Annotated in this window: 44 protein-coding genes; 21 read left to right on the top strand and 23 right to left on the bottom strand. The window is 69.8% G+C overall.

Features of this window, described 5'->3' with window-relative positions:
- A partial coding sequence (locus FJV41_RS14745; RefSeq protein ID WP_181790642.1) for a COX15/CtaA family protein occupies positions 1–480 on the top strand: 480 nt, incomplete at its 5' end.
- 4 nt (positions 481–484) lie between these two features.
- On the opposite strand, the gene FJV41_RS14740 is transcribed toward FJV41_RS14745, so the two are convergent.
- From FJV41_RS14740 to FJV41_RS14715, 6 genes are all read right to left on the bottom strand, one after another.
- Positions 485–1978 carry an ABC transporter permease/substrate-binding protein gene (locus FJV41_RS14740; RefSeq protein WP_438616742.1) on the bottom strand — a complete coding sequence of 498 codons (1494 nt, stop codon included), beginning with the start codon at positions 1976–1978 and terminating at the stop codon, positions 485–487.
- A 59-nt stretch (positions 1979–2037) separates the two neighbouring features.
- Positions 2038–2790: an ATP-binding cassette domain-containing protein gene (locus FJV41_RS14735; RefSeq protein ID WP_141643106.1), complete on the bottom strand. Its 753-nt coding sequence runs from the start codon at positions 2788–2790 to the stop codon at positions 2038–2040.
- Between the two features lie 30 nt (positions 2791–2820).
- Positions 2821–3801, bottom strand: a complete 981-nt coding sequence (locus FJV41_RS14730) for a hypothetical protein (protein ID WP_181790640.1) — start codon at positions 3799–3801, stop codon at positions 2821–2823.
- 168 nt (positions 3802–3969) lie between these two features.
- Complete coding sequence (locus FJV41_RS14725; RefSeq protein ID WP_246137214.1) at positions 3970–4644, bottom strand: DUF4142 domain-containing protein; 675 nt, start codon at positions 4642–4644, stop codon at positions 3970–3972.
- Between the two features lie 221 nt (positions 4645–4865).
- Positions 4866–5294, bottom strand: coding sequence for a DcrB-related protein (locus FJV41_RS14720; protein WP_141643105.1), 429 nt, complete (start codon positions 5292–5294; stop codon positions 4866–4868).
- Between the two features lie 10 nt (positions 5295–5304).
- Positions 5305–8919 (bottom strand): DUF456 domain-containing protein, encoded by a 3615-nt coding sequence (locus FJV41_RS14715; protein ID WP_141643104.1) that lies wholly within the window; start codon positions 8917–8919, stop codon positions 5305–5307.
- A gap of 420 nt (positions 8920–9339) precedes the next feature.
- Here FJV41_RS14715 and FJV41_RS14710 point away from each other — a divergent pair, with 420 nt between their 5' ends.
- Complete coding sequence (locus FJV41_RS14710) at positions 9340–10230, top strand: zinc metalloprotease (RefSeq protein WP_141643103.1); 891 nt, start codon at positions 9340–9342, stop codon at positions 10228–10230.
- 147 nt (positions 10231–10377) lie between these two features.
- Here FJV41_RS14710 and FJV41_RS14705 read toward each other — a convergent pair whose 3' ends face one another.
- The gene (locus FJV41_RS14705; RefSeq protein ID WP_141643102.1) at positions 10378–11703 is read right to left on the bottom strand and encodes a beta-helix domain-containing protein; all 1326 of its coding nucleotides are present in this window, start codon (positions 11701–11703) and stop codon (positions 10378–10380) included.
- Between the two features lie 193 nt (positions 11704–11896).
- Between FJV41_RS14705 and FJV41_RS14700 the strand changes: the two genes are divergently transcribed.
- Genes FJV41_RS14700 through FJV41_RS14690 form a run of 3 tightly spaced genes read left to right on the top strand, consistent with a single transcriptional unit; the run spans position 11897 to position 14319 of the window.
- A complete protein-coding gene (locus tag FJV41_RS14700; protein ID WP_141643101.1) occupies positions 11897–12235 on the top strand; it encodes a hypothetical protein in 339 nt (112 codons plus the stop codon).
- Positions 12236–12247: 12 nt separating this feature from the next.
- A complete protein-coding gene (locus FJV41_RS14695; protein WP_141643111.1) occupies positions 12248–12967 on the top strand; it encodes a response regulator transcription factor in 720 nt (239 codons plus the stop codon).
- Positions 12964–14319, top strand: a complete 1356-nt coding sequence (locus tag FJV41_RS14690; protein WP_141643100.1) for a HAMP domain-containing sensor histidine kinase — start codon at positions 12964–12966, stop codon at positions 14317–14319. Before FJV41_RS14695 ends, FJV41_RS14690 begins: the two co-directional genes overlap by 4 nt.
- Here the strand turns inward: FJV41_RS14690 and FJV41_RS14685 are convergent.
- The 5 genes from FJV41_RS14685 to FJV41_RS14665 are packed head-to-tail and all read right to left on the bottom strand — an operon-like array spanning position 14316 to position 24396.
- Positions 14316–16547 carry a hypothetical protein gene (locus FJV41_RS14685; protein ID WP_141643099.1) on the bottom strand — a complete coding sequence of 744 codons (2232 nt, stop codon included), beginning with the start codon at positions 16545–16547 and terminating at the stop codon, positions 14316–14318. The two genes, FJV41_RS14690 and FJV41_RS14685, sit on opposite strands and share 4 nt — an antisense overlap.
- Positions 16548–16550: 3 nt before the next feature.
- Positions 16551–21269 (bottom strand): alpha-2-macroglobulin family protein, encoded by a 4719-nt coding sequence (locus FJV41_RS14680; protein WP_141643098.1) that lies wholly within the window; start codon positions 21267–21269, stop codon positions 16551–16553.
- Positions 21266–22888, bottom strand: a complete 1623-nt coding sequence (locus FJV41_RS14675) for a hypothetical protein (protein WP_246137213.1) — start codon at positions 22886–22888, stop codon at positions 21266–21268. Before FJV41_RS14675 ends, FJV41_RS14680 begins: the two co-directional genes overlap by 4 nt.
- Positions 22885–23463 (bottom strand): DUF1175 family protein, encoded by a 579-nt coding sequence (locus FJV41_RS14670; RefSeq protein WP_141643096.1) that lies wholly within the window; start codon positions 23461–23463, stop codon positions 22885–22887. Before FJV41_RS14670 ends, FJV41_RS14675 begins: the two co-directional genes overlap by 4 nt.
- Before the next feature lie 33 nt (positions 23464–23496).
- Positions 23497–24396, bottom strand: coding sequence for a DUF2135 domain-containing protein (locus FJV41_RS14665; protein ID WP_141643095.1), 900 nt, complete (start codon positions 24394–24396; stop codon positions 23497–23499).
- Positions 24397–24638: 242 nt separating this feature from the next.
- Here FJV41_RS14665 and FJV41_RS53120 point away from each other — a divergent pair, with 242 nt between their 5' ends.
- From FJV41_RS53120 to FJV41_RS14620, 9 genes are all read left to right on the top strand, one after another.
- Entirely contained in the window at positions 24639–25328 is a 690-nt protein-coding gene (locus FJV41_RS53120; protein ID WP_220137855.1) for a DUF7693 family protein, read from the top strand.
- Positions 25329–25453: 125 nt separating this feature from the next.
- Positions 25454–26071: a hypothetical protein gene (locus FJV41_RS14655; RefSeq protein ID WP_246137212.1), complete on the top strand. Its 618-nt coding sequence runs from the start codon at positions 25454–25456 to the stop codon at positions 26069–26071.
- The gene (locus FJV41_RS14650; RefSeq protein ID WP_141643094.1) at positions 26068–26637 is read left to right on the top strand and encodes a hypothetical protein; all 570 of its coding nucleotides are present in this window, start codon (positions 26068–26070) and stop codon (positions 26635–26637) included. Before FJV41_RS14655 ends, FJV41_RS14650 begins: the two co-directional genes overlap by 4 nt.
- A gap of 207 nt (positions 26638–26844) precedes the next feature.
- A complete protein-coding gene (locus FJV41_RS14645) occupies positions 26845–28692 on the top strand; it encodes a glycoside hydrolase family 15 protein (RefSeq protein WP_141643093.1) in 1848 nt (615 codons plus the stop codon).
- 16 nt (positions 28693–28708) lie between these two features.
- On the top strand, positions 28709–30067 hold the full coding sequence (locus FJV41_RS14640; protein ID WP_141643092.1) for a glucose-6-phosphate dehydrogenase: 1359 nt from the start codon (positions 28709–28711) through the stop codon (positions 30065–30067).
- Between the two features lie 96 nt (positions 30068–30163).
- Positions 30164–30616, top strand: a complete 453-nt coding sequence (locus FJV41_RS14635) for a DUF3302 domain-containing protein (RefSeq protein ID WP_141643091.1) — start codon at positions 30164–30166, stop codon at positions 30614–30616.
- Complete coding sequence (locus FJV41_RS14630) at positions 30616–31797, top strand: HlyD family secretion protein (protein ID WP_141643090.1); 1182 nt, start codon at positions 30616–30618, stop codon at positions 31795–31797. Before FJV41_RS14635 ends, FJV41_RS14630 begins: the two co-directional genes overlap by 1 nt.
- A 13-nt stretch (positions 31798–31810) precedes the next feature.
- Positions 31811–33241, top strand: a complete 1431-nt coding sequence (locus FJV41_RS14625) for an efflux transporter outer membrane subunit (RefSeq protein WP_141643089.1) — start codon at positions 31811–31813, stop codon at positions 33239–33241.
- A 150-nt stretch (positions 33242–33391) separates the two neighbouring features.
- On the top strand, positions 33392–33754 hold the full coding sequence (locus FJV41_RS14620; protein ID WP_141643088.1) for a cupin domain-containing protein: 363 nt from the start codon (positions 33392–33394) through the stop codon (positions 33752–33754).
- Positions 33755–33761: 7 nt separating this feature from the next.
- On the opposite strand, the gene FJV41_RS14615 is transcribed toward FJV41_RS14620, so the two are convergent.
- Positions 33762–35372 carry a hypothetical protein gene (locus tag FJV41_RS14615; RefSeq protein ID WP_141643087.1) on the bottom strand — a complete coding sequence of 537 codons (1611 nt, stop codon included), beginning with the start codon at positions 35370–35372 and terminating at the stop codon, positions 33762–33764.
- A 260-nt stretch (positions 35373–35632) separates the two neighbouring features.
- Here FJV41_RS14615 and FJV41_RS14610 point away from each other — a divergent pair, with 260 nt between their 5' ends.
- Positions 35633–35851 (top strand): hypothetical protein, encoded by a 219-nt coding sequence (locus FJV41_RS14610; RefSeq protein WP_141643086.1) that lies wholly within the window; start codon positions 35633–35635, stop codon positions 35849–35851.
- Between the two features lie 10 nt (positions 35852–35861).
- Here FJV41_RS14610 and FJV41_RS14605 read toward each other — a convergent pair whose 3' ends face one another.
- Complete coding sequence (locus tag FJV41_RS14605) at positions 35862–36470, bottom strand: DUF1579 domain-containing protein (RefSeq protein WP_141643085.1); 609 nt, start codon at positions 36468–36470, stop codon at positions 35862–35864.
- Between FJV41_RS14605 and FJV41_RS14600 the strand changes: the two genes are divergently transcribed.
- The 3 genes from FJV41_RS14600 to FJV41_RS14590 all read left to right on the top strand — a co-directional run bounded on the left by FJV41_RS14600 (position 36461) and on the right by FJV41_RS14590 (position 39392).
- Positions 36461–37570 carry an ATPase, T2SS/T4P/T4SS family gene (locus FJV41_RS14600; protein WP_141643084.1) on the top strand — a complete coding sequence of 370 codons (1110 nt, stop codon included), beginning with the start codon at positions 36461–36463 and terminating at the stop codon, positions 37568–37570. The two genes, FJV41_RS14605 and FJV41_RS14600, sit on opposite strands and share 10 nt — an antisense overlap.
- 160 nt (positions 37571–37730) lie before the next feature.
- On the top strand, positions 37731–38267 hold the full coding sequence (locus FJV41_RS14595; protein ID WP_181790638.1) for a hypothetical protein: 537 nt from the start codon (positions 37731–37733) through the stop codon (positions 38265–38267).
- A 264-nt stretch (positions 38268–38531) separates the two neighbouring features.
- Positions 38532–39392: a TonB family protein gene (locus FJV41_RS14590; RefSeq protein ID WP_141643082.1), complete on the top strand. Its 861-nt coding sequence runs from the start codon at positions 38532–38534 to the stop codon at positions 39390–39392.
- On the opposite strand, the gene FJV41_RS14585 is transcribed toward FJV41_RS14590, so the two are convergent.
- Both FJV41_RS14585 and FJV41_RS14580 read right to left on the bottom strand, forming a co-directional pair.
- Positions 39373–40920: a DUF4153 domain-containing protein gene (locus tag FJV41_RS14585; RefSeq protein ID WP_141643081.1), complete on the bottom strand. Its 1548-nt coding sequence runs from the start codon at positions 40918–40920 to the stop codon at positions 39373–39375. The two genes, FJV41_RS14590 and FJV41_RS14585, sit on opposite strands and share 20 nt — an antisense overlap.
- Before the next feature lie 136 nt (positions 40921–41056).
- Entirely contained in the window at positions 41057–41464 is a 408-nt protein-coding gene (locus tag FJV41_RS14580) for an arsenate-mycothiol transferase ArsC (RefSeq protein ID WP_141643080.1), read from the bottom strand.
- Between the two features lie 270 nt (positions 41465–41734).
- Here FJV41_RS14580 and FJV41_RS14575 point away from each other — a divergent pair, with 270 nt between their 5' ends.
- Entirely contained in the window at positions 41735–42715 is a 981-nt protein-coding gene (locus tag FJV41_RS14575) for a TerC/Alx family metal homeostasis membrane protein (RefSeq protein ID WP_141643079.1), read from the top strand.
- On the opposite strand, the gene FJV41_RS14570 is transcribed toward FJV41_RS14575, so the two are convergent.
- The 6 genes from FJV41_RS14570 to FJV41_RS14545 all read right to left on the bottom strand — a co-directional run bounded on the left by FJV41_RS14570 (position 42712) and on the right by FJV41_RS14545 (position 51055).
- Positions 42712–43569: a hypothetical protein gene (locus FJV41_RS14570; RefSeq protein WP_141643078.1), complete on the bottom strand. Its 858-nt coding sequence runs from the start codon at positions 43567–43569 to the stop codon at positions 42712–42714. The two genes, FJV41_RS14575 and FJV41_RS14570, sit on opposite strands and share 4 nt — an antisense overlap.
- A 125-nt stretch (positions 43570–43694) precedes the next feature.
- Complete coding sequence (locus FJV41_RS14565) at positions 43695–45962, bottom strand: sensor histidine kinase (RefSeq protein ID WP_141643077.1); 2268 nt, start codon at positions 45960–45962, stop codon at positions 43695–43697.
- 284 nt (positions 45963–46246) lie between these two features.
- Entirely contained in the window at positions 46247–46732 is a 486-nt protein-coding gene (locus FJV41_RS14560) for a thermonuclease family protein (protein WP_141643076.1), read from the bottom strand.
- Positions 46720–48576, bottom strand: coding sequence for a hypothetical protein (locus FJV41_RS14555; RefSeq protein WP_246137211.1), 1857 nt, complete (start codon positions 48574–48576; stop codon positions 46720–46722). The genes FJV41_RS14560 and FJV41_RS14555 overlap by 13 nt, the downstream gene beginning before the upstream one ends.
- Positions 48577–48651: 75 nt before the next feature.
- Positions 48652–50757 carry a hypothetical protein gene (locus FJV41_RS14550; protein ID WP_246137210.1) on the bottom strand — a complete coding sequence of 702 codons (2106 nt, stop codon included), beginning with the start codon at positions 50755–50757 and terminating at the stop codon, positions 48652–48654.
- Positions 50758–50863: 106 nt separating this feature from the next.
- Positions 50864–51055, bottom strand: coding sequence for a hypothetical protein (locus FJV41_RS14545; protein WP_141643074.1), 192 nt, complete (start codon positions 51053–51055; stop codon positions 50864–50866).
- 218 nt (positions 51056–51273) lie between these two features.
- On the opposite strand from FJV41_RS14545, the gene FJV41_RS14540 reads away from it, so the two are divergent.
- The gene (locus tag FJV41_RS14540) at positions 51274–52047 is read left to right on the top strand and encodes an alpha/beta hydrolase (protein ID WP_141643108.1); all 774 of its coding nucleotides are present in this window, start codon (positions 51274–51276) and stop codon (positions 52045–52047) included.
- Between the two features lie 10 nt (positions 52048–52057).
- Positions 52058–52630 carry a TIGR02265 family protein gene (locus FJV41_RS14535; protein WP_141643073.1) on the top strand — a complete coding sequence of 191 codons (573 nt, stop codon included), beginning with the start codon at positions 52058–52060 and terminating at the stop codon, positions 52628–52630.
- A gap of 10 nt (positions 52631–52640) precedes the next feature.
- On the opposite strand, the gene FJV41_RS14530 is transcribed toward FJV41_RS14535, so the two are convergent.
- Positions 52641–53804 carry an ATP-grasp domain-containing protein gene (locus FJV41_RS14530; RefSeq protein ID WP_141643072.1) on the bottom strand — a complete coding sequence of 388 codons (1164 nt, stop codon included), beginning with the start codon at positions 53802–53804 and terminating at the stop codon, positions 52641–52643.
- Positions 53805–54061 lie beyond the last annotated feature (257 nt).

The following is a 54061-nucleotide window of genomic DNA, read 5'->3' as shown; positions in this document are numbered from 1 at the left end:
TACGAGACAGGCGTGCTGGTGGGCACGAGCGTGGCGGGCATGCTGCTGCTCGGCGTCAGCGGCGCGGTGGCGGCGCTGGGCGACACGCTGTTCCCCTCGGAGACGCTGATGGAGGGGCTGCGCCAGGACGTGTCCGACACGGCGCATGTCTTCATCCGCCGGCGAATCCTGCACCCGGTGCTCGCGGTGTCCATGGGCGCGCTGCTGGTGCTCATCGGACGGTGGATGGCGCGGCTGCGGCCGTCGGCCGAGGTGAAGCGGGCCGCGCTGGCCATCAGCATCCTCTACTCGGTGCAGCTCATGGCGGGCCTGGTCAACGTGGTGTTGCTGGCGCCGGTGTGGCTGCAGCTGGTGCACCTGCTGCTGGCGGACTTCGTATGGATGGCCGTGGTGAGCCTGTGCGCGGCGGGGCTCGCGGCCGATGCGCCGAGGGCGGAGCCGGTGGTGGAGACGGTGTCGACGCACGCGTCGCCCGTGTAGCGGCTCAGCGCGACTCCGACTCCGCGCGCAGCCGCAGGCCCTTGGGAACGAGGACGCGGCCCACGGCCTCGAACGCGCCGCTGACGAGCAGGGCGAGCACGGCGGCGGGGATGGCGCCTTCGAGGATGAGGCGCGTGTCGTCCAGGCGGATGCCGGTGAGGATGGGCTGGCCATAGCCGCCCGCGCCCACGAGCGCGCCGAGCGTGGCGGTGCCCACGTTGATGACGGCGGCCGTCTGGATGCCCGCGAGGATGGAGGGCGAGGCCATGGGCAGGTCGATGCGCCACAGCCGCGCGAGCGGAGGCAGACCCAGCGCCTCCGCGGACTCGCGCACCTCCAGGGGAATGCCCGTGAGCCCCGAGGCCGTGTTCCGGACGATGGGCAGCAGGCTGTAGAGGAACAGCGCGGCGATGGCCGGCCGTGAGCCGATGCCCAGGAGCGGAATCATCACCACGAGCAGCGCCAGCGAGGGGATGGTCTGGATGACGCCGGCGAGCCCGAGCACGCCCTGCCCGAGCCGGGGACTGCGCGCGGCCAGCACGCCCAGCGGCACCGCGAGAGCCAGGGCCGCGAGCAGCGAGACGCCGACGAGGAACAGGTGCTCCCGGGTTCGAAGCCAGACGCGGGAGGCGAGGCCCTCGCCGCGAACCACGGTGGAGACGCCCAGTGATTGTGCGAGGAAGTCGGAGGCCACCTGCGCCTCGGGCACGCGCTCCAGTCGCGCGCGGGCATTGAGCTTCACCATCTTCTCTTCCGACAGCGTGCCGGAGAGTCGCAGGATGGCCGCCAGGGCCTCTGGAGCGCGCGACTCGAAGTCCGCGCGGTAGAGGAGCACGGCGTCGTACGCGGGGAAGTGGTGCACGTCGTCCACGAGGACGCGCAGGCCATAGGCGGCGATTTCAGCGTCCGTGGAGTACAGGTCCGTCACCTGGACGGAGCCCGCGTCGAGGCCGCGATAGGCGAGGTCATGGTCCAGGCCGCGCACGTCGCGCTGCGGGAGGCGGTAGCTGTCTCGCAGCGCGGGCCAGCCGTCACCGCGCTCCATGAACTCGTTGCTGAAACCGAAGCGCAGCTCAGGGTGGGCGCGCAGGTCGGAGATGGTGCGGATGCCCAGGCGTTCGGCCTCGGCCTCCTTCATGCCCAGCGCATAGGTGTTGTTGAAGCCGAGCGGCGCGCTCATGCGCAGGCCCTCCTCGGCCAGCGCGACACGGAGGGCCGCGTCGTCGGGCAGCTTGCGCCCGGAGAGCAGCTCCTGTCGCAGCGTGCCGGTGTACTCGGGATACACGTCCAGCTCGCCTCGGCGCAGCGCCTCCCAGAGGACGGCGGTGCCTCCGAGTTCGCGCCGGTGCCGCACGCTCGCGCCGGTGCTCCGCGCGAGCTGCGTCACCATCTCTCCGAGGATGACGGACTCGGTGAACTTCTTGGAGCCCACGCGCACGTTGGGCTCGCCGTGGGTCGTGCTCGCGCGCTCGCAGGAGGCCAGCACCAGCGAAAACATGAGCAGCAGCACGAGCCCCATCGGTGCGCTCCACACCGTGGAGCATGTTATCCGCGTGCTCATGCCGAGGCCCCGTTCCCCGGAGCCAGCCGCTGGGCCTGGATGAACCGCGTGACGAACGGGTCCGCGGGACGGGTCTCCAGGTCCACGAGGCTCCCCTGTTGCACCACGCGCCCTTCACGCATGAGCACGATGTCGTCGCCCAGGAACCCCGCCTCCGCGAGGTCATGCGTCACCAGGACCACCGTCTTGCGCAGCCGCGCGAAGATGGCGCGCAGGTCCGCTTGCAGCTCGTGCCGCACCAGCGGGTCCAGCGCCCCCAGCGGCTCGTCGAGCAGCAACACCTCCGGGTCCAGCATGAGCGCGCGCATCAACGCCACCCGCTGACGCTGTCCCCCCGAAAGCTGCGCCGGATAACGCGCGAGCGCCTCGGCGGGAAACCGCGTCAACTCCACCAGCACGTCCCTCCGCTCGCGCGTCCGCGCGGCGGACCAGCGCAGGTGCTGGGCCATGAGCGTGACGTTCTCCTCCCCCGTCAGGTGCGGAAAGAGCCCGCCCCCTTGAAGCGCGTAGCCCACCCGATGACGCAGCGACAGCAACGCCTTCGCATCCGTGGGCAGGGGCTTGCCCGCGTAGAGCACCTGGCCCGTGTCCGCGTGCAACAGCCCGTTGAGCAGGCGGACCAGCGTGGACTTCCCGCAGCCGCTCGGCCCCAGCAGCACCGTGGTCCGCCCCGTGGGCAGCGTGAGGTTCAGCGAGTGCAGCGCCTGCGTGGTGCCAAAGCGCTTGGAGACATCCTGCAAGGCGTACACGAGGCGGCCCCTTCGCGCGAGACGGTGGAGTCAGGGTACGGAGAAGGCACCGTTGCAGACCGCGGGAAACGCGGGCTCGGCGGATGCCAGGAAGCTGCACGCGGCGAACAGCGCCCGGTCATCCCACTGCATGGCGCCCGTCCAGACGACGACCGGCCCACGGGGAGAAGGCGCCGTGAAGCGCATGCACCGCGAGGGCCGCTCCTCCAGGAGACACGCCACCTCCTCCACGGGGCTCGAGCCAGGCAGCGCCGCCCTCAGCTCCGCCACGCTCTGGTCCCTCCAGCGCGCCGTCACCTCGTCTCGCGCGGGCCGGTACACACTCCACACGAGCGATGCGTCGTCACAGCGGATGCGGCCCGCGCGACTGGTGGACAGGGAGGGCTGGCAGCCTTCGGGCACCGCGAGCGTGCGCCACGGCAGGCGGGGCGGAAGCAGCAGCGCCGCCTCATCCAGCGACTCACCCTCCGGATTGCCGTGCGCCGCGAGATACTCCAAGAGTTCCAGACACCGCGTCAGCGCCGGCTGGGCGTTGTTCTTCGCGACACACCCCAGCTCGCGCTGACGGCCCAGCGACCCCGCCACCGAGACGAGGTAGCCCCCCGCGCGACACGAGGCCGGCCCCTCCAGGCCCGCGTCCCCCACGTCACACAGGGCGAAGCGGGCCGCCGGCCACGAGCGCTCCGCGAGCGGCAGCGCCCCTTCCGCCACCACCACGCCCTCCCCCAGTCGCTCCACCAGACGCGCCCTGGCGAGCGTGAGCACTCGCGCGGCGGGCACGTCCTTGCGCTCGACGAGCCACACCGTCGCGTCACCACACTGATAGATGCGCGAGCTGGCGCTGTCGGGGACGGGCGTGCACCCCGCGAAGAGCGCGCGGGCATCCAGCAGGAAGGGGCCCGCGGGAGTGGCTCCTTCGGGCGACACGGGCGGCACATGCGGCGCGGGGGTCGTGCACGCGCCCAGCACCATGAACCCCGAGACCATCATCCACTTCCAGGCATTCGCCATGCGTCGGGATAGGCACCCGCCGCCCGCTGCGTCAACCCAGGAGAGTTCCCGGCGCCCGGCGTCGCACACACGTCCGAGCACATCCGCCGCCCGGGCTGAAACACCGGCGCGGTGACACCGGTTCCCCCGAGTCACCGCGCCCATGGTTTTCGAGAGCCCGTGCGGCTGTCAGCGGCGCAGGGTCTTCTCGAGCTCCTTGGCCATCGTCTCGTTGCTCGCGATGCCCTGGCGCGTCTTGCTCAAGAGGGCGCTGAAGGCGGCGTCGGTCTTGTACTTGTCCATCCCGTCCTTGGCCAGGTCCTGCCCCTTCTTGCCGTCATCGGCGACGCGCGTGAGGAAGCCCTTGTCGAACTCCTTGCCATTCTTCTCGCGGAGCTTGTCCAGCTCCTTCTCCGCCTCGGTGATGGCCTTGTTCAGGCGCTCGTCGACGCCCTCCATCTTCTTGTCGTAGCCCTCCTGCATGCCGGGGGTGACACCGGAGCCGCCGGTGCCGGGAGACCCGGCCAGGTCGACCGTCGCCACCTCGATGGACTTGCTGTCGGCCCACGCCTTGAGGTCGGACAGGTGCTGCTTGTGGTCCGTCACCAGCTTCTGGGCGAACTGACGCACCTGCGGGTCCTGCGTCTTCTCCAGGGCCATGTTGCCCAGCGCGATTTGCTTGGCGTCGAAGAGGGCCAGCTTGCCGACGTACAGCTCCTTCTCGGCCGCCGCCTCACCAACGCGCTTGTCTTCCTTGTGGGCCTTCTTGGCCTCGTCTTCCGCGAGCGCGGTGCCCGTCATCGAGCCGAACACCAGCGCCGCCGCCAGGGCCGCCACACCACCACCACGAATCCTTCGAGCCATGCCGTCCTCCTGGACAGGGAATGCCGGAAGCTGGGTCAGCCCCCCTGCCTCGGCAATCGCCGCTCGCAAGCACGCCCCTCCCCGGAGCAGCACGCCTCCGTGCGCTGCCCGAAGTCGGGGCCTGGCTTCGTACCGGAGTGGACACGACGGCCTCGCCCGGGACGCGGACGCCCGACACACCTTCGTGCCGGACGCCGCGCTCCGTTGAGACGCCCTTCGACTCAGGCGCCGATGCGCACCGAGCCGAAGAACAGCTCCGCCACCGCCCGGGTGTAGGCGATGCGGTCCGCGCGCTGAGTGTACGTGAAGGTGTAGGCCTGCTTGTCCTTCACGCAATAGAACTGGAGCTGCGCGATTTTCAGCGCGCCCGCCTGGCAGGTGTACTCGCGCGTGAGGCCCTGCCGCCCGCCGAACGTCGCGGGCTTCTCACTCACGAGCGCGAAGCCCTGGGCGGACCGCTGCAGCTGCGGCAGCGCGCGTGCCGCCAGGTCCTTCGCCGTCTCCTGTCCCTGCCTGGGCTCGGCGGAGACCACGACGCTGGCCCGGAAACCTTCCTCCACCGGGCCCATGGCGACGACCTGACTGGCATCCGCCCAACCGTCGGGCAGGGGCATCGTGAGGTCGCCGTGTCGAATGGTGTTCGTGCTCATATCGTAGGGCCTAGATCTCCACGCCGGCGATCTGGTGCTCCTTGTCTCCCTCACTCATCTTGTCGAACAGCTTCCCCACGCCGTAGACGCCCACGCCAATGAGCAGACCGACGCCAGCGCCCACCGGGCCGCCGATGGCGCCCACCGCCACGCCGGCGCCAATCGCTCCCGCGATGCTGACGCCGCCCTTGGCGATCTGCCACCCATCCCCTGCCTGGATGCCGCCGACGATATCCAGTCCGCCGGAGACGACGCCGAGCCCCGTGCCGATGGCTCCGAGCTTGCCGCCCACCGCGAGCGCTTCACGGAACCCCGAGGCCGTGGTGGACGCCGCGCGCAGACCCGCCAGCCCCCCCACTTCGTTGCCTGCGCCCGCGATACCTGTCGCCAGCTCGGAGCCGCCGCGGAGGCCGCCGACGCCCTGGACGATGCCGCCAACGCCCCCGCCGATATCCGCCACGTTCTGCGCCGCGGCCACGTAGTTGCCCTGGCTGATGTTGTTCACCAGGTCCGCGCCCGAGGACAGCGCGCCCAGCGTGTTGCCGACGATGCCCAGGCTCTCCGCGCCCACCTGGACGCCGCGCGCGAACTTCGCCAGGCGCGCCGTCTCCGAGTCATTCGTGCCCGTGTCACCATCGGGAGTGCCAGAGGAGTCCGCGTCGCCCGTGGCGGGCGGAGTCGTCGTGTCGTCCGTGGCGGGCGGGGCCGCGGGGTCCGTCTGCCCCGAAGCGGGCGGGGCCGCCGGGTCCCCCGGGGGCGGAGTCGCCGGGTCCGTCTGCCCCGAAGCGGGCGGGTTCGCCGGGTCCGCCGGAGGGGTGGACTCCTGCATCAGGGTGTTGAGCGCGTCCTGCTCAATCAACCCGAGCACGTCCTTGTTGATGGAGAGCGCCGTCGTCACGTCGCCCGTGGACTCGGGCTTGCTGATGGGGCCTTCGCTTTCTTCCTTGGCGGTTCCGGGCTCCGGCGTCATGGCGAGGTTGTAGAGCTCCTTCGCCATCTCGCCCCGCGTGACGTCCAGCAGGGCCCGCTCCTTCGTGTCCAGCTTGCCGAGGTCCCCTTCCGGAACGGGCTTGCCGTTGACGGACAGCTCCGTCTTCTCCGGGGTGACACGCACCTGCGAGGAGCCATCCGGCCCCGTGACGTTCTTGGACGCATTGACGAGCTGGAGCACGCCCGCGTCCGACTCGCGGCGCTGGCGCTCCGACGTCACCGTCGTGGGCTGTCCCCCGGGCGGCGTGCGCGTGCTGCTGCTGCGCTCGTCCACCTGGAGCCGACCGTCCGGGCCGACCGTGTCGGTCCGTTGGTAGTCCTGCTTCGTGGTGACGCCGTCCGCGCCCTTCGTCTCGCTCTTGGCATTGGTGAGGATGCCCTTGTCGTCATAGGCGTGGCTGGACGTGGAGCTGATGTCGACGGGCTCGCCCTTCTTGTCACCCTCGGTGCCGTAGACCTTGCCCTTCACCGTCTCCTCGACGGTGTTGCCCTTGGCGGTGCGCTCGGTGACGACCGAGATGTCCGGGTGGCCCTCGATGAAGGTCTGGCTGCTGTACTTGCTGCCGTCGGTCTTCTCGAGCACCCACTGCTTGGGGTTGTCCTTGTCGCCGTCGAAGGCCTCGCCCTTCTCGCCGTCCTCCGACTTGAGCTTGCCGGACAGGCTCGACAGGTCGCCCGCGTTGCGCGGCCCCTTGTCCACGTTGAAGCCATCCTCCGCCGTGAGCGCCTTGCTCATGGTGGCCGTGGCCTGCACCTCGTTCACGCCCTCGCCCTGCGAGAACGTCTGCGTGCGCGTGTAGGAGGGCTCCAGGTCCTTGCCATCAGGCCCCTTCGTACCCGGAGGAGGAATCGAGTAGCTCTTCGTCTCCGTCCGGTCGATGGGCTGGTCTTCGTTGAACTTGTCCTTGAAGTTGTCGTCGAGCCCGCCCTCACCCTCCTGCTGGCTGAAGCGCGTCTCCGAACCCTCGACGCCACCACCCCCCTGCTTGTAGGTCGTGGTGAGCAGGTCGCCGTTGTCGCGGGAGACCTTGCTCTCCTCCACGGCCACGGCCGGGTCGCGGCTCTTCTTCAGGTCCTCGATGGACGGAGGGTTGCGGATGTCCTGGCCCTTGGCGGGCGTCCACGTCGCCGTCTGGCTGGTGGTGGTGCCCTCCGGCCCGTTGCTCGTCACGACCTCGCGAGTGACCTGCTTGCTCTGGGGGTCGACGGTGCTGGTGTCCAGGGTGACGTTGTTCTTGTCGTCGCGCGTCGCGGAGATGCGCGCGGTGACCTCTCCCGCCGGGTCCTTCTGGACGAACTCGACGCGGCGGGGGTCCTTCGTGTCCACCGCCTCGAAGCCCTCGGGCGGCTTCTGGTCCTTGGAGGCCGTGAAGAGCTCGTCGACCTGGCCCCGCGTGGCCTCATCCAGTTGCTTCTGCTGCGTGGCGACGGTGTCCTTGCCCTCCTTCGCGCTCTGGACGTCCAGTTCGGCGCGGGCCTTCGTCTGGCCAGCGTTCTGCGGGGAGACCTTCTCCAGCTCCGGGGACTGGCGGGTGATGACATCCGCCAGGTCGTACTTGCCGTCCGCGCGGAGGCCGTCCACCAGGCCCTTGGCGACGTTCGTCACCGCCGGGTCCTTCGCGCCCGCCTTCAGCGCGGGGGTGAGCTTCTCCTCCACCTTGTGGCCGTAGCCCGCTTCGGTCTCGGCGCGGCGGAAGCTGTCCGCCACGTCGCGGGACGCCTGAGGGCTGGTCTGCTCCGCGGCGTGGCTCAGGTCGCTCACGATCTGATTCGCCTGGTCCTGGGTCACCTCGGGACGCCCCAGGCTGGAGGTCATGAGGTTGATGGCGCCCCTGGACTCCTTCATCAGGGCCTCGCGGTAGGCGGGGTCCGGGTTCGCCTCTACCTGGCGGCGCAGCTCCTTGGCGCCATCGGCCGGGCTGCGAATGGAGGCGTCACCCACCGCCTTCGCATCCGCGCGAACCGCCTCCTCCGGAGAGACCACCGACTTCGTTCCGAACAGCCGCTCCTGGGCCTTGGGGTCCAGGCTGCCGGCGTCGAAGACGTCGCGCACCTGGTTGGCGTCCGCGTACGGGGGCGGCTCGCCCGCCGCCTTCGCCGAGGTGTTGGCGGACTTCTGCGTCTGGATGGCCTTGTTGCCCTCTTCAATCGCCTTGTTGTGCGATGTGTCGGAAAGCTGCCGGGCGGCGGTGGCGTCCTTCTGCGCCTGCAGGAACGTGTCGTTGGCCTTGGTGGCCGCGGCCTTCGTGTCCTTGGCGACCTTCGTCGCCGCGTCCAGGTCCTTGCGCGCCTGGTCGCTCAGGTTCGGGCCCTTGCCCAACGTGTCGACCTTGGCCTGGGCCTCATTGGCCTTCGTCTGGGCCGTCTCCTTCGCGGCCTTCGCGGCCTTCTCCTTGTCCGCCGCGACCTTGGCCTGGCTGGCGTCCGTCCGCGCCTTCTGCTGGGCCTCGGAGGCCTTCTTCTTTTGCGTCTCCGCGGCCTTCTTCTGGGCCTCGGCGGCGGCTTTCTTCTGGTTTTCCGCGGCCTTGCGCGCTTCCTCCGCGTGACGACGGGCCTCTTCGGCCTGACGACGTTGGGCCTCAGCGGCGGCGATCTGAGCGGCGTTGTTGCCGTTGTTACTGACGGGGGGAGACATGCGGAGACCTCTCAGAAGCGGGGCGGACCGAGGAGAGCGGCAGAGGAAATCCGGGCTGTTCCGGAATCCAGTCATGGATTCTCGCCATCTGAGAGGAAGAGTTGCTCAGGAAAGGTGGGATTTTTCCGGACCCGTCTGGTGACGCGGCACGTCACGGAGGTGGGCCCGGGAACCCACCCATCCCGACAAGGCGGCGTCTGGAGCAAGCCCAGACATACCCAAGCGCCTCCGGGGGTGAGCCGAGACAATGAAAGACATTTTACAATCGCGCCTCCCGAGTGGAGCATTTCTGTCTCATCCGCCCCGGAGTGCGGCGTCGGGCGCACCCCGGGGATTGTCCACGGATTGTCTCAAGGTGACGTTGACTCTCGCTGTTTCATTCAGCTATTCATTGAATCTCCATCTTCCCTGGAGATGACAATGATTGGCAGCGTCGCGAAGAGGAATGGTCGTCTGGCCGTGCTTGCGGGTGCCCTGATGAGCCTTGCCGCCTGTAAGGGCGAGGAGGCCGCGGAGGCCCCGTCGCCGGCGGACCCGGCGGTGGAGCAGTCATCGTTGCACCGCGGCTGCGCGACGGTGGAGCCCTCGGTGGAGGAGCGCGCGGCCATCGACGCCTTCCTGGCCGAGCAGAAGACGGCGATGCGCGCGGTGGGCTCGGTGACGGTGCCCACGTACTTCCACGTCATCAACAAGGGCTCGGGCATCGCCAACGGCGACATCCCGGACTCGCAGATCACCGCGCAGATGAACGTGCTGAACGCGGCCTATGCCAACACGCCGTTCCGCTTCGTGCTCCAGGGCACGGACCGCACGACGAACTCGAAGTGGTTCGCGCTCAAGGACAGCAGCGCGAACGAGCGGGCGATGAAGAAGGCCCTGCGCAAGGGTGGCAAGGAGAGCCTCAACATCTACTCAGCCAACCTGAGCGGCGGCCTGCTGGGCTGGGCGACGTTCCCCTCCAGCTACACCTCGCAGCCGCTGCAGGACGGCGTGGTCATCCTCTACAGCAGCGTGCCGGGTGGCTCCGCGGCGCCCTACAACGAGGGCGACACGGGCACGCACGAGGTCGGCCACTGGCTGGGCCTGTACCACACGTTCCAGGGCGGCTGCACCGGCGCGGGTGACTCGGTCAGCGACACGCCGGCGGAGGCTTCTCCCGCCTACGGTTGCCCCACGGGCCGCAACACCTGCTCGACGGCCGGCAACGACCCCATCACCAACTTCATGGACTACACCGACGACAACTGCATGAACACGTTCAGCGCGGGCCAGTCGGAGCGCGCGGACCAGCTGACGGCGACCTACCGCTAGGAAGTCTCTCGACAGCACGAACTGTCGGCTCGGCGCCGGGGTCTCCCACGAGGAGGCTCCGGCGTCGTTGTTTTCAGCGATGCCCGTGCGCCCCAGGCCGTCATGGACGCCGACCAGGTGCTCGGCGTCCCACGGCGTCACGGTGACTCAGGGACTGCGCGGACAGACGGGCGTCTCGGAGGGGCAGCGTCCGTCGCGGTCCTTCGGCATCGTCTCCGTACACTCGGCGATGCGCGCGAAGGTGGTGCTCGTCGCGAGGCTGAGGTCCGAGCCATTCCACCCGCGCAGGATGCCGTGCCCCGCGCTGTCCTCGATGCGCGAGTTCGCGATGAACGGCGACGTCGGCTCGTCGAACACGAGGATGGCCGAGCTGACATCGAACCCGGGCGGCAGGTAGTTGCACCCAAAGCTGGAGCACTGGCACGGCCCACCCGCGTACCTCACCACCGCCGACTCCAGCCGGTTGGCCGCGTTCATCCCGTCGAAGCGGATGCCCGTCCAGTCACCCGGCCGGTGATTCCTCACGTTCGACGTGAAGATGACGGGACTGGAAGGCGTCCCCGCCACGATGAGCGCGCTCGCCCCGTCGTAGACGCGCAGCGTCGTCTCCGGCTCGAAGCGCAGCTCCGTGCCCGCTTCGATGGTGAGCGTCGCCGAAGCCCCCGGTCCCCCCACCTGGAGGCCCTGTACTTGATAGGGCACGCCCAGGTTCTTCAGGGTGGCGCTGGAGCCCAGGTAGAACACCGAGGCCGCCGCGATGGACGGCCCTATGTGAATGGCGTCCTCGAGATTCCCCGTGTACGTGCCCGACGGCAGCGTCCCCAGCGCATTGGGATTGATGACCAGGGGCTGCCGACCAAACTCGCCGCCCGTCCCTCGAATGGTCAAATCGGAGGAGCCCTCGGCGAAGCCCGCCGTTCCATTGAGAATGATGCCAGGCCCCAGTGAGTCCTCGATGGTGACGTGATTGACGAACAGCGGCCTCGGGCCAGGGAGCTCCGCGCCGGCATTCACACGCACGATGGAGTCCATCGTCGTCGAGAGTCCACCTCCCGACAGCACCGTCCACTCCAGTCGCGCCGAACCTCCCGTCCCGATGAGCAACTGCCCCCACGGCCAGTCAGCGTGAGGCTCGAAACGCACCACCTGGTCCTGCTTCCCCTCCGCGCGAAGCACGCCCCCGCTGTCGACCTGGATGGAGGTGGCCTTCGCGAGACGCACCGTCGCGCAGGCCTCCACCGTGACCTGCCCCCGGATGGTGAGGTTGCTGGTGATGACATGGGGGCTGCCCGCGGCCCAGGTCTCCGAGGTGGAGACGATGCCCTGATGCTCGATGACCGCGCCGGTGACGGCGGGGCACTTGGACTCCGTGGCGGGCCCCTCATGCGGCGTTTGTGAGTCCTCGGAGCAACCGGAGAACAGTGAGGCACTCAAGAGCAACGAAAGCGCGAACCGGCGCGATGCGACGTGCATGTCATCTTCCCCAAAGCAAATGGACCAACCCCTCTGGCCAGGACCATCGCTGATTCTCGGAGAGGTGCCAATGAACTCGCCCGAATCAGCGGCCCGTTACAATCGTTTACATTCCGCACATCCTCCCGCGACATGGAGGCGTTGAACTGCGCAGCATCCAATGGACCCCGAGGTCCTGGCCCTGGGAGGTTCGATGTCTCCGCACCCCACTCGCCGTTTCCGCGCAGTCGCCCCACTCCTCATCCAAGCCCTGGTGCTGCTCGCCTTCGCGTCGAGGGCCGCGATGACGCCGAGCCTCGATGCCATGTCCGCCAGCCGACCGCGAGACCTGATGGAGTTGGGACAACTCCTGGTGGACGGCGGCGTGTGGCAGGCGCGCCGGCTGATGCCACAGGAGTGGGTGAAGCAGCTCATGGCACCGGATGACGGCATCACTTCCGTGATGGGTGTGCCCCTGCGCGACTGGCAGAGCCTGCTCGCGGTGCCCAAGCTCGTGGGGAGCTGCGAGTCCTACACGGCCACGCCGCACTAGACTGGGGACATGATGGGACCCGCCACACCGTCACCCGGCATCGAGGTGCTCCTCATCGAGGACGACGCGCACCTGGCCCGCCTCACGGCCGAGTACCTGGAACGACAAGGCGTGCGCACCTGTCTCGCTCGGGACGGGGAGCAGGGCCTGGTCGAGGCCTCGCGTCGCGCTTTCGATGCCATCCTCATCGACATCATGCTGCCCCGGAAGGATGGGCTCACCGTCTGCCGCGAGCTGCGGGAGCGCTCGGCGGTGCCCATCCTCATGCTCACCGCGCGCGGCGAGGAGGCGGACCGGGTGATGGGATTGGAGCTGGGCGCGGACGACTACCTGCCCAAGCCCTACTCCTCTCGGGAGCTGCTGGCGCGAATCCAGGCGCTGGTGCGGCGCAGCCGGGGCCTGCTGGGTCCCTCGCGCGAGGTGGTGCGCGTGGGCGCGCTCACGCTGAACCGGAGTGACTTCCGGGCATCGCTGAATGGACAGGTGCTGCCGCTGACACGGCACGAGTTCGCCTTGCTCCTCGGTCTCGCGGAGCGGGCCGGACGGGTGCTGTCGCGCGAGCAGTTGCTGGAGCTGGCGAAGGGCAGCGACCCGGACGGCCCGGTGGACCGCGCCATCGACGTGCATGTATCCCGGCTGCGCCAGAAGCTGGGGGACGACGCGCGCAACCCCCGGATGCTCAAGACGGTGCGGGGCGTGGGGTATGTGCTGGAGCGAGGTGAGGAGTCATGAAGCTCAGCGAGCGGCTCCGCCCCCGAAGGATGTTCTGGCGCATCTACCTGTATGGTCTGTTGATGCTGGGAGGCGCGGTCCTGTCCTTCTCCCTCATCATCAAGCTCGTGCAAATCCAAGCGGACCAACCGAACCTCGACCACTTCACGGAGCTGGTGGAGATGGCCAATTCGGACTCCCCCGAACTCGCGCGAATGATGGAGGCCCTCGCCGAGAAGAAGAACGTCCAGACCACCCTGTATGACCTTCAGGGCAACGTGAAGCTCTCCTCGGCGGACCCTCCGCTGAAGCCACTTGACGACGACGAGTGGCGACAAGTTCGCAAGGCCAACAACTGGCTCGCGAGGGAACAGAACTATTGGGCCGCCCCCACGTGGCGCGGAGATGTCGTGGTGGGCGTGCTCATCTACCGGACCGTCACCCATCGCTGGGTCTACACGGCGCTGGGCGGCAGCCTGGCCGCGGTGCTCGTCTTCCTGGCGGGCATCTCCGTGCCCCTGGCGCGTGCGATTGTCTCTCCTCTGGAGCAACTGACGACCGTGGTGGGGGAGTTTGGCCGGGGGAACCTGTCCGCGCGCGCTCGACTGAAGGGACGCAACGAGGTCGCCGTCCTCGGGCGCACCTTCGACGAAATGGCCGCGCGAACGGAGTCCCTCATCCGGGGCCAGAAGGAACTGCTGGCCAACGTGTCCCACGAGCTGCGCACGCCCCTGGCGCGCCTGGGCGTGACGCTGGACCTCGTCGAGGACGGACAACCGGAGGAGCTGGCGGCGCGACTGCCGGAGCTGCGGCGGGACATCGGCGAGCTTCAGCAACTGGTGGATGGCGTGTTGCAGATGGCGCGGCTCGACCTGGAGGCGAACCAGGCGGGACAGCCGGGGCCTCGCCTCCAGCGGGCGACGTTGCGGCTGACGGAGTTCCTGAAGGACGCCGCCGAGCGCTTCCAGAAGAGCGCCCCCGAGTGTCGCCTCCAACTGGACGTGGCCGAGAACCTGCCCACGCTGGAGGCCGACCCGGTGCTGGTGCGGCGCGCGCTGCACAACCTGCTCGACAACGCGCGCAAGTACTCGGAGCCCGGCAGTCCGGTGACGCTGCGCGCACAGGTGGACGCGCAGGCGGTGCACCTGGACGTGGAGGACCGGGGCATCGGCATCAGCGACGAGGACCTGCCCAAGCTCACCACGCCCTTCTTCCGCACCGACCGCAGCCGCGCGCGGGAAACGGGAGGCACGGGCCTGGGGCTGACGCTGGTGCGCCGCATCGTCGAGGCCCACGGAGGAACCCTGTCCCTCCAGGGCGTCACCGAGGGAGGAACCCGCGCCCGGCTCGTGCTTCCCCTCACGACGACCTAGTCCACGTCCCGGGGCTCGGGGCGAGAGCGTCCGTAGGCCCCTTCGAGAATCGCGTCGCTGCGGAGTCTGCTCGCCTTCGCCGCCTCGACGTCCAGGCCTTCACCGTGTCCTCGCCCGCGTCCCTCGAACACGAGCGTGTCCCCATTGAACGACGCCGTGCGCGGACAGGACGGCAGCTTCAAGCCCGAGCGCAACAGCTCACACGCCAGTGAGCGCCCGCTCTCGAACGTCGACGCGCCCTCCTTCTCCGTGAGCAGGTATTGAACGCGGCCCGCCTCGAAACGCAGCGACACCAGGCCCTTGCCCAGGAGCCGCTCCACGTCCACACGCGGACGCTCCTGCGTCCAGGGCTCCTGTCCTCCCTGCGAGAACAACAACCACTCGCTCCACTTGAGCGCCGGAAGTCTCAGCGCCTTCGCGTCGTCTCGCTGCACCCGCACCGTGCCTCGAAAGGCCTGACAGTGCGTCGTGTCGCAGACCGCCCGGCCCGGATGACGACTGTGCCGCTCGTTGTGCGCCACCACGCGCGCCAACGCCAGCCGCGCCTCGCCCTTCAGCGTCACATCCTCCGCCGCCACCACGCCCGACGTGTACTGCAACCGCGTCGTGCGGAACACGAAGTCCGAGCCCCGCCGCGCCTTCAACGCGCTCGGTGACGTGGGCACTCCCACGGGCGGCCGATACGCCGGCGGTGGCGACCATGTGAAAACTCCCGCGTAATCCCTCCCCTCCTCCGGCCCCTTCGGAAAGCGCACCCGCCACGGCGCGCCCAGGCACACCGCCGCCCCGCGCGTCGTCAGTCCCTCCAGCCGCGCCCACTCCACCGGAGCGGCCTTCGGCATCCCCGCATCCACCGTGAAGCCCACGCCCGCGCACCGCGCCTCCACCTCGCGCACCGGCACCAGCCCCAACACCTGCACCCGCGCCGCCTCCACGCCCGCCTGCTTGCGCGCCTTCGCCAGGGCCGCGGGAATCTCCTCCGCGAACTGGCGAGGCATCTTCCCTGGCCGCACCGCCACCACCACCAGGTCCCCGTCCACCGCCGCAATCCAGCCGTACTGCGGACGGCTCGCCGCGTCCCGCACCGTGCCCGTCTTCGTCGCCACGCCCACCAGCGCCTTCGACGCGGGCAGCTCCGCCAGCGTCCCTCGCGCCGCGTTGTCCGCCAGCAGCGCCACCACGTCCGGCCGCGCCTCCGCCAACAGCCGATACGCCTGCGCCATCCCCCACGCAGACAGCGCCAGCGTGGAGCGCAGGCCCACCGCATCCGCCATGTCCACCGGTGTCCCCGTGAGCCCCAGCGCCGACAGCACCGGCTCCCACGCGCCAAACCCCTTGGGCGCCGAGCCCGCTGTCTCCCAGTCCAGGAAGTACCCGTTGCATGAGCGCAGGAGCGCCGTGCGCGCGTCCACCTTCGCCGGCAACCCCGGGCCACATGCCCACTCCTGCACGTCCACGCGCGGCGCCAGCACCGGATGCTCCGCGCCCGCCGCGTACACGAAGGGCTTCAGCACCGAGCCATACGGCAGCGCGCGCCGCACCTCGCCCTCCGACAACAACACCTCTCCCGAGTGCCGACTCACCACCACCGTGGCCGGCCCCGCCGCGCGCACCTGCACATCCGCCAGCTCGTCGATGGACAGCGGCACCACCCACCGCGCCCCGTCATGACACTGGCGCAGCCGACGCGACAGCGCCTTGGGAAACCCCACCGTCTCACTCAGGAGCCGCGCCAGCGCCCGCCGCGCCTTCGACGAGTCCACCGCGGGCGCCGCCGCCAGCTCCGACGCCGCGCGTGACAGGGATTGATAGGCCCCCTCGCGCCACGCCGGCAGCTCGCCGCTCAGCGCCACCGCGAAGGCTTCGTGGAAGAGCCGGTCCTCGCTCGACTGGGGACACGCCCACCACAGGAGCTGGTGCGCCAGCTCGTGCCGCAGCGCCACGCGCAGCCGCTCATCCAGCACGCCCGGCGTGTTCTGCCGCAGCTCCACGAGGCCCGGCCGGCCCTGCGCGTTGCGCTCGGGCGACAGGGCCACGCCGCGCTGGAGGACGATGGAGACCGGGGCCCTCACCGGCGCCCCGCCCGCCTCCGCCGTATACACCGACTCCAGCGCCGCCCAGCCGGCCTCCGCCTCGCGACGAAGGTCCGACTCGGGCGTCACGTCACCTCGCGTGACGAAGGTGGGGGTGGCCGTCAGCAACACGGCCACCACGGAGGCCCACCCCATCGACTACAGGTCTCCCGTGCCCTTCTTCGACGGCACCACCTTCAGCGAGTCCGCGGCCGTGCGGCCGTGGATGCTCGCGGCGTACATGTCCTCGATGCTCGCGGGGGGCGCGGAGAACGTGCCGGGGAACTGCGCGCGCAGCACGTAGCCCACCGTGCGCGGGCTGTCGCTCCACCACGCCGGCTCCTCGAAGAAGAACGTCGCCCGCTCCGGGCTCAGCACCCGGCGCTTGAGCGCCTCCGGCACCAGCGGCAACGAGTGCGGAGGACCGCGGAACGCCTTGTCCTCCTGGAGCGCCACGAAGCCCGCGGGCACCGCGTCCTCCACCACGTAGTACGCCGAACGCACCTTGTTGCTCCCGCGCGCGTCCATCGTCAGCTCCACGTAGACCTCTTCGCCCTGGGACACCGTGTCCCCCGCGCCGAGCTTCACCTTCCCGCCCTCGCGCAGCGCGTAGTACGCACGTGAAATCGACATGCCCTCCGCCTGGGCACGCACCGCGGACAGCGGCGTGAGCGCGGTGGCCTGCAACGTCGCCACGCCGTCGAAGCCGCCCACGTCCACCGTGCGCGTCCCCGGAGCCAGCGTCGCGACGAGCCCCATGCCGCGCGGCGAGAACTTCACCCCGCCCTGGATGCCCTTCACCTCCGGCGGCGTCATGCCCTTGAACGCCTTCGCGTCGCGCTCCAGCAGCCACAGCGAGTGCAGGAGCGCGGTGCTCCGGTCGAACGTCGACAGGTCCGGCTCCGACAGCATCTCCAGGATGCGCTTGCGAGCGCGGGTGACGTCCAGCGTGCCGAACGACGCCGCGTGCGCGGCAATCGCCGTCATGCCCACGCGCCGCAGTGGGAAGCGGAAGAACGCCTCCGACATCTCCAGCTCCTGGCCCGGCTTGTACGCGGCCAGCGTGGTGAAGCCCTCCGAGCTGCGCTTCACCAGCGCGTTGATGCGAGCCTGGAGCGCCGGCTCCTTGATGACGCCCGCCTTCTCCGCCGCGAGCACCGCCAGCGCCAGCGGGTACAGCTCACCGGACTCGGAAGCCTCCACCAGCGCACGCACACGCGCCGCCTGCTTCGGCCCCTCCAGCCGCGCCAGCACGTAGGCCCGCGTGGCCTCGTACTCGGGCGGCAGGCCCTCCTGCGCCTCCAGCCAACGCGCGCTCTCCACCAGGCGCGGGTCCGCGCGGTCCACCAGGCCCGCCTCCGCCGCGTACGCCAGACCGTCCAGCGCGATGAGCGTCAGCGGCAGGCTCGGCGTGTTGTAGCCACCGAACCACGTGAAGCCACCGCCCTTCACCGACAGGTTGAGGATGCGCGCGGTGCCCTGCACCGAACGGCTGCGCGCCTCCGCGAGCAGCGCCTGCGTGTCCGTGTCCAGCTTCGCCAGCGCGCCCGCCTGCTGGAGCACCTGGTACACCGCCACGTTGGGCACCGTCGTCGACACGAGCTGCTCCAGGCACCCGTACGGGTACGTCAGGAGCTCGCGCACGTTGGACAGCGCCGCGTCGACGATGGACGGCTGGAGCACCAGCTCCACGCGCGTCAGCGTCGCCTCCTTCGCCGCCGGCACCTCCAGCGCGCCACCACCCCAGGCGCTCACCTTGACGGCGTCTTCCACCGCCGCCGGCTCCACCTGGAACAGCTTGCGGTCCTTCAGCGGGTCCTTGCCTCCCGACACGTCCACCGCGAGCTGCGCGTCACCCGTCGAGGAAGCACGCAGCGTCAGCGGCACCACCTGCTCGCCACCCTTCGCCAGCTCCACCTTGTGCTGCGACTGGTCCGCCTTCAGCGCACCCAGCGACGCGAGCTTCACCTCCAGCAACTGGCTGGCCGGCGACTTCTCACCCGCCGACAGGCGGATGGAGGCCAGCGCCTCGTCACCCTCGCGCAGGAACTGCGGCAGCGACGCGTAGAGGTTGAGACCGCCGCGCGTGGCGAACTCGGACGTCCCCTCGCCGAAGCGACCGGACGTGTCCGCCGCCACCGCCGTCACCACCCACAACGTCTGGTTGGACGGCAGCGTGAAGCGCACCGTGGCGCGGCCATCGCGGTCCGTCACCACCGTCGGATCCCAGTGGGCGGTGTCCTTCTCCATGTCCTTCGCCTGACGGCTGGGCGGCTTGATGGACGCGAAGGCATGGTCCGGCAGCCCCGCCATCTTCCGCGCCAGCGCCTCGCCGTACCCGTACCCCTGGAACTCCGAGGAGTAGAAGTTGGACACGTTGTTGCGCGTCGGCGGGTAGAAGAAGTCGAGCACCTTGGGACGGAACTCGGACTGGATGGCGTAGACGGCCTTGTCCACCACGCCCAGCGACAGCTGCGCGACGACACCCTTGCCCTGGTGGTCCACCACACGCACGTCGATGGTCTGCTCGGTCAGCGGCGTGGCCTCGGCGCGACGCGGCTGCAGCTCCACGGTGAGCGTGCGCTCGCGCGGAATCACGCGGAACGCCACCGTGCGCTCCTCCCAGCGGCCCGTCGCCGTGGGGTACGCCACGGACGCATACACCGCGCCGCCGAACCGCTTCTCCACGCTGAAGCTGTGCACCAGCGTGCGGCCCGTCAGCTCCACCACCTGCGTGTCATGAATGCTGGCGCCCGCCAGCGTCACCCACACCGGGCCCGCGTCACGGCCACCCGCGCCCCAGCCATCCGGCATCAGCGCCACCATCCGCGCCGAGTCCCCCGGCTCCAGCGTGCCCGACAGCGACGCCAGCGTGAGGTTGGGCACCTGGGCCACCGCCTCGTCCGCCGAGCCGATGACGAGCAGCGACTCCTCGCCCTGCCACGTCTCGCCGCGCTTGTCCTTCACCACCACGCGCGCCAGCACCGCGCCCACATCCGACGTGGGCGCCTTCTCGCGGTGCGTCCCGTCCGCCGCCGTGGTGAACGAGCGCTTGCCCAGGCTCTTCTCCGCGCCGTCCGCCTTGCGCAGCACGAACTCCACCTCGCCCTGCGTGACGCCGTAGGCCTTGCCCGACAGCGTCGTCGCGCGCACCGACAGCAGCGCCTCGCCGCCCTTGGCCACCACCGCGTCCGAGTAGCGCGCCGTGCCCAGCACCTCCACCTTCGACAGGAAGAACGACGTCGTCGAGTTGGCGAACGTCTCCTGGTCATCCCGCGCGCGCACGGTGAGCGAGTAGCGATACGGCAGCCGCTCCTCCCCCGCCTTCAGCTCCGGCACCGCGACCTCAATCGCCGCCTCGCCGCTCGCATCGAAGCCGGTGGCGCTGGCCCACGGGTCCTCGGTCACTCCGCGCTCCGCCACGGAGGAGTACAGCCGCTCCGGCACGCTCAGCTTGCCCTCGTTGCTGGACTGCGAGCCGTACGTCACGTCGCTGCCCTGGCCACCCTTGCCGGCGTCATCCACCCACGCGGGCGCGTCCAGCAGGCTGCGGTACAGGAACACCTCATACTTCGCGCCAGCGGGCACGCCGCCCGCGTAGCGACGCGCGCGAACCTTCACGCGCAGCGACTGGCCGGGCACCACCGTCTCCGACTCGGGCTCCGCCTCCAGGTAGAAGGTCGGCTTCACGTAGTCCTGCACGCGCGCCTCGCCCTGGTGCGGCTGACCGTCCAGCTCCGCCTCCACGCGCAGCACGCCCGTGCCCAAATCATCAGGCACCTTGAGCGTGCCGTGGAAGGCGCCGAACTCGTCCACCGACACGCGCGTGGTGAGCGCGCGGCCCTCCTGCGAGACGAGCTTCACCACCACGTCCTTCTTCTTCGGCGTGAACAGCCGCGCGAGGAAGGTGTCCGGCTGGCGCAGCACGCCGCGGAACTTCACCTCGTGGCCCGGCTTGTAGATGGGCCGGTCGCTGTAGATGAACACGTCCGGCGCCACCGCCAGCGTGGAGTAGAAGTCCGTGTCGACAATCGCAGTGTCGGCGCCCACCGACGCGGTGGCGATGATGCGCGGCTCCGTCACGTCCAGCCGCACCTCGCCCTTGGCGTCCGTCTTCCCCGCGGGGCCCTTGCCCTTGGGCAGGTACACCTGCACCTGCGCGCCCACGGCCGGCTTCTGGTCCTTGCCGGCCACGCGCACCAGCACCTCGCCATCCGTCTGCTTCAGCTGCACCGTCAAGTCGCTGACGACGAGCACCACCTGACCTTCGACGAGCCCCTGCACCAACTGGAGGACGTAGGTGCCGGCCGGCAGCGGCGCCAGCAGCACGCGGCGCTCCTGGAAGCCGTAGCCACCGCTCGAGTTGAAGCCGGGCACGTTGAAGTCGCGCTCGGCGCCCCCCAGGTCCAGGTTGAGCCACTGGCTGCGAGTCACGGTGAAGCCCGGCGGCACGCCCACCAGCTTCTTGGCGCCCTCGGCCACCTTGGCCAACGGCTCGTTGGAGCCGGGCACGTTGGGCGCGGGCGGCAGGACGGTCAGCATGTCCTCGCGGAAGTTCTGGTTGAGCCCGTCGAGCAACCACCGGCCCGGCAGGCCCACCGCGTTGACGCCGCGGCTGAGCGCGCGGCCCGGGTTGTTCATCGTCGGCGGCGTCTGGTACGCGCGCCGCAGGTCGCCCTGGGCGCGGATGAACGCATCCACGTTGTCGGGCTTGAGGACGCGCAACTCCACCGGCCCCTTGTCCTCGAAGGCCACGTCCACCGCCACCGGCTCGCCGCTGCCATACGAGCGCGGCACGGTGATGTAGAGCGGCTTGGCCATCGCCACGCCGGACAGCGCCACCGCCGTCAGTACCGCGAGTCGAGCTACCATCCTCATGACCCGAAACCTCCAGGAACCAGCGAATCGCCCTGCACGGTGCCGCGCAGGCCCAGGTACGGCAGCGACTCCAGGTCGCGCCGCGCCGCTTCGATTTCAGGGGGCGCCGCCTTCGGAATCGGCGCGTTGCGCCCCACTCGGGACTCGGACAGGAAACCGTCCATGGTGAGGCCGCTGAGCAGCCGTCCCAGATTCACCCCGAAGGCCAACGAGCCCGGCTCACGCAGCCCCGCCAGCACCGGCCCCGGCGCGGCGAGCATGCTCGGCTTGCTGCCCGCGCACGACATGCGCAGCGCGTTCAGCTCCGCCTCGCTCGACGCCAGCACCACGTGGTTGCACAGCGTGGCCTGCTGCAGCCTGCTCGACCCTCCGGAGAAGAAGCCCTCCAGCGCGGTCCCATCCTCGGGCCGACCCCACAGCACCGCCACCTCCTGAGGCAGCGCCGAGTCCCCGCGCGGCGTCCACACCACCGCCACCTGCCGCGTGCGCGTCGCCCCCTCGCCGCCCGACTTCCAGAACGCCTTCAGCGTCTCCGCCGACAGCGTCTCCGGCAGCTTCAGCTGCATGGCCAGCAGCACCGGCGTCTCCTCCGGCACCAGCTTCAGCAGCTCGTCGGACAGCGCCGCCTTGTCCAGGCGCACGGTGCCCTCCATCAGCTCGCCGGCGATGCCCCGGCCCACCAGGCGGTCACCCTCCACGCCGAACTGGAGGCGCGTGTCCGGCGACAGCCCCAGCACGTGCGCGAACAGCTGCGCGTCGCGGCCGAACGACTCGGGCTGGAAACCCAGCTCCACGTCGACGTTGTCCTCGGCGCTCAGCTCCGGCACCTCGGCGCACAGGCCCTGGAGCACCGCGACGGGGTGGCGCGCCATGACCAGACGGTCCGGCGTCTTGCCCGCCCACAGCGTCTGCTCCGCCACCAGCCAGCGCTTCAGCTCCAGCCCCTCGGCGACGGCGGTGGGCGTGCCACCCGGGCACGTCTTCGCCGTGAGGGTGCCTCGGCTCGCCACCGCGTCCAGCGCGTTGAAGGCCGCCGTCGCGGACTTCGTCGCCTTGGGAACGATGAACGCGGGCGTGCTCGCGCGCGCATCACCGGCGAACCACGCCACGCGGAACGGCGTGTTGCCCACGCGGCCCACCAGCAGGTCCAACACCGCGCCCTTGAAGTCGCCCTTCAGGTCCTCGCCCGTGGAGCCGAAGAACGCGGCCCAGCCGCCCACGAAGCCCTGCCCCAGCGGCTGCGACAACTGCGAGCGCAGCCACGTGTTGCGCGCCAGCGCGTCACGCACCTTGGGCGGATGGTGCACGTCCAACCAGACGGCCTGGGGAGCAACAGTACCGGGCACCTCCAGCTCCGCGGTGGTCGGCTCCGGCAATCCCTCCACCTGCGCGGCCGCGACAGGGTTCGTGCTCGCGCCGCTCATGAGCGGAGTGCTGGGACCCTCGTCACCGCCGGAGGACGAGCTGGAGCGACGGCCGAGGACAAAGGCCCCCGCCACCGCCGCGCCGACGACGACAACGCCCACACCAATCAACAGGCCCTTGGGAGGACCGCCGCGACCAGGCGGTGGGCTCGCCGGAGGCGGCGTGCCCGGGGAAGGGCTCGACGGAGATGTCATGGCATCCACTCCTTGAAACGAAAGAAGCCGAGGAAGGCGCCGTTGGTGGGCACCGGACGCCACTCTCGTGGCGCCTCGTCGGCGAGGTTGTGGAGGAGCCCGGTGCGCACGGCGGCGCCCTTCTCCCCCGGATGGTAGACGACTCGCGCGGGTGCATGGGCCCGGTCCTCCGGGCGCACCACCAGCATGAGATGGAAGTTGGGACCTGAGTCCTGCTCCTGGCGGAACGCGAGCACATCACCGGTGCGCACCGCGTCGCGCGTGGCCTCGTCACGGCCCAGGAACACCAGGCTGTGGTGCAGCAACGTCTCCGCGTCCGCGAAGTCGGAGGGCTTGCCCCGCGCGTCCGTCCACAGCGGCGTGGCGAGGCGCTCCGGAGCGATGCGCTTGTAGGCGGTGCGGAAGGCGAAGCGGATGAGGCCCGCGCAGTCGCGCTGGTCCGGGTGCCACAAGGCGTCCTGCTGCTTCAGCTGCGCGAGCGCGACCTGGGCCACCTGCCGGCGCAGCAGCACGTCGCGCGACTCGGGCGCGGGCGCGGCGGCCTCCAACAGCAGGAGCAGGGACAGGGCGAGCATGGTGGTGGACGTGGGCGCGTCAGACAGCGCGCGTCAGTAGTCGCCCTCGCCGCCGCCGTCGCCATTCGTCTGGAGCTCCTTGAGGGCCGCGTCCAGGTTCGTGGGCCAGCCCTTGCGCGTGGGCTTCGGGTCCTGCGAGGGGACGTAGACCTCCGCCTGCCCGTCGCCGAGGACATTCACCCAGGCGAGCACGCGCGTGGTGCCGGGCGTGGCCAGGGGGATGCGCACCATGCGGCGGACCTCGTTCGGCGTGCCCTCGAAGAGCGCGAGGTTGAGCGTGGCCAGGGTGTGGGCCTTGTCGCCGCTGGGCCAGTAGTTGGTCGCCACCAGGTACACGCCCTTGGGCGGCGCGCGGTGGATGTAGAGGTATGGGCCATACGCGGGCTGGTCGAAGTCACCGCCCTGCGAGTTGAGGAAGAAGGTGCCGCCGGACGGGCTGGAGGTGTCCGCCCAGTACACGTGGGCCATGGAGGAGACCGCGAGCTGGCCGTCCTTCTCGCTGGTGTCGGTGGGCTCGTAGACGTGCAGGTCCGTGTACACGCCGTCGGTGTCGCTGGTGAGGATGACCTTGAACGGGACGGGCGGCACCTGCGCGTAGCTGGTGGCCTGGGTGCGCGCGGTGCCGGCCTGATTCGTGGCCATCACCGTGACGACGTTCTTCCCGCTGGCCGCGGGGAACTTGCGGCTGAAGCGCCCGTTGAAGGTGCGCATGAGGTAGCGGTCGCCGTTGAGGGACACGACGATGGGGTCGATGGAGGGGTCGCTGACGGTGCCCTCGATGAGCAGCATCCGGTCCACCGTCCAACCGCCGGAAGGCGCGCTGAGGCGCACGGTGGGCAGCACCTTGCCCTTGCCGATGGGCACGCCTTGCTGGCGCGGGTTGGCTGCGGGCGGAGTCTGCGACAGGAGCAGGGCGAGGATGACGGGAAGCATCGCGCGTCCTTGAAAGGGAAAGGGGTCCGACAAAGGCGTCGGTGATGGGCACACTGCGCCCGCTGCACCTTCCATTTCAAGTCGCCTGCCAATCGTCAATAGGGGCGGAACCTCGTGGAATCACGGCCATGCGCGTCACCAGGCGCGGGCCTGGGGACACGTGGCTGGGGCCAGCACGAGGCCCTTCTGCCGCACCAGGAGTCCCGGCAGACTCACGCGCCACGACAGGGGGAGCGGCGAACATGATTCAAGGGCTCGATCACATCCAGCTCGCGATGCCCCGAGGCGAGGAGGCAAGAGGCCGTGTTTTCTACGGCGACCTGCTCGGGCTGCGAGAGATTCCCAAACCCCCAGAACTCGCGAAGCGGGGCGGGCTCTGGTTCGAGCTGCCGGACGGGCGGGGGCTTCATCTCGGCATGGAGGAGCCGTTCATCCCGGCGAAGAAGGCGCACCCGGCCTTCCGCGTGGCGACGCTGGATGCGCTGGCCTCGCGCATGTACGAGGCGAAGCGTCCGGTGACGTGGGACTTCGCGGTGCCGGGGGTGCGGCGGTTCCACGGCGAGGACCCGTTCGGGAACCGGCTGGAGTTCCAGGAGCAGCCGAGCGAGCACAAGCTGACGGAGGACGAGGTGCTCGCGGTGCTGTACGCGTTGGAGCGGGGTGAGGTCACGATATCGACGCGGCAGCTCCAGCTCGTGGAGGATTCCGGAGGTGGCGACACGCCGATTCTCTGCTCCAACGGGTGGTGCTTCGTCATCTTCAACGACTCGTGCGAGTGGGACTACATCTCGCGCGTCACCGCGCCGGATGGACGCTGGCTGACGTACGAAGACATCGCCGGTGGACCGGGCGAACCCGTGCCCATGCCTCGGCTCGAGGACTACCGGCCTCCGCCGGACATCGCGATGGATGTGTGGGGATTGCCTTCGTGAGGGCGCGCGTCGTCCTCCAGTCCGGGGCTGTGCTCGCGCTCGCGTGCGCACCCGCGCGTCCGAGTGACCCCGACCTCGTCCGCCCCTCTCCAGGACAACCCATCCTCGAGAAGCTCCCTGGCCCCATGCTGGGACCGTTCGAGTCCTACTCAGATGCGCTGCTCGCGGCATGCGGAAGGATTCTCACGAAACCGCATGCGAGCGCGGGACGCGCGGACAACCAGGAGGCCAGCACGTTCTGGCGCGTGTCGAGCGAGTACTGCGCCTGGGTGTATTACACGCCGGATGACCAGTACATGGTGAGCAAGCTCACGGACCAGTCCGCGGTGGACCCACTCCATCGACTCAAGACGTGCCTGCTTCCCTCTACCGTCGAGGATTCGCGCTACCCTCCAAACAGCATCAAGTACATCTATGCGCTCCACAACCATCCGTTCGGAAGCTCGCTGTCCAGGGGTGACATCCGCTTCATCGTGGAGCAAGGCTCCGCCCATGGCTTCGAGGCGCGGACCAAGGACGGCGTCGTTCGACTCTCCATCGTCGCGTTCTTCGCGAACGACCTCTCGAAGCCCGCCTGTGACGGGTTCCACCAATACGTCCCCGTGACGGGTCACATCATGAAGTGGACTCGAGAAAGAAATCGCTGGAGCTGCGAACAGACCGCGCACGTCTCCTGGAACGAAGACGCCACTGACTTCACGCTCCGCGCCACGAGAAGCCCCTGCTTCGAGAAAGCCCGATGAGACGATTGCTCGTTCCATGGCTCCTGCTCGTCGCGGGTTGTCCGCGAGCCATGCCCCCTCGCCCCATCGATGTGGACCCAGCTCTTCGCTTTCCGGAGTTCTTCGCCCAGCCAGCGCGAGGGATGGAAGATTCCGGCAGCGCCCTCGAATTGGATGGCGTGGTGCTCAAGGCCCTGATGCTCGCGGCGAACGACTTCCTGCCCTCGGGGAACCAGGGGAAACACTGTTGGGAGCGACAGGATGCTCGCCTCTTTCGCTTCATCCGGGAGGGCGACATCATCTTCATCCGGATGGACGTGGACCCCTCGGCCTGTGACGGCAAGGTCCTTCCATTGGACTCGGGCGCCGCCTATGCCGTCCATGTGGATGGTCGCATCCTTCGTCGCGTCTTCGATGGAGAGCCCGGCTCCGGCATGGACCTCGAGTCCTTGGACGCGGGCACACGCGAAGACGCGGGACCTTTGACTGTTGACGCGCCTGTCGGCTCTACCTGGGGCGCGCCTTCCGACACGACACCGGCACGATGGCTGGATGGCGGCGTCCTCGACGCGGGAACTTCGCGCTGAGACCCGCGCATCGTTCGTCGCCACTGTCCTTCTTCGAGGTTCCGAGGCGGCACACGCCTGGGGGTGTGCTGTCTGACCCGAACCCCCTAGCGCTCCGCCGCCCGCGTGCTGGGGCTTCGCGACGACGAGCCCTGGGCCCGAATTGCATCCGAAGTGTCGGCGCCTACCTTTCCCGCACAACGCACAGACATGCCCAGGGGGGATGAAATGGCTTCGACAGAGACCGTGCAAACGAGGGAGGCCCCGAGGACAGGGTGGGGCAGCGAGACCCAGGCGGAACCAGGCCTGCTCATCGAGGACCATGCGCTCCTGGGCGACCTGTACACCGCCGCGCTCGTCGCCAAGGACGGCTCCATCGACTTTCTCTGCCTCCCGGACTTCGACTCGGACGCGTGCTTCACCTCGCTCCTGGGAACCGCCGACAACGGGCGGTGGAAGGTGGCTCCGACGTCACTCGTGCGCGAGGTGAAACGCCGCTACCGCGGCAAGACGCTCATCGTCGAAACGGAGCTCGTGACGGACGAAGGCGCGGTGCGACTCGTGGACTTCATGCCCATCCGGAAGGGCAGCCCGCACCTGGTGCGCCAGGTGGAAGGAATCCGAGGCACCGTGAAGATGCGCTCCGATCTGCGTCCCCGTTTCGGCAACGGCTACACCGTGCCCCTGGTCAGCAAGCGAGACGGTGCCTCCGCGGCCGTCGCCGGCCCGGATGCCCTCTACCTGCGAGGCGGAGCCGGTGAGGCGCCCCCGCCGTTCGAATCGGAGTTCACGGTTCGCGCCGGCCAGCGGATTTCCTTCGTGCTCTCCTGGGGCCGCCCCTACAGCGACATCCCCGACGTGCTGGACGCGGAGGCCGCCCTGCGGGAGACGCAGGCCTTCTGGGAGGACTGGGCCTCGAAGATTCGCCTGCCCGCGAAGTACCAGGACGAGGTCATCCGCTCCCTCATCACCCTCAAGGCATGCAGCTTCCAACCCACGGGTGCGCTCGTCGCCGCGCCCACCTTCGGACTCCCGGAGACTCCAGGCGGAGAGCGCAACTGGGACTATCGCTTCTGCTGGATTCGCGACGCGGTCCTGACGCTGAACGCGCTCATGCTCGGCAACCTCACCGACGAGGCGGAGGCCTTCGGCAACTGGCTGGTGAACGCCATTGGAGGCGCCCCGACCCAGCTGCAAATCATGTACGGCATCCGGGGCGAGCGCCGCCTCACCGAAGTCTCGCTGGACTGGCTGAGCGGTTACGAAGGGGCTCGCCCCGTGCGCATCGGCAACGGAGCCTATTCGCAGTTCCAGCTCGACATCCTCGGCGAGTTCGCCGGCGTGCTCTACCTCCACGCGAAGCTGAAGGGCACCTTGCCGGAGCGCGCCCGGAAGGCCCTCAAGAGCGTCGCGACGCGCGTCTCCGAGGTCTGGACACATCCGGACCATGGCATCTGGGAGATGCGCGGGCCGAAGCACGACTTCACCGCCTCCAAGGTGTCGGCGTGGACCGCCGTGGACCGCTGGGTGCGAGTGATTGAGGAGTACGGCTTGAGCGAGGACAAGGCGCCGTGGGTGAAGCTGCGGCAGACCATCTTCGACGAGGTGTGCAGCAAGGGCTACGACGCCAAACGCAACACCTTCACCCAGTACTACGGCTCGAAGGGAGTGGATGCGAGCCTGCTCTTCATCCCCCTCACCGGCTTCCTCCCGGCGGACGACCCTCGCGTCGTGGGAACGGTGCTCGCCATCGAGCAGGAGCTGATGCCGGACGGGCTGGTGCTGCGCTACCTCACGGAGGACAGCGTCGACGGGCTCGAGGGCGAGGAGGGCGCGTTCCTCGCATGCTCCTTCTGGCTCGCGAACACCTACCACCTCATGGGCCGGACCGAGGACGCCCAGCGGTTCTTCGACAAGCTCGTGAAGCTCAGCAACGACGTGGGCCTGCTCGCCGAGGAGTACCTGCCCAAGGAGCGCAGGTTGTTCGGCAACTTCCCCCAGGCGTTCAGCCACCTGGCGCTCGTGAACTGCGCCTACCTCCTGGCCACGGGACACACACCCCCGATGCATTCGTAGACGGGAGGGTGAGGGAATGATTGACCCGTTCGTCATCATCGGCGCCTCGGGAGACCTGACGGCGCGGCTGCTCCTCCCCGCCGTGGCGGAGCTCGTCGAGCAGCAGAAGACTCCCGAAGGGCTGACCCTCACCGGGGTCGACCGGATGGACTGGACCGAGGAGCAGTTCCGCGAGCGCATGCGCGAGGCCCTGGACGCGCATGCGACGCGCGCCTCCGCGCGGACTCGCACGGAGGTCCTCCGCCGCCTGCGCTACCGGCGAGCGGATGCCACGCGCGGCGAGGACCTCCGGCGCGCGCTTGGCGGCATCCACCCGTCGGTCCTCGCCTACCTCGCCCTGCCCGCGCATCTGTTCGAGCCGGTGCTCACGGCCCTCTCCGAGGCGAGCCTCCCGAAAGGCAGCGTGGTGGCGGTCGAGAAGCCCTTCGGCGTCGACCTCGCCTCCGCCCAACGCCTCAATGAACTGCTGCGGCTGCGCTTCCCCGACACCCTGGTCTTCCGCATCGACCACTTCCTGTCGGATGAACTGGTCCAGCGCGTCTTCGCCCTGCGGTTCGGCAACCGCGTGCTCGAGTCCATCTGGAATCAGCAACACATCGAGCGGGTGACCATCACCTGGGACGAGCCGCTCACCGTCGAGGGCCGTGCGTCGTATTACGACCGCGCCGGAGCGCTCCGGGACATGATTCAGAACCACCTCCTGGAGGTGCTGGCGCTGGTCGCGATGGAGCAGCCCGCCCGCTCCGACGAGCGCTCCATCCGGGACGCCCGCGCCGCCGTGCTCCGGACGATTCCGACCATGACCGCGGAGCAGGTGCGCCAGCGCAGCGTCCGCGCCCGGTACGTGGACGGCGACATCGATGGACACAAGGTGCCCGCCTACGCCCGGGAGCGGGGAGTCGAGGCCTCGCGCGAGACGGAGACCTTCGCGGAGCTCACGCTCGAACTGGCGAGCTGGCGCTGGGCGGGCGTGCCCTTCGTCCTGCGTACGGGCAAGGCGCTGGCCCAGTCACACGCCGAGGTGGCGGTGTACTTCCGCTTCGAGCCGGACCACGCCTACCGAGGCCAGCCTGGTGGCCAGAACGTGCTGCGCATCGGCCTGTCGGAGCCCTACGTCCGCCTCGCGGTGAACATCAACGGGCCGGAGCTGACGCTGGTCACCCAGGACCTGGAGCTGCGGTCGCATGCCACCGGACGGCTCGCGTACTCGAACCTGCTGCTCGACATGTTGAGAGCACAGCCCATGCTCACCCTCCGGGACGACGAGGTGGAGGAGGCGTGGCGAATCGTCGAGCCGGTGCTCGCGGGCTGGCGGCGAGGTGAAGTCCCCCTGCGCGAGTATCCGGCGGGAAGCGCGGGGCCCTCCGGTCGCTGAACAGTGATGCCAGACGGGAGTGCCGCGCGCTCGAACGTCCCCTTGACGGTAGGGAAACCCCTCATAGCTTGTCGTCGGAGCAAGGGGGCGGACATCATGAGATGGCCAAGGGGGGCCACCACCGCGCTGCGATGGTGGGGGCTGGCGGCGTGGGCTCCGCGTCCAGCGCACGCGTCGCTTCTCAGCGGCGACGCGATGGACACCGCGGCGGAGGTGTTCAGCTGGATTGTCATCATCATCGGCCCGGTGATTCTCATCTCCGGGTTCTGGCTGCTCCACATCCTCCCGGAAAAAATCGCGGAGAAGCGCCATCACCCGCAGCTGGATGCCATCAAGACCCTGTGCCTGCTGTCGCTGTTCTTCGGCGGGCTCCTGTGGCCGCTGGCATGGCTCTGGGCCTACTCCAAGCCGTCCCTGTACAAGCTGGCCTACGGGCATGACCGGGTCCCGCCTCCGCACGGCCCCGAGGCCGACGAGGCCGCGCTCCCGGCCCCCTCAGGCACACCCTCCGAAGGACCGTCCCCCGAAGAGAGAGGGGAGCCGCACTGATGGAACTGCTGCTGCTCCTCGTCTACGCGGGCGTCGTCTGGCTGGTCTTCTTCAAGCTCAAGCTGCTGCCGTGGAACTTCACCTCCCAGGTCATCGTCATCACCCTGCCCATCATCGGCATCACGATGCTCATCCTGCTGGCCAACGTGTACGCGCCGTCCTCGTCGGACGCGCGGGTGATGAACTACGTCGTGCAGGTCGTCCCTCGGGTCTCCGGGCGCGTCATCGAGGTGCCCGTCCAGCCCAACAGCGCCGTGAAGAAGGGCGATGTGCTCTTCCGCATCGACCCCGAGTCCACGCAGTTTGAGGTGGATGGGCTGAAGGCCAAGGTGAGGGAGCTGGACGCGAAGGTCGCGGGTGCTCGCGCCATCGAGAAGCAACTGTTACTGGAACGCAAGACGGCCCAGGGCAGAAGGGCCTCCGTCGCGGCCCGGCTTGACCTGTCCCGGCGGCGCGTGCGGCAACACAAGGTCCTCGCCTCCAATGGCTCCGGCACTCAGTTCGACTTGCAGCAGGTGGAGACAGAGGTCCGCAACCTGGAGGGTGAGCTGGCCGCGGCGAACGCCGCCGTGGGGCAGGTCACCCAGAGGCTCGAGGCGCGGACGGTGGACGGCACGCTCGTGGAGCTCGCCCAGGCCGAAGCCGGACAGCAGCAGGCGCTCGCCTCGCTGGCGGATGCGGAGTGGCGCCTCCGGGAGACCGTGACGTACGCGCCCGCGGATGGAACGGTGGTGAACCTCCAGCTTCGCGCGGGCTCCTACGCGGCGGCGCTGCCCATCTCGCCTGTCATGAGCTTCGTGGAGGACGAGCAGAACGTGGTCGCCTACTTCCATCAGAACGAGCTGCACCAGGTCCAGCCGGGCGACGAGGCGGAGGTCACCCTCCAGGCGTTCCCGAACCGCGTCATCAAGTGCCACGTCAAGTCCGTGGTCTGGGCGACCGGACAGGGGCAGCTGCCCACCTCGGGGGTGTTGCCCGAGACGGGCGGGGAAGCCCCGCCTCCCGGGCGCTACGCCGTCACGCTCAAGGTCGAGAAGTCGGAGGCGGACGAGGTCCTCCCGGCGGGAGCGCGCGGCCACGCCGCCATCTACACCCAGTCGTTCCACCCGGTGCACGTGCTGCGCAAGGTGATTCTCCGGGTGGGCACCAAGCTGGACTGGCTGATTCTCAAGCTGCACTGAGGAAGGGCGGAGCATGTTCGAGCGCCGGCGGTGGGGATGGCTCCGGGCCTGGACGGTGCTCGTCGTGGGCGGGGGCGTCTGCGGCTGCCCCACACGCGCTCCGCCGCGAGGACCCGAGGTCGTCAAACAGGCACTCCCTCACACCTCGCTCGCCACCGCGTGGTCGTCGGCGGGCGCACCGGAGGGCGGCATCCAGGACGGGTGGCTGGCGACGTTCCAGGACGAACAGCTCCAGGCGCTGGTCGCCGAGGCGCTCGGACACAACCCGGACCTCCGCTCCGCCTCGGCGCGGGTGGACCAGGCGTCGGCGATGCTCGGCGTCGCCCGCGCGGGGCTGCTTCCCACGGTCGACCTGCAGGGGAAGGAATCCATCGGGTTTGGCCAGGGGCTGGAGGGTGTGCTGCGCGGCATCGAAATCTCCGCCGGCTGGGAGGTCGACCTGTGGGGCAAGCTCCGCTATCGCCGCAACGCGGCCCGGGAGACGCTGGCCGCGGCAGAGGCCGAATTCGAGTTCGCCCGGCAGTCCCTCGCGGCGACCCTGGCCAAGGGCTGGCTGCTGGCCACCGAAGCCCACCTCCTGCAAGGCATCGCCGTCGAGCGGGTCAGGATGGGAGAGGAGCTGGTCCAGCTCACCACCACGCGGCTGCAGGTCGGCGTCATCAGTGAACACGAGCTGGCGCTGGCGCAGGCGAACCTGGACTCGTACCGCGACACCGTGAAGCAGTTGGAGCTGACGCGGGTGCAGGCGGTGCGCGCGGTGGAGCTGCTCGCGGGGCGCTATCCCTCGGGGACCCTGGAGCCCAGGGGCACCCTCGTCGAGCTGCCCGGCCCGGTGCCCGCGGGCATTCCCGCCTCGGTGCTCGAGCGGAGGCCGGACCTGATGGCCGCAGAGCGCCGCGTGGCCGCCGCGTTCAACCACGTGCAGGAGGCCAAGGCCGCGCGGCTTCCCTCGCTGCGCCTCACGGGCGCCGTGGGCCTGGTCGACAGCGACGTGGTGGTGCTGAAGGAGACGCTCACCAATCCCACGGGAGGCGTGGCGGCGGGCTTGCTCGCGCCCCTCTTCCACGGCGGGGCCCTGGCGGCGCAGGTGCGCGCGCGGACGGCGGAGCAGGAGGCGGCGCTCGGCGCGTACGCGTCCGCGGCCCTGCGCGCCACGAACGAGGTGGAGAACGCGCTGACGAGCGCGCGCGTGCTCGGCGAGCGTCGCGTCATCCTGGAGCGGGCCGTCGCCGAGCACGCGCGCGCGTTGGAGCTCCTGAATGTCGACTACCGCGTCGGGAAGGTCGACCTGCTCGCGCTGCTCCAGCAGACCCTCCTCGCGGACGCGGCGCGAGTCGCCCTGCTGCGCGTGCGCAGCGAGCAGTTGATTCAGCGCATCAACCTCCACCTCGCCCTGGGCGGCGGCTTCTCCGTCCCGGCCGAGCCCAAGCCCGACGCGAAGTAGCGCGCGTGACATCCGGTAGCGACGGACTGTTCCTGTCGCGTCGAACAGTGGCAGGTGCCGCGGTTCACTCGGAAGGGGTGGGTGTCCGGAGCCGCGTGCTGTAACGTGTCCAGCCCAGACACACCACCCTGCGGTCTCTCTGAGCCTTCGATGCCAACCCTGATTCCCGCTCCCATGCGCGTGACAGCCGTGGGCAACAAACCGAAGCTCATTCATGAGTTCGTCGGCCGGGCCACCACCAAGACCTCCGACGTCAGCGTCGCCCACATGAACAGTCCGGGCGGCTGGGAGGAGCCGGGCCAGAAGCCCGAGTTCAAGGAAATCACCCTCGTCCTCGCCGGCGTCCTGCGCGTCGAGCACAAGGGCGGGTTCCTCGACGTGCGCGGCGGACAGGCCGTCATCTGCGAGCCGGGCGAGTGGGTCCGCTACAGCACCCCCGAGCCCGAGGGTGCCGAGTACGTCGCCATCTGTCTGCCCGCGTTCTCCCCGGGCACCGTCCACCGCGACGCGTAACGCGCCTTCAGCGCGCGTTCACCATCGTCACGAAGAACTCGCGCAGCGCGCGGAACAGCCGCTGCGTCACCCGCTCGTACCAGGCCTGGTCCTCGTCGGACTCGAAGAACTCGTCGTTCCACGAGCCCATGCCGCCAAAGACATCCGCCACCGAGCACGCCATCAGCCCCCTCAGCCGTTCCTCGGACGAGGGGAACACCTGGAACAGCGTCACGAGCGAGAAGCGCCGCTCGAACGCGTCGCACGCCCGCTCTCCCAGCCCCACGCTCCGCAGCGCCTCGCGCACCGCGGCCAGCCGCTCCGGCGCGGCGTCACGCAACTGGAAACCGGTGTTCTCCAGGATGAAGCGCGCCAGTCCAAAGGCCTCGGCGAAGGGCGAGCCCTTGCGCGTGGCGAACTCCTCCGCGTCCTTCAGGCTCGACAGCAGCTCCGCCCGCGTGTTCGTCGTCGCGCGCGGCGACAGGAGCGGCGAGCGCGCCACCTTCAGCGCGTTGAACAGGTACATCTGGTAGCGCGAGTCATTGGGCACCAGCCGCAGTCGCTCCCGCTCCGGAATCAACCCGGGGTCCTTCGCCTGCTGCTCCTTCGTGTACCCCTGCGCCCGCACGCGCTCGCGCAATGGCTCCGGAATGATGAGCTCCGCGCCACGCGCCTTGCAGGTCATCTGGAGCTCCTCCATCAGATTGCCGGAGGGAATCCCATGCACCGCCGCCGGCTCCGCCGTGGCCAGCAACTCCTTCAGCGACTGGGAGGTGTATGGCGTCGCATCCGGCGCGGTGAACCGGTTGAGGTTCTCCGCCGCGCGCGCCCAGACCTCCTCCGCGAAGGGCTGCGCCTCCACCAGCGCCACGAAGTCCCGCCCGAAGTCATCGCCCGACAGGTACACCCGCTCGTCCGACGGGACGAACTCCGCCAGTCGCTCCGGCGGCAAGAGGCTCCGCTCGAAGTCGTCCGGGTCCAGCGTCTGGAAGAAGGGGCGGAAGTCCTCGGAGAGCACCATCGCGCCGCCGTGGCGGAGCACCGTGGACTGGAGTTCCTTGAGCAGGTCCCCGCCAATCAAATCGAACAGCGCCGCCCCCTCGCGCGAGCACAGGTAGTCCGCCACCTGTGACGCCGACACGGCGGGACGCTGGTTCATCGTATTGGAGTCGGTGATGACAAGTGAGAGTGCCTCCAGCACGCGCTCCGCGTTCGGCTGGGCCCGGGCGAAGTCCACGAACTGCCGGGGAGTGATGAGCGAGGAGCTGCTGAAGACGACCTCCAGTTGGTAGAGGGTGTTGCCCTGCTTCGTGCGCACGTCCAGCACCAGGGCCTCCGAGTTGACGAAGGCCGCGGCCACGTGGTCCGGCAGCTCACCGGGCCCCAGGCCCCCCAGGTCCATGGCGCGGACGCTCACCAGCTCCTCGCCATCCAGCACCTCGCGCCACGCCTCCAGCGGCAGCTCGCGTCCCTCTCGCGTGCGCGCGCCCACCGAGTACGTCCCTGGCACTTCCAGGAGCCGCAGCGTCCACCCCGACCCCAGGTTCGTCTCCAACCGCGTCAGGACGTCCAGCCACTGCTCGCGCTCCACGCGAAGCAACGAGACAGTCAACGCCAGCACCAGGTCATCCAGCTTCATGCACGTCCTCTCACCGGGCCCTGGGCCCTGCCCGCGCGTCCCTCCGGTCGCGCACGCCGTCCGTCCGCCAGGGTTATCCCATGCGCAACGCCCGGCGGGCGCTCCTCTTCCTGCTATTGTCCATCGCCCTCACCTCCGCCCGCGCCGAGGAGTCCACGTCCCAGGATTTTTCCCGGGGCGCGCGGGACACGCGTCCAGCTCACGCCCCAGGGCGCGGCGAAGGAAGCGGCGACGCTGCCCAAGCCCTGGAACACCCTGCCGTGCGGGCTGACGAACTCGTGCAGGGCGGGGTGGCAGTGGACCGGCGGAGAGTGCGCTCCATCGCCGTGCGAGGCGTGGAGCTGGCCGCGCGGACGAGGGGACTCCTCCCTTCGGTCGAGGGCGGCTTCGAGCACACCTTCCCCTCACGCAAGGAGGCCGAGCACATGCGGGTGGCGGTGGAGCCCGGCGCGAAGGCCTCGCTCCGCCGCGTGCGCTGAAGCGCGGTGACTATCCCTGACGGCGGCGCGTCAGCCGCGTCTCCACCGCGCGGTCCTCGCGGCCCTCGGGCCAGATGTTGAAGGACTCCAGGACCACGGTGTCCGCGTCCGGCTGGTGAATCACCGTGCGCCAGCCCCAGCGCTGCTTCTGCGTGACGCCCTGCTCGTCGCACATGCTCGCCGTGTAGCTTCCGAGCATCGACACGCGTCCGTCGTCCCGAGGCGCGCCGGTGGAGACCATCATGTTCGCGCTCATGTGGAAGCTGTCCACCCAGGCCGCGGTGTAGTGCTCCTCCGTGCGGTCGAAGCCGAGGATGAACTGGCCCGCGTGCGGCTTGCCCATCGCCGTGGAGTGGTAGTCGATGCGCACAAAGCGCCCGCCGAGCAACGGCTCGATGCTCGCGTGGGTGCGCGACTCCTCGGGCGCACCGGACGGGTCGAACCATGTGCGCGTCAGGCCCTCCCAGGCGCCCACCATTCCGGTCAACACCCGGTGCTCCGCGCCCGGGTCGAAGTCCGTCGTGGGCGCGTTCGTCGCATTCCAGTCCTGGCTCATGCCCTCTTCGTAGCCCCGAGCCTCGTCATCGTCACCACAAAGACTCGTGACGCATGCCATCATCGGCACCCCACGGGAGCCCACGCCTGAGCACACTCGCCACGACCCTCTCCGCGCTGATTGCCGGTCTGCTCGAACAGTTCGCCGACGAGGGCATCCCCGTCCCCAGTCCGCCGCCCCTCCCCGCTTCACCCGAGGAGGCCGCGGCGGCCCTGTTCTCCATCGCCGCGCGGACGCGCACCCTCGTCTTCTCCGTGTGGGCCGACGCCGACGGGGACGACCTCACGGCTGGCGCCTCGTTCTTCACCGTCCGCGCCGATGCACCCGGGCATCAGGGCATGCTCGGACAAGACCGGCTGCCCGTGCGTCAGCCCTTCGCTCCCGCGCTGCATGCGTCGCTGAGCGAGGCCCTCCACACCCTGTCCCAACGAGGCCAGGACGAGGCGCGCCCCGCGCGTGGCACCGTGGCGTATCCGCCCAGCGCGGAGGCCCCGGACGTCCTCTTCTGGGTGACGTTCCAGGAGGGCCCTGTCGCCCCCAGCGTCACCGTCTACGCCCGGGACCGTCAGCTCCGCGACGCGCAGCCTCCGTTCACCTCGTTGGGCATGAAGCCCTCGGAGGCCGCGTTCCTCACGGAGCGCTTCCTGCGGCTCGATACGCTGTTCCAGGGACAGCCGGTGGTGTTCTCCGGCGCGCGCGGCACCGGACGAAGCACGTCCCTCCACGCGGCGATGGAAGCACTGCCGGACTTCACCAACGTCCTCGTCGCGCTGGAGCACCCGCGCGCCGTGGATGCGCGGCTCGGGATGGTGAAGGTGGATGACACCGCGCCGCTCGCGCAGGTGGTCCGCGCGTTCCTCCGGCAGGACCCGGACGTGATTCTGGCGGACGAGCCTCGCGGCGCGCAGGACCTCCAGGTGCTCATCAACTCCGCGCTCACCGGCCACGCCACCGCCTTCGTCCTCGAGGCCGAGAGTCCCGAGGCCGTCCTCGCGAAACTCCACGAAGCCCTGCCCGAGGTCCCCGTCACGCCGCTCATCGTCCACCACGTGCTGGACGCGGCCACCGGCAAGCCCGTCCGCACGCTGCACACCGTCACGCGGGACGACTCGGGACGAAGCCACGTCGGGGCGTGGGCACCTCCCGCCGTGGCCGAGGACTGAAGCCCGAGCGTCTTGGCGTGACGCACGCGCGTCTTCCGCGAACGCGGGCCCTGCATCCTGGCGGGGACACCCGTCCTCTCGGGCCCCTCGTACATGCCTTGCTTCGCGGACCCAGGTCGTCACCAGGCGCGGCACCGTCATCCACTACATGGAAGTGAAGGTGAATGACGCGCAGTGCTCGAAAGCCCAGCGCAATGCCCAGGAGTTCGTCGAGGACCGCCTCAAGAACGCGCTCAACGGTCAGTACGGCATCCCCGCCCAGCAAGGCGCGCAGACCATCGAGCAGGCAATGGGACGAGGCGCGGACTTCGAGCTCCATCTCATCCGGGTGTCCATGCCCCGCAACGGCACCTTGGAGTACCAGCAGGGCAACCCCATCACCGCCACGTGCTACCCCTGGGGCGAAACCGGCGGACGCGGCGGGCAGCCTGTCGTCATCCTCCAGCGCTGCGACAGCATCACCTACATGGACAGCGCCTGCGACGAGCCCCCGGTGGGCCTTCTTCGAGGTGAAGGCCAGCACCGTGAAGTTCCAGACGGCGCTGGAGCACCCCGAGCATCCTCACGCCTCTCTTCGTGGGCTTCTCCAACACCACCTCCGGGTCGACCTTCAGCATCCCCAAGGTCTCCGTGCAGACGCTCGTCCCGCACCCCTTTGGCGGGCGCTATGACAACCAGCACAGTTGCTTCGTCCTGAACTGTGACTGCCGTCAGTTCGTCGCCGCTTCCGGCGATGCGACGCAGTGCCGGGGCTGCGGCCACCCTCACGGGTCCTGAAGTGAGGTCTGGTGGACACGTTCCTCATGGAACGCGCATGAATCGGGCAGGAATTCAGCACTGTCGCCTGGCGCCCTGGGGCAGGTCCCCTTCACCGCGACGAGGACCGGCACTACCCACGTGTCAGGTGGATGGGGCCTCCCGCTAGACTGTCGTTCCAAGCGGGAGGAAAGGGGGTTGGGACATGCCGGACGAAAGTCCGAAGGACGGCCACGCCGAGGCGCCGCTTTTCGCCTCCGTCGCCCACGCGCGCTCACGCCGTGTCGCGGACAACTCACGCACCTTCTGGGTGGTGCCGCTCGCGGTGGCCATCCACGTGCTCGCGCTCGTGGGCCTGGACACCCTCTGGCACGGCTCTACCCACGCGCCCCGGCTCGTCACGAAGGACGACGACACGCTCGTCCTGCGCCTGCTCGCCGCGCCTCCGCCGCCGCCCCCCGCTCCCGCCGCCAGCACGCCGTCCACGCCGCGTCAGGCCTCCGCGCGACGCGCACGCCCCTTGTCGAAGCCCCACCCGTCGAAGGCCTTCACCCGGCCCTCGGAGCCTCGGCCGCTCCCGGCTCCCGCGGCGCCACCTCCGCATGAGACAGCCGACGCGAAGTCCGCGAACGAGGCCCGCGCCACGGCCACGCCCGGCGGAGTCTCCGGTGGCGTGGCGGGCGGGGTCATCGGCGGCGTGGTGAACAGCGTCCTCGCCGCGAGCAGCGCGGGGCTGCTCCCCGTCGCGCAGCCGCCCCCCTCCCGCGAGGAGCGCAACGCCTGGGAGGAGGAGTACTTCGAGGTGATGTTCCGCGACCGCTTCGAGAACGTGCGCTACCCGCACCAGGCCGCGATGGCCGGAATCGAAGGCCGCTTCTCGCTGCGCATCACCGTCGGAGCCCGGGGCCAGTTGCTCGAGCTGTCCGTCGTGGGGCACTGCCCCCACTCCGTCCTGTGCGACGCGGCCCAGGCGGCGGTGCGTGACGCGGCCCCCTTCCCGCCTCCGCCCGCCGCGCTTGGCCCTCGCGTCACGGTGGAGCTGCCCTTCAACTACCACCTGCGCTGACGCGAGCCTCCTCCACCGACTCCAGCGCCCGGCACGCCCGCCAGCGAGACAGGCTCCACTCCGGCCAGGACACGTCCTCGCACACGTCCACATAGTGCTGTTTCAGATGCGCCACCCCCTCGAGCTTCCCCGAGGAGAGCCCACGCACCAGCTCCGGCACGGCATCCCCGGAGAGCGAGTGCAGATACTCGCTATCCACCGAGGACCCCGGCTCCCCTCGCGTGAGGTTGAGGCGGACGATGAGCGCGTCGGGGTTGATGACATTCACGGCCAGCACCGCGCCCAGCGCCGTGACGAAGGCGCCCACGGCGAAGCGCTCCGGTCGCCACCAGAGCGTCACGCCGCGCCACGCGAGCACCACGCCCAGCGCGAACATGAAGACATGGGTGAACAGGCGCAGGCGCGTGTAGCCGAACGCGTCCTCGTACAGCGTCATGCGCTGCACCGCCGAGGCGACGATGACCAGCGTCAACGCCACCATGATGGAGGCCCCCGCCTGGAAGACCGTCCTGGCCAGCGGTGACTCGCGGCGGGTCCACCGCGCCAGCGCCATGACCAGCCCCAGCGTCAGCATGGACACGACCATCAGCTCGAAGAAGCCCCGGCGCGCGTACTCCGCATACGAGTACCCGGGCGCCGGAGACGACGCGTCGCCGATGAAGAGGTACGCCACCTGGAAGCCCGCGAAGGCGAAGAACAGCGCGTCCACCGCGAGGATGAGCGTCAGCGCCTCCGTGAGCCCCAGCCGTGGCGACGCGGGCGCCACCTCCGCCTCTCCCGCCTCGCTCCCCGTGCGCCGCCGCAGCGCGTGCCCCAGCGCGCTCGCGGCCAGGCCCGCGCAGAGGAGCACGCCCATCCCCCTGATGAGCGAGGCGCCCAGCAGCGCGCCCACGTCCACGCTCCACACCCGCTGCACGGCCGAGGCGAACATCGCGTCCGCGGACGACAGCAGCATGGCGAACACCGCCAGCACCGGCACGGCGAGCAGCACGCCCCTCGCGAAGGGCATGAGGCGCGGCGCCTGCCGCTTCGCGGCGCCCAGGTCCACCGAGTCGCGCACCAGCGCGGGCGGATGGAGCAGGCCGCGCAGCGCGGTGCCCAGCACCACCCCGGGATAGCCTCCCAGCCCCAGCCGCTGCACCCGGCCCGCGCCCCAGAAGTGCATCAGCAGCAAGAGCAGCGTCCCCGCCGTCAGCACGTTCAGCACCACGAGCCACGGGCTGTCACGCACCGCCACGAAGCCCGCCACGGCGAGCAGCGGCCCCAGCAGCCACGCGTTGGGCCGCGCGCGCTGCCAGCCCTCGCGTCCGCCCAGGCCCACGAGCACCGCCACCAGCGACAGCGCCATCAAGGGAAAGGACACGCCCCAGTGGGGCCGGTCCAACAGCACTTCCGCCAGCCCCCCCAGCGCCAGGGCGGCCACCAGCGTGCGGCGTGGCGCGCGCGCCTGGGGCAGCCAGGGCGTGGACGGCAGGGGTGGCGGCGCGGACGGCGCCACCAGGGGCATGGGAGAGAGAGTCGAAGACATGACGGCGCACCTCGGACGGACATCGGCTCGAATGTCCGCAGGATGCGCCCGGGGCCCGGCGCCGTGCGGCCAGAGCGGGCGAGCGGTCGGCTCCCCACCCCAGCCGGCTCCCCGGCCCCACTGGCCGGCCGGCGGCTCAGCCGGCGCGCATCCAGCCCTCGCGCTCCAGCAGGCCCGCGACGCGCGCGGCCACCTCGTCGCGAATGCGGTGCACCAGCACCTCCGACTTGCCCTGCGGGTCGTCCAGCGGCCAGTCCTCGCGCTGGAGCCCCTTCACATGCGGACACGCCTCGCCACAGCCCAGGGTGATGAGCCAGTGGGCGTCCCGGGCCAGCTCCTCCGTGAGCTGCTGGGGCCGCGCGTCCTTCAAATCCAGACCCGCGTCACGCATCGCCTCCAGGACTTCCGGATGCACGCGCTCGCCAGGCTGTGTCCCCGCGGAGATGGCCCGCGCCTTCTCCGGGTCCGCCAGCACGTTGAAGAACGCCGCCGCCATTTGCGAGCGGCCAGCGTTGCGCACGCAGGCGAAGATGACCTTGTTCATCGGTACGACTCCTCCAGATTCCATGGCTCGTCGCGCCCCTCCCCCACGCGACCGTCTTGGGCCTCCCCTCACGGGCTGCCCCGCGCGGAAACTGACACATCCCGTGAAGGGAAGCTCGCAAAGAGAGCGAAAAGCCCCCTGCCTGCCCGTATGGGTTCGTCAGCCCACATCCCCCTTGCCCAGGGGTGTCTGGCCCACCCCATTCCTGACGCGGCGCGTGCGGGAACCTCCTCCGCCCGCAGGGAGGATGCATAGGTTCAGACGACGAACATGCATGCGATTCCCACATGGCTCTGGGGGGTCTTCTGGGCGGCGGTGCTGACGCTGCTCGCGGTGGACCTGTTGTCGCACCGGGGGCATCACGGAGAGTCACGCCGGGCCGCCTGGATTTGGAGCGGGGTGTGGATTGCGGCGGGCTTGAGCTTCGGCGGGCTGGTGTGGGCGGTGCTCGGGGGGCACGCGGCCCAGGAGTACGTGGCGGCCTGGCTCATCGAGAAGAGCCTCAGCCTGGACAACGCCTTCGTCTTCCTCGTCATCTTCCAGAGCCTGTCGGTCCCCCTGCGCGCGCAGCACCAGGTGCTCTTCTTCGGCATCTTCGGGGCGCTCGTCTTCCGCGCCCTCTTCATCTTCGTGGGGGCCGCCGCGCTGGCGCGCTGGAGCTGGGTGTCCTACGTCTTCGGCGCCATCCTGCTCGTCACCGCGCTGCGCGTGGCGCGCGAGGACCCGGCCAAGCAGAAGGACAACCGGGCGGTGCGCTGGCTGGCCAAGCACCTGCCAGTGACGCAGCAGGTCCATGACAAGAAGTTCATCGTCCGGCGCGAGGATGGCCACCGCGTGGCCACGCCGCTCCTGCTGGCGCTCCTGGGCCTGGAGCTGACGGACATCCTCTTCGCGGTGGACTCGGTGCCGGCCGCCTTCTCGGTGACGCAGGACACCTTCATCCTCTACAGCTCCAACGCCTTCGCGATTCTGGGGCTGCGGGCGCTGTACCTGGTGCTGGCGGGCACGCTGGGCCAGTTGCGCTACCTGCACTACGGCCTTGCGGGGGTGCTGGGCTTCGCGGGCCTGAAGATGGTGGTGGAGCCCTGGCTCCACATCCCGCCGCTGCCCTCGGTGGCCATCATCGCCACGCTGGTGGGCGCCTCCGTCATCGCGAGCGTCCGCGCCCGGCGTCGCGACACCCTGGGGCACCCCGCTCCGGCCTCCTCCGAAGGGAAGGGGCCGGAGCCGGAGACCCCAGCGCGACGCTAGTCCTGGAGTTCCCCGTCGGCGCCGGCGCCCGCGCCGCTCAGCTCGTCGGTGGCGCCACCGAGCACGAAGCCGTCGAAGGCCGCGTTGGCCATGACCTTGACGCGCTCCTCGTGCTTCTTGAGCAGCGCCATGTTGGCGGCGGCGGCCTGCTTCGCCGCGTCGGACAGGCCCTCGGCGCCGGTGCCGTTCGCGGCGTCCGACAGGGCCTCAATCTGCTCCTGGAGCCCGGTGCGGGACTCCTCCAGCTCCGCGCGCTCCTCGGCGGACAGCTTCGCGTTCTCCAGCTTGCCGTCCACCATCTTGAGCTGCTTCTGCATGGCCTCCACGGCCTTGGCGCTCATCTTCTGGACGGCCTCCGAGCCCTCCGCCACCATCGACGCGTAGACGGTGCTGGTGATGGTCTGGAACTCGTTGGGCGACATCCCGTTCTTCTTCAGGCTGGCGATGTACGCGGTGCGCACGTCCGCCATCATCCCCATCGCCAGGTTGGCGGCTTCCATCGCGGCGTTGAAGGACGGGTTCGCGTCCGCGTTCTTGGTGTCGTGCTCCTCCTGGAACGCCTTGGACTTCTCCTCGTAGGTCGTGAAGACGGGCAGCGCCGACTCGCGCACGGAGAGGTACGTCAGCAGGCGCTCCTCCCGCAGCGGCAGCACGTCACCCTCGGCGGGCGCCTCGAAGGGGTGGCTCTTGTTCAGCTCCGCCATCTCCTTTTGCTGCACCTGCATCTTCTGGACGGCCTCGATGCTGCCGCCCGCCTTCTTCGCGACCCACACGCCACCCACGACGACGGCGGCGATGACGCCAAGGATGAGGACGCCACAACCGATACCGAGCCCGATGAAGACCTTCTTCATTCACCCCTCCGAGGGAAGTAATACTGAGGCCCCCGTGCTAGCCGGGTGCGCCTCCCGGAGCAAGTGGCCGATGCCTGCCCGGTCGCTGCAGGACACCTCGCGGGCAACAACCGGAGGGCAGGCCCTCAAGGCCCTGGATTCATGGGTGTCTGGGGAGTGGGCGCGCGTGGCAGCCGCACCATGAAGAGGGTGCCGCCCTGCTGCGAGGAGCGCACACGCAGCCGGCCGCCGTGCGCATCCACGATGTGCTTGACGATGAAGAGGCCCAGCCCCAGGCCACCGCGTCCGTCCTGGGACTCCAGGCGCTCGGCGCGCTTCATGGGCTCGAACAGGCGCGGCAGCAGCTCCGGGGGGATGGGTGTCCCCATGTTGTGCACGCTGAGCATCAGCGCGTCGCGCGTGCCATGCGTGCGCACCAGCACCGGGCAGTGGCTGGGGCTGTAGGCGAGGGCGTTGTTCACCAGGTTGGTGATGACCTGCGCCAACCGGTCCGGGTCCCACGCTCCCGCGCCGTCACCGCGGGACTCCAGCTCCAGGACCCGCTCGGGGTGGGCCAGCCGCACCTCATCCAGCACCTGCCGCGTCAGCTCGTGCAGGTCCTGCGGCCGGGGCTGCATGGGGATGCCGCCACCCAGCCGCGCCTGGGTGAAGTCCAGCACGTCGCGCAGCATGCGCGTGGCGCGCTCGGCGCTGGAGAGGATGCGGTCGATGACCTTGCGCTGCCGCTCATCCAGGCTTTCGCGTCGCAGCAGCGTGGTGGACGCCATGGTGATGGCGGAGAGGGGGTTGCGCAAATCGTGGCCGACGATGCCGATGAGCAGCTGCTCGAACTCCGCGCGACGCCGGGCCTCCTCATCCGCGACCCGCCGCTCGGTGACGTCGTGCATGGCGCCCACCATGCGCAGGGCCCGTCCCGCCGCGTCGCGGACCACCTGCCCCCGGTCCTCGATGATGGCCCACGAGCCGTCTCCCCGGCGGAAGCGGTACTCGTCGCGCCAGTGGTCCAGGCCCATGTCGATGATGCGCTGCATGTCCCGGCCAACGCGCTCCCGGTCTTCCGGATGGATGGACCGCGTCCACCCCTCGATGTCCAACCCCGGCATCTCCGGGGGCAGGCGGAACTGCCGGTTGGCCAGCTCGCTCCACTGGATGTGCCCGGTGGACAGGTTCCAGTCGTAGATGACGTCACGCGTGGCCAGCGTGGCCAGCCGGTAGCGCGTCTCCGACTGGCGCAGCACCTCCTCGGCGCGGCGGCGCTCGGTGATGTCCAGGGACACGCCCGACACGCTCATCACCCGTCCATCCGGCCCCAGCTCCGGGGAGATGAAGGCCATGAACCAGGCACCGCCCACCTCCAGCTCCAGGGAGAACGTCTCCCCTTGCTGGGCGCGCCGCGCGGCGTCCAGTAGCTCCGGCCGGCCCGCGTACACCTCGGAGGTGTTCCGGCCCACGACATCTTCCGTCCGCACGCCCATGGCGCGCAGGCCCGCGCCCTCGAAGAGGGTGATGTTGCCCACCGGGTCCGTGGCCCACAGCACGACGGGCAGCTCGGTGATGACCCGGCGCAGGCGCTCGCGGGCCTCGTCCCGCTCGCGCTGGATGCGCCGGGCCTCGGTGACGTCCGTGGAGATGCCGCACACCGCATGCGCCTGCCCCCCGACACCGAGCAGGGGGAACTTGAGCGACTGGTAGATGTGCCAGCCGTCCTTGAACCGCACATGCTCGTCGGACTCCAGGGGCTGACCCGACTCGAGGACCCGCCGGTCATTGGAGGAGAACTCGGCCGCCACGTCCGGGGTGAACAGCTCGTCGTCCGTGTGGCCCACCACCTTCTCGCTGCTCAGGCCGCTCCCGCGCTCGAAGGCACGGTTGACGAAGAGATACCGGCCCGTGGCGTCCTTCGCATAGATGGCGGGCGGTGCGTGGTCCAGGATGTCATGCAGCTTCGCTTCCGTGAGCCGCAGCGTCTGCTCATGTGCCGCGGCGTGCCGTGTCACCGCGTCGGCGATGCTCGCGTCGATGGCTCGGTTGAGCGCGCGCAGGCCCTTGAAGTCCGGCGGCCACCCCGACTCCTCCAGCACCTCGACGAGCACGTCGCGCAGCAGGCCGTACTCGCGCACCACCGCGGCGATGTTCGCTCCCGCCCGGTAGCGCTCGGCGCCCTGTCCGTCGGTGGGGAGCTGGACCTCGTGCTCGGCCGAGACACCGAAGCGCCGCAGGAGGTCCACCACCGAGTCCACCCACTCCAGCGAGCCCGTCGTCTGGGTCGGAAGCCGCAGCAGCCCCTCGCCGCGCGACGCCCCCGCGCGTTCCTCCCACCTCCGCGCGATGTCCTCCCGACGGGAGGACAGGAGGTCCGACAGCGGACCGATGGGCGCGGGGCAGGGATTCATGCGAGCGCCCCGCCCGTCTGGGTCCAGGCGTCGTCCATGTGGAAGTGAAGCCAGGCCGGGCAGGTTCCAGTCGGACAGCGCATGCCCCCCCGGGTGCGCGCTTCCGCTGGCCCGCCCTTCGTCGGCCACTCGCTGGAGTGGCTCGACCTGGATGATTGGCGCGTAGGCATGGCCGTCAGGATTGGAATAGGGAGCCCGAAGCTTCCAGGCTCCTGTCTTCTCGGGCCGCCTGGGTGACACCCCGCTCGGGAGGCGGGCACGTGGGCGCTCCGTGTCCCAGTGACTCATCGCGAGCACGGCACCGGCGAGCAGGCGCCCCACAGGCCCCGGCGGGCCCTTCGCGCCTGGAACTCCAGCGCTTCGAACTCGACCCGTCGGGAGTCGCCGGCGGGCGGGACATGGAGCACGCACGCAAAGCCCCGCTCCACCAGCAGCGCGCTCACGTCATGTCCATCGACGGTGACGTAGGCGAGCCGTCGGCCGAAGCGGTCCTCACACGCCTCCGCGTCGACGAGCGTCACCCGCCGTCCTTCGACGAGGCTCCGGTTGAAGGCCAGGGCCTCCTGCCCGAAGCAGTCGTGTCTGCCCGCCGTGCTCTCCGGTGTGTCCGCGAGCAGGTAGCGGATGCGCTCACCGCCTTCGAGCAAGACGGTGTCACCGTCGATGACCTCCACCACCCGGCCCGTGTCCGGTCCACACCGCGTCCCCGCGTCACCCCCACAGGCCACGAGCAGCCCCAGCAGGGTGAGCGCGGCGCTCAGGGCACGCATGCGCGGTTCTCCAGGCCCGGCGTTCCCCGGTCTCCCAGGCCATAGCGCGCCGACGAGGGCGCGAGACAGAAGCTCCCCGGCGCGTCATTGCGCTGAGGGTCGCTGTTCGCCGGGCTGACCTGCAGCGACACCCCCGGCGTCGCGGCGCTCGTCCAGGTGATGACATCCAGCACCCGGCTCCCCAGTGCCAGGCGGAGCGAGTGGCTGCCCGCGGCATTGGACAGATTGAAGGAGAACGTGGCGAGCACCGAGGGAAGTCCACCATTGAGCGCCGTGTCCGCGCCGCGCGCGAGCACCCCTCGGGCCCCGGCCTTCAACGACAGACAGAGCGTCGCGTCGAGCGCCGTGCTCGTGCCTCCCTCATTCATCAGCGTGATGCCATTGAGGTCCACCTCGCGCAGCGCGAGGACCTCCACCCACTCCCCCGCGCTGTCCGCCACGGCGCTCGGGTCCGCCATGAACTCCGTGAGCACGAGCGAGCCCACCTCCGGTAACCGGACCGGGCGCGAGGTGCCCGTCACCCGGTCGATACACGTGCGCGCGGGGCTCCCCGCGTCCGGAACACCCGCGTCTCGGAGACCACCGTCCTGTCCCCCGTCTCGGGTTCCTCCACCCGTGGAGCCCGCGTCGGAGCCACCACTCGTGTCGCGCCCTCCATCTGGAGCGCCGCCATCTGGTGCACCGGAATCCACCCCGCCCCCGCCCGACGCACAGGCCCGGTTCGCGCGCCCCGGGGTGCCCAGATTGCCGCGCGAGCCATACGCCTCCGAGGCACGACACCACACGTCCGCTGAGTCATTGCTGGACGCATTCGTCACCCCCGCGGACACCTGAATCGCGACACCGTCTTCCGCCGCGCCATATGCGACGGCATCGACGAGCACCTCACCGGCCCGCACCTGCACGACACCTCCCGTGTTGCGCAGGTCCACGCCGAACGTGGCCACGGGCGCGGGCAGTCCTCCGTTGAGTACGGCCTCGGAGCGTCGGGCCAGCACCGCGTACCCTCCGGAGGGAAGTGACAGACAGTTCGCACCCTGCACCTTCGTGCTCGTGGTGTCGGTGCCCAACGTCAAGCCATTGAGGTCCACGGGAGCCGTGGCCAGGACCTCCACCCACTCGCCCACCGTGTCGTCCCCGAGTGGATTCACCATCAGCTCCGTGATGACCAACTCACCCGCGCGAGGACGCTTCACCTCGCGAGGAACCTGGGAGCCCAGGGGGAGGCAGGTCTCCGTGCTCCCGCTCTCCTCGGATGCGCCTTCCGCTGGCGCACAGGGAGGATTCGCGGTGCCGGGGCTTCCCTGGGACACCCCTGCCACGTCCGAGCCCGCGCCATCACACCAGCGCGCCGGGTCGTCATTGCCGGCGGAGTCCGGCACGAGCCGTCCGTCATAGCCACGGGCCACGCCGCTCTTCGCCGGCGCCGAGAGCGAAACCTCGTCAATCACCCGCTCGCCACATCGAACACCCAGCCTCCCCGACGTGTTGCCCAGCGCGCCCAGCTCCTCGCCATAGGACTGGTCCACGTGCGCGGGCACGGGTCCCTCGCGGACATCTCCCAGCACCAGGTAGTCCCCGGGCGCCACCGACAGCGGGCCCCCGAAGAAGAACCCCTTCTCCTGCGACCCGTCCGAGCGAGCCGCGTACAGCGTCATCGACTCCAGGCTCACGGGCACCTTGAGGGAATTGTAGAGCTCCACGTACTCCCGCCCCGTATCGGTCCCCTCGGGGTCATTCAGGTACTCGGTGATGACGAGGTCCCCCGGCAGCACGCCCGAGCAGGCGGCCTCCGTCCCTTCTTCCAACGGTGCGCCACATGCGCCCACGCCCAACAAGCACATCCACCCCAGCCTCCATCCCCAACCCCTCATGTCGATGCCTTCCCCTCTCGGCTCACTGCGTCTCCAAGACACGCGTCAGAAGCGCGTCTCCACTTCCAGTTGGAACAGGTGTCTCGGCGCGTCCGGCGGCGTCCTCGCCGCTCGCGCATCCTTCAAATCCACCACCCAGACATACCGGCCACGCACCGTCGTCGCGGACAGGAGCGTCCACCCCAGGTCCACCGTCGTACGGACCTCCTGTCGAAGCCGGGTGCGCTCGGAGAGGTCCTCATCCTTCCACTGGATTCGGGCCCCCAGTCGCAAGGACTCCAGGGGACGCAGCTTCAGCTCGATGAGGGCACGGCCATCGTTTCGGGCCTTCGAGGTCCCCGGCTCGACCACGCGTGTGTAACCGGACTGCGCCGCGACGCTGACGGACTCCGAGAACTCCGAACGGACTCGCGCGGTGGCGCCCCACCGGCTCCCTCGGGAACACGCGGGCACCTCCTCCGGCTCCGCGCTGTCTTCCGTGTCGGAGCATGCGAGGGCCTGCCCCAGCCCCGCCTCACGCGCCTCCAATTGCAGGGACGGTCGCAGCCACGTCCACGCCAGCCAGTCCACGCGTGCGGAGGCTCTCACCTGCGTCAATCCCGCCGTGCCCTTCACCGCGCCATCGGCGGGCAGCGTCCAACCATCCACCTGGCCGCGAAACCGCCACGTCGCCGCATCGCGATACAGATAGCGCAGCCGTGCCCCCAGCTCGTTGCGAACCCGCTGTCCTTCCAGCAGGTCCGGTCCCGAGGTGGCACCGCTGTAGGGATTGGCGAACCCACGTCCGTAGTAGCGCAGTGCCAGTTCCAGTTCCTGACCCGTGCCTGAGAGCACCGTGCGCTGAAGGGCCGCCCAGCTCCCACCACCGCCCGGCGCGGAGTCGAAGCTGCGCGAGCCCTCGAAGAAGAGGTCCACCGCTCCCAGCCCCCACGAGGCATCGAGCCCCACCGCGCCGAAGCCGCCACCCATCGGGTAGCGAGCGTGCGGTTGGAAGTCGAGCATGGCGCCCTTCACCGGCCACACGGGCCTCGCGGCCCAGCCCGTCACTCCCACTTGCGCTCGCGGCGACAGGGCGAGCGTCGCGTTGGCACCACCGGCCCACTCGCTGAAGACACCGGGCAGCGTGCGCGCCCGAAGCGGCTCCAGCCGAGCGCGCGACAAGGGGACGAGGACCTCTGGCGCCTCGCAGCCCGACGCGCCCATTCGCGACGACTCACATGTCGCCCGGTCCAACACAGCGGACCGCTGGAGTGAACGGCTCTGGTAGGAGCCGAAGCCCGTGAGCGACAGCTCCAGGCCACGACCCACCGCGCCGCGCACAGTGCCCGCCACGCCACGGAAGCCCTCGTCCCAGCGGAAGTCGGGGGTGACGTCCGCCTCGCGTTCGGCCTCGGCACACGCGGTGCTCGACAACAGACACTCCCGCTCCAGCGCGCCGGGAGGCCGCACGCCATCGTCCGCGAGGAAGCCCTCCGGTGAAGGAAGCGCCGTCGTGTCCAGCGTGAGGCGCTGGCCAAAGCCGAGCCGATAGGTGCCCACCAGCACGGAAGCACTCGTGCCCGTCCATTGCGCGTGAAACTTGGGCAGCAACACCGCGGAGCCGGGCGCGTCCACCACGAGGCTCCGGGTGCGCGCGTCTCGTCGAAGTGTCCCCAACCTCCGCCGTGCCCACGTCGCGAGCACGCCCACGCGAAGTCCCGCGAGCCCCCCGGCCCGGACCTGCAAGGCCACCGGAGGAAGCACCGAGTCCGACAGGGCGAAGGCTGTCAGCAGCCTCGCGTCCCCCGACAGTTCCCCTGGCACTCGATTCACCAGGAAGGGCGCGAGTCGACGTCGCTCCTCGTCCGTGAGGACTTCGGGCATCGAGGCCCCGCGCTCCCTCAATCGCTCATCGACCTCCGCATAGGTCAGCCCGGGCAGTGCGTAGAGCGCCGCCCGGGTCGCCTGCTCGGGCTCCACGCCCGCTCGCCGCAGCGCCACCAGCGCGGCCCACGTCTCCGCGGAGAGCGTCCCGTCCTCCAGCAGCGCGAGCAGCTCCAGCTCACCGTCGACTTCGGGCTCCACCTCGTACGGCGCGGCGAGCACCGGCGACGCGCCGAGCAACCACCCACCCAACAACCCATGGAGCAACATCCCGAGGAACCGAGGCACGCGGCGCCGGCACTGCACGCCAGAGACCACCGTTCCCTACAGGAGCGCCTCGCCCCGACGCCGTCCGAGCCTCGGACCGGCCGTCCACGGGCCAGACGCAACGGCGTCACACCCGGACATCGGGAGGCGCCGCCAGCAGCAGCTCCTCCGTGACGGACTTCGCCGCCACCGCGAGCGCCTGAGCGGCGGCATAACGCAAGCGCGCCTCTTCACTCCCATCCAAGGCGGCCCTCGCGCGACGCACGTCGGCCTCGGTCGACATCAATAGCGCGGAGAGGTGCAGTCGGTTCAGTTCCATCGAGGGGGACTCCGGAGGGGGCTGCCCGCTGCCTTGTCAGTATTGCAGGGGAGACCGACGGCCTCATGTTTCCCGACGTCCCGTGCAGCCCCGGGGCCAGCCTCCTTGCTCCAGGTGCGAGCAGCCCACGGCCTCCCGTGCGGTGTGGGGTCCATGACCACCGGCCGGCCAGGGGCGGAGCAATGGGGGGACATCCATGTATGCTGCGCCTCGCATTCATGGGCCACGTCCACATCGTCCGAGACTTCCCCTCCCCTCAGGAGGGCTTCTCCCGCACCGTGCGCATCTACACGCCGGATGCCTATGACTCGATGCCCTGGCATCGCTTCCCCGTGCTCTACATGCACGACGGGCAGAACGTCTTCGCGCATCCGGAGTCCGCCCTCTTCGACACCTGGTGCGCCAACCTCGCGCTCGAACAGGGCGTGGGCGAAGGCCACCTGGAGCCGTGGATCATCGTCGCGGTGGACTCGGGCACCGGGCGGCTGCAGGAGTACTCGCCCTGGGACGACTCGAGCGGCAAGGTGAAGGCGCGAGGCGAAGCCTACGGCCGCTTCCTGGTGGAGCACCTCAAGCCGCTGGTCGACCTGAACTACCGCACGCGTGAAGGCGCCGAGTGGACCGGAGCCATGGGCTCCTCCCTGGGCGGCCTCATCTCGCTGTACCTGGGCTGCCGCTACCCGCAGGTGTTCGGCCGCATCGGCGCGCTGTCCCCCACCGTCATGTGGAGCGACGGCCGCCTCTTCTCCGAGTGGGGCACCCACCCCCGCCGCTGGACGCGCATCTACCTGGACGCGGGCGCCCAGGAGTTCATTGACGCGGACGGCCTCCCGCTCAACTACGGCGAGGCCACGCGCGCCTTCTACGAACACCTCAAGGGCCTGGGCTACGCCGACCATGAGGTGTCGCTCGTGCTGGAGCCCGGGGGCGAACACCACGAGAAGGACTGGCAGCGCAGACTGCCCACCGCGATGCGCTGGCTGCTGACGTGAGGCGCACGGCGTGAAGTCCGGCAAGCACGTCCCGCTCGAACACCGGCTGGTCTACGTCCAAGTCGTCGAGGGCCTCATCCAACACGGCCTCCAGGGCCGCATCTCCCCCCGCCTCAAGGCGCGACTGCGCCAGGTGGGCGTCGATGTGGACCAGCCCCTGCTGCCGGCCTACCCCGTGGTCATGTGGGCGCAGTGCCTGCGCGTCATCGCCCAGGAGACCTGGCCCGGCATGCCTCTGGAGGAGTCCTTCCGCCACCTGGCCGCCGCGCACGTGGATGGCTACGGCCGCACCCTCATCGGGCGCGCCGTGTACGGCGTCATGCGGCTGTTGGGCCCGAAACGGCTGGTGCAGCGGATGCCGCAGACCCTGCGCGGCACGGACAACTACACGGAGGTGGAGCTCGTGGAGAAAGGCCCCACCACGTACGAGATGCGGATGAACTCCGTGCTCGACTGTCCCGGCTACTCGGAGTCGCTGTTCGAGCACATGATTCGCGTGGGCGGCGGCGAGTCCCCGAAGGTGACGACGCTGTCCGTGGAGGAAAGCCACACCACCTACCTGCTCACGTGGACGGAGCGCTGACGCAGCGGCGCTAGGCCGTGGCCTGGATGAAGCGCACCGCGTCCCGCATCGCGTCCAGGTCCGTGTGGCGCGTGAGGTACATCTCCTCGCCCAACAGGCTGTGGTAGATGGGCGGCAGCTCGCGGTGGAGGATGAACGCGGACCCGAGCCGCTTCACCACCTCTTCATGAGTGTGTTTGTAGCGACGGCCGTGACGGCGCGCGCTGTGACACACGTGGTAGCGCGGGGTGTAGCGGAAGTCCGCCACCGGGTCCCCCGTCATCACCCGCGCCCAGAGCCGGTACACGTCGATGTCGCACGTGTAGTTCATCATGTCGGGGATGAAGCCGCCGGGAGGCCGCAGGTTGGCCTCCAGCACGACGAAGCGGCCATCCGGCAGCCGGAAGAACTCCAGGTGGAACCAGCGCTCGCGCAGACCGAAGGCGGCCACCACCTGCCGGCCGAGCACGTCCAGCGCGGGGGGAATCTCCAGGTGGCTCCAGAAGGAGATGTCCCGCCGCTCCACCACCGTCTCCATGCCTCCGTCGCTGTACTCGTGGCTGAGGGTGAAGACGATGACGCCGTGCCGGTCGACGATGCCGTCGTACGTGACGATGGTGCCGCGCACGAAGGGCTGCCCCACGTACGTGGTGGGCAGCGGGTGCGCCAGGGCGGCGTCCACGTCCGCGTCGCTGGAGACCTTGAAGGTGTTGGCCGCGCCCACGCCCACGTCGGGCTTGAGCACCAGCGGGTAGCCCACGCGGCTGGCGAACTCCTTCACCTGCGCGGCGTCGCGCACGCGGATGAGGTCCGGGTGGGGCACGCCCGCCTGATGGAAGACCTGCGCCATGCCCGACTTCGAGCGCATGCGGTGGATGTCCGCCGGCTGGAGGCCCGGGACATGGAAGTCCTCGCGCAGGCGGGCTTCGACCTCCAGCCAGGACTCGTTGAGCGAATCGATGCGCTCCAGCCGGCCATGGCGCCACGTGAGGTAGCCGGCCGCGCGCGTGAGGGAGTCCTCGTCGTGCAGGCTGGAGACGAAGTAGTACTCGCGCAGGGAGTCGCGCAGCTCGGGGCGCAGGGACTCGTAGGCCGCGTCGCCGATGCCCAGCACCGTGACGCCCCGCTCGCGCAGCGCGGTGACGAAGTGGAAGAAGTGGGACGGGAAGTGCGGAGAGATGAAGACGAAGTTCATGGCTCCTCGGGGCGACAGTCCCGGTACCCATGGACCATAGCGCGATGCGCGCCCGCGCCCACTTCCTTGTCGTCGCCCACCTGTCGCCCCGAGGGGGGCGTGCCCGCCCGTGCCCCGGGACTCGGACCCTGAGCGGGCCGCCCGCTCGGAGTCCTTCAGCGCAGGTGTGTGAAGACTCGCGGGGCGGTGGGCCACTCCACCTCTGGAGATGGCAGCGCGCAAATCACCCGGGTGCCCCCCGCCCAGGGCAGCCACCC

The organism is Myxococcus llanfairpwllgwyngyllgogerychwyrndrobwllllantysiliogogogochensis (assembly GCF_006636215.1).
Classification (GTDB): Bacteria; Myxococcota; Myxococcia; order Myxococcales; family Myxococcaceae; genus Myxococcus; species Myxococcus llanfairpwllgwyngyllgogerychwyrndrobwllllantysiliogogogochensis.
This window is presented reverse-complemented; position numbering and strand designations above follow the sequence as displayed.

Excerpts from the sequence above, each read along its gene's own strand:
- FJV41_RS14675 (WP_246137213.1), bottom strand. The coding sequence starts at position 22,888 with ATGACATCTCCGTCGAGCCCTTCCCCGGGCACGCCGCCTCCGGCGAGC.
- FJV41_RS14740 (WP_438616742.1), bottom strand. The coding sequence starts at position 1,978 with ATGTTTTCGCTGGTGCTGGCCTCCTGCGAGCGCGCGAGCACGACCCAC.
- FJV41_RS14650 (WP_141643094.1), top strand. The coding sequence starts at position 26,068 with ATGAGACGATTGCTCGTTCCATGGCTCCTGCTCGTCGCGGGTTGTCCG.
- FJV41_RS14530 (WP_141643072.1), bottom strand. The coding sequence starts at position 53,804 with ATGAACTTCGTCTTCATCTCTCCGCACTTCCCGTCCCACTTCTTCCAC.
- FJV41_RS14575 (WP_141643079.1), top strand. The coding sequence starts at position 41,735 with ATGCATGCGATTCCCACATGGCTCTGGGGGGTCTTCTGGGCGGCGGTG.
- FJV41_RS14725 (WP_246137214.1), bottom strand. The coding sequence starts at position 4,644 with ATGGCTCGAAGGATTCGTGGTGGTGGTGTGGCGGCCCTGGCGGCGGCG.
- FJV41_RS14540 (WP_141643108.1), top strand. The coding sequence starts at position 51,274 with ATGGGCCACGTCCACATCGTCCGAGACTTCCCCTCCCCTCAGGAGGGC.
- FJV41_RS14640 (WP_141643092.1), top strand. The coding sequence starts at position 28,709 with ATGATTGACCCGTTCGTCATCATCGGCGCCTCGGGAGACCTGACGGCG.
- FJV41_RS14585 (WP_141643081.1), bottom strand. The coding sequence starts at position 40,920 with ATGTCTTCGACTCTCTCTCCCATGCCCCTGGTGGCGCCGTCCGCGCCG.
- FJV41_RS14645 (WP_141643093.1), top strand. The coding sequence starts at position 26,845 with ATGGCTTCGACAGAGACCGTGCAAACGAGGGAGGCCCCGAGGACAGGG.
- FJV41_RS14630 (WP_141643090.1), top strand. The coding sequence starts at position 30,616 with ATGGAACTGCTGCTGCTCCTCGTCTACGCGGGCGTCGTCTGGCTGGTC.
- FJV41_RS14600 (WP_141643084.1), top strand. The coding sequence starts at position 36,461 with ATGCCATCATCGGCACCCCACGGGAGCCCACGCCTGAGCACACTCGCC.
- FJV41_RS14615 (WP_141643087.1), bottom strand. The coding sequence starts at position 35,372 with ATGAAGCTGGATGACCTGGTGCTGGCGTTGACTGTCTCGTTGCTTCGC.
- FJV41_RS14665 (WP_141643095.1), bottom strand. The coding sequence starts at position 24,396 with ATGCTTCCCGTCATCCTCGCCCTGCTCCTGTCGCAGACTCCGCCCGCA.
- FJV41_RS14685 (WP_141643099.1), bottom strand. The coding sequence starts at position 16,547 with ATGGGGTGGGCCTCCGTGGTGGCCGTGTTGCTGACGGCCACCCCCACC.
- FJV41_RS14680 (WP_141643098.1), bottom strand. The coding sequence starts at position 21,269 with ATGAGGATGGTAGCTCGACTCGCGGTACTGACGGCGGTGGCGCTGTCC.
- FJV41_RS14605 (WP_141643085.1), bottom strand. The coding sequence starts at position 36,470 with ATGATGGCATGCGTCACGAGTCTTTGTGGTGACGATGACGAGGCTCGG.
- FJV41_RS14580 (WP_141643080.1), bottom strand. The coding sequence starts at position 41,464 with ATGAACAAGGTCATCTTCGCCTGCGTGCGCAACGCTGGCCGCTCGCAA.
- FJV41_RS53120 (WP_220137855.1), top strand. The coding sequence starts at position 24,639 with ATGATTCAAGGGCTCGATCACATCCAGCTCGCGATGCCCCGAGGCGAG.
- FJV41_RS14560 (WP_141643076.1), bottom strand. The coding sequence starts at position 46,732 with ATGCGTGCCCTGAGCGCCGCGCTCACCCTGCTGGGGCTGCTCGTGGCC.
- FJV41_RS14625 (WP_141643089.1), top strand. The coding sequence starts at position 31,811 with ATGTTCGAGCGCCGGCGGTGGGGATGGCTCCGGGCCTGGACGGTGCTC.
- FJV41_RS14690 (WP_141643100.1), top strand. The coding sequence starts at position 12,964 with ATGAAGCTCAGCGAGCGGCTCCGCCCCCGAAGGATGTTCTGGCGCATC.
- FJV41_RS14720 (WP_141643105.1), bottom strand. The coding sequence starts at position 5,294 with ATGAGCACGAACACCATTCGACACGGCGACCTCACGATGCCCCTGCCC.
- FJV41_RS14635 (WP_141643091.1), top strand. The coding sequence starts at position 30,164 with ATGAGATGGCCAAGGGGGGCCACCACCGCGCTGCGATGGTGGGGGCTG.
- FJV41_RS14670 (WP_141643096.1), bottom strand. The coding sequence starts at position 23,463 with ATGCTCGCCCTGTCCCTGCTCCTGCTGTTGGAGGCCGCCGCGCCCGCG.
- FJV41_RS14715 (WP_141643104.1), bottom strand. The coding sequence starts at position 8,919 with ATGTCTCCCCCCGTCAGTAACAACGGCAACAACGCCGCTCAGATCGCC.
- FJV41_RS14570 (WP_141643078.1), bottom strand. The coding sequence starts at position 43,569 with ATGAAGAAGGTCTTCATCGGGCTCGGTATCGGTTGTGGCGTCCTCATC.
- FJV41_RS14710 (WP_141643103.1), top strand. The coding sequence starts at position 9,340 with ATGATTGGCAGCGTCGCGAAGAGGAATGGTCGTCTGGCCGTGCTTGCG.
- FJV41_RS14545 (WP_141643074.1), bottom strand. The coding sequence starts at position 51,055 with ATGGAACTGAACCGACTGCACCTCTCCGCGCTATTGATGTCGACCGAG.
- FJV41_RS14695 (WP_141643111.1), top strand. The coding sequence starts at position 12,248 with ATGGGACCCGCCACACCGTCACCCGGCATCGAGGTGCTCCTCATCGAG.
- FJV41_RS14620 (WP_141643088.1), top strand. The coding sequence starts at position 33,392 with ATGCCAACCCTGATTCCCGCTCCCATGCGCGTGACAGCCGTGGGCAAC.
- FJV41_RS14590 (WP_141643082.1), top strand. The coding sequence starts at position 38,532 with ATGCCGGACGAAAGTCCGAAGGACGGCCACGCCGAGGCGCCGCTTTTC.
- FJV41_RS14705 (WP_141643102.1), bottom strand. The coding sequence starts at position 11,703 with ATGCACGTCGCATCGCGCCGGTTCGCGCTTTCGTTGCTCTTGAGTGCC.
- FJV41_RS14730 (WP_181790640.1), bottom strand. The coding sequence starts at position 3,801 with ATGGCGAATGCCTGGAAGTGGATGATGGTCTCGGGGTTCATGGTGCTG.
- FJV41_RS14565 (WP_141643077.1), bottom strand. The coding sequence starts at position 45,962 with ATGAATCCCTGCCCCGCGCCCATCGGTCCGCTGTCGGACCTCCTGTCC.
- FJV41_RS14700 (WP_141643101.1), top strand. The coding sequence starts at position 11,897 with ATGTCTCCGCACCCCACTCGCCGTTTCCGCGCAGTCGCCCCACTCCTC.
- FJV41_RS14655 (WP_246137212.1), top strand. The coding sequence starts at position 25,454 with ATGCTGGGACCGTTCGAGTCCTACTCAGATGCGCTGCTCGCGGCATGC.
- FJV41_RS14555 (WP_246137211.1), bottom strand. The coding sequence starts at position 48,576 with ATGTGCTTGTTGGGCGTGGGCGCATGTGGCGCACCGTTGGAAGAAGGG.